This window comes from Marinoscillum luteum, from assembly GCF_044005705.1.
Classification (GTDB): Bacteria; Bacteroidota; Bacteroidia; order Cytophagales; family Cyclobacteriaceae; genus Marinoscillum; species Marinoscillum luteum.
The window spans coordinates 172,364-229,659 of sequence record NZ_JBIPKE010000013.1; the positions used below are offsets into that span (position 1 = coordinate 172,364).

Annotated in this window: 57 protein-coding genes (2 of these 57 running past the window's edge); 41 read left to right on the top strand and 16 right to left on the bottom strand. The window is 45.3% G+C overall.

The features are described 5' to 3' along the window. The 4 genes from ACHKAR_RS05605 to ACHKAR_RS05620 all read left to right on the top strand — a co-directional run. Window positions 1–850, top strand: the final stretch of a protein-coding gene (locus tag ACHKAR_RS05605; protein ID WP_395416525.1) for a choice-of-anchor J domain-containing protein. The gene continues 872 nt to the left of window position 1, outside the view; only the last 850 of its 1,722 coding nucleotides appear in the window; the start codon falls outside the window, past its left edge; its stop codon occupies window positions 848–850. Between the two features lie 61 nt (window positions 851–911). Then, window positions 912–3,455 (top strand): endonuclease, encoded by a 2,544-nt coding sequence (locus tag ACHKAR_RS05610; protein WP_395416526.1) that lies wholly within the window; start codon window positions 912–914, stop codon window positions 3,453–3,455. Between the two features lies 1 nt (window position 3,456). Continuing rightward, complete coding sequence (locus ACHKAR_RS05615) at window positions 3,457–4,035, top strand: hypothetical protein (protein WP_395416527.1); 579 nt, start codon at window positions 3,457–3,459, stop codon at window positions 4,033–4,035. A 94-nt stretch (window positions 4,036–4,129) separates the two neighbouring features. Beyond that, window positions 4,130–6,925 carry a M16 family metallopeptidase gene (locus tag ACHKAR_RS05620; protein ID WP_395416528.1) on the top strand — a complete coding sequence of 932 codons (2,796 nt, stop codon included), beginning with the start codon at window positions 4,130–4,132 and terminating at the stop codon, window positions 6,923–6,925. Window positions 6,926–7,013: 88 nt separating this feature from the next. Here the strand turns inward: ACHKAR_RS05620 and ACHKAR_RS05625 are convergent, their stop codons facing one another. Together ACHKAR_RS05625 and ACHKAR_RS05630 are read right to left on the bottom strand one after the other, a co-directional pair. Then, on the bottom strand, window positions 7,014–7,814 hold the full coding sequence (locus tag ACHKAR_RS05625; RefSeq protein WP_395416529.1) for a ParA family protein: 801 nt from the start codon (window positions 7,812–7,814) through the stop codon (window positions 7,014–7,016). A gap of 102 nt (window positions 7,815–7,916) precedes the next feature. Then, on the bottom strand, window positions 7,917–8,459 hold the full coding sequence (locus ACHKAR_RS05630; protein ID WP_395416530.1) for a SprT-like domain-containing protein: 543 nt from the start codon (window positions 8,457–8,459) through the stop codon (window positions 7,917–7,919). 220 nt (window positions 8,460–8,679) lie between these two features. Here ACHKAR_RS05630 and ACHKAR_RS05635 point away from each other — a divergent pair, with 220 nt between their 5' ends. Both ACHKAR_RS05635 and ACHKAR_RS05640 read left to right on the top strand, forming a co-directional pair. After that, the gene (locus ACHKAR_RS05635; protein ID WP_395416531.1) at window positions 8,680–9,489 is read left to right on the top strand and encodes an energy transducer TonB; all 810 of its coding nucleotides are present in this window, start codon (window positions 8,680–8,682) and stop codon (window positions 9,487–9,489) included. Window positions 9,490–9,553: 64 nt separating this feature from the next. Next, entirely contained in the window at window positions 9,554–10,828 is a 1,275-nt protein-coding gene (locus ACHKAR_RS05640; protein ID WP_395416532.1) for an acetyl-CoA hydrolase/transferase family protein, read from the top strand. Window positions 10,829–10,881: 53 nt separating this feature from the next. On the opposite strand, the gene aac(6') is transcribed toward ACHKAR_RS05640, so the two are convergent. Beyond that, window positions 10,882–11,322: an aminoglycoside 6'-N-acetyltransferase gene (gene aac(6') / locus ACHKAR_RS05645; protein ID WP_395416533.1), complete on the bottom strand. Its 441-nt coding sequence runs from the start codon at window positions 11,320–11,322 to the stop codon at window positions 10,882–10,884. A gap of 4 nt (window positions 11,323–11,326) precedes the next feature. Then, entirely contained in the window at window positions 11,327–11,794 is a 468-nt protein-coding gene (locus tag ACHKAR_RS05650; protein ID WP_395416534.1) for a VOC family protein, read from the bottom strand. Between the two features lie 1,126 nt (window positions 11,795–12,920). Here ACHKAR_RS05650 and tnpA point away from each other — a divergent pair. Continuing rightward, a complete protein-coding gene (tnpA, locus tag ACHKAR_RS05655; RefSeq protein WP_159583641.1) occupies window positions 12,921–13,373 on the top strand; it encodes an IS200/IS605 family transposase in 453 nt (150 codons plus the stop codon). 47 nt (window positions 13,374–13,420) lie between these two features. Here the strand turns inward: tnpA and ACHKAR_RS05660 are convergent, their stop codons facing one another. Next, window positions 13,421–13,813 (bottom strand): DUF3859 domain-containing protein, encoded by a 393-nt coding sequence (locus tag ACHKAR_RS05660; protein WP_395416535.1) that lies wholly within the window; start codon window positions 13,811–13,813, stop codon window positions 13,421–13,423. 220 nt (window positions 13,814–14,033) lie between these two features. On the opposite strand from ACHKAR_RS05660, the gene ACHKAR_RS05665 reads away from it, so the two are divergent. Then, window positions 14,034–14,804 (top strand): ThuA domain-containing protein, encoded by a 771-nt coding sequence (locus ACHKAR_RS05665; protein WP_395416536.1) that lies wholly within the window; start codon window positions 14,034–14,036, stop codon window positions 14,802–14,804. Window positions 14,805–14,844: 40 nt separating this feature from the next. On the opposite strand, the gene ACHKAR_RS05670 is transcribed toward ACHKAR_RS05665, so the two are convergent. Then, window positions 14,845–15,237 (bottom strand): iron chaperone, encoded by a 393-nt coding sequence (locus ACHKAR_RS05670; RefSeq protein ID WP_395416537.1) that lies wholly within the window; start codon window positions 15,235–15,237, stop codon window positions 14,845–14,847. 187 nt (window positions 15,238–15,424) lie between these two features. Here ACHKAR_RS05670 and ACHKAR_RS05675 point away from each other — a divergent pair, with 187 nt between their 5' ends. From ACHKAR_RS05675 to ACHKAR_RS05685, 3 genes are all read left to right on the top strand, one after another. Continuing rightward, window positions 15,425–15,958 (top strand): YceI family protein, encoded by a 534-nt coding sequence (locus ACHKAR_RS05675; RefSeq protein WP_395416538.1) that lies wholly within the window; start codon window positions 15,425–15,427, stop codon window positions 15,956–15,958. Between the two features lie 24 nt (window positions 15,959–15,982). Beyond that, entirely contained in the window at window positions 15,983–17,236 is a 1,254-nt protein-coding gene (locus ACHKAR_RS05680; protein WP_395416539.1) for a hypothetical protein, read from the top strand. A 245-nt stretch (window positions 17,237–17,481) separates the two neighbouring features. After that, complete coding sequence (locus ACHKAR_RS05685; protein ID WP_395416540.1) at window positions 17,482–18,750, top strand: DEAD/DEAH box helicase; 1,269 nt, start codon at window positions 17,482–17,484, stop codon at window positions 18,748–18,750. 29 nt (window positions 18,751–18,779) lie between these two features. Here ACHKAR_RS05685 and ACHKAR_RS05690 read toward each other — a convergent pair whose 3' ends face one another. The 3 genes from ACHKAR_RS05690 to ACHKAR_RS05700 all read right to left on the bottom strand — a co-directional run bounded on the left by ACHKAR_RS05690 (window position 18,780) and on the right by ACHKAR_RS05700 (window position 21,814). After that, a complete protein-coding gene (locus tag ACHKAR_RS05690) occupies window positions 18,780–19,382 on the bottom strand; it encodes a hypothetical protein (RefSeq protein WP_395416541.1) in 603 nt (200 codons plus the stop codon). An 83-nt stretch (window positions 19,383–19,465) separates the two neighbouring features. Continuing rightward, window positions 19,466–20,497 (bottom strand): response regulator, encoded by a 1,032-nt coding sequence (locus ACHKAR_RS05695; RefSeq protein WP_395416542.1) that lies wholly within the window; start codon window positions 20,495–20,497, stop codon window positions 19,466–19,468. A 12-nt stretch (window positions 20,498–20,509) separates the two neighbouring features. Further along, window positions 20,510–21,814, bottom strand: a complete 1,305-nt coding sequence (locus ACHKAR_RS05700; protein WP_395416543.1) for a PAS domain-containing sensor histidine kinase — start codon at window positions 21,812–21,814, stop codon at window positions 20,510–20,512. A gap of 169 nt (window positions 21,815–21,983) precedes the next feature. Between ACHKAR_RS05700 and ACHKAR_RS05705 the strand changes: the two genes are divergently transcribed. The 3 genes from ACHKAR_RS05705 to ACHKAR_RS05715 all read left to right on the top strand — a co-directional run bounded on the left by ACHKAR_RS05705 (window position 21,984) and on the right by ACHKAR_RS05715 (window position 23,713). Beyond that, on the top strand, window positions 21,984–22,418 hold the full coding sequence (locus ACHKAR_RS05705; RefSeq protein WP_395416544.1) for a universal stress protein: 435 nt from the start codon (window positions 21,984–21,986) through the stop codon (window positions 22,416–22,418). Window positions 22,419–22,502: 84 nt separating this feature from the next. Continuing rightward, the gene (locus ACHKAR_RS05710) at window positions 22,503–23,087 is read left to right on the top strand and encodes a DUF2059 domain-containing protein (protein WP_159580682.1); all 585 of its coding nucleotides are present in this window, start codon (window positions 22,503–22,505) and stop codon (window positions 23,085–23,087) included. Window positions 23,088–23,095: 8 nt separating this feature from the next. Beyond that, window positions 23,096–23,713 carry a hypothetical protein gene (locus ACHKAR_RS05715; RefSeq protein WP_159580680.1) on the top strand — a complete coding sequence of 206 codons (618 nt, stop codon included), beginning with the start codon at window positions 23,096–23,098 and terminating at the stop codon, window positions 23,711–23,713. Here the strand turns inward: ACHKAR_RS05715 and ACHKAR_RS05720 are convergent. Continuing rightward, entirely contained in the window at window positions 23,697–24,071 is a 375-nt protein-coding gene (locus tag ACHKAR_RS05720) for a DUF4260 domain-containing protein (protein ID WP_395416545.1), read from the bottom strand. The genes ACHKAR_RS05715 and ACHKAR_RS05720 overlap by 17 nt on opposite strands. A gap of 229 nt (window positions 24,072–24,300) precedes the next feature. Here ACHKAR_RS05720 and ACHKAR_RS05725 point away from each other — a divergent pair, with 229 nt between their 5' ends. Beyond that, on the top strand, window positions 24,301–24,507 hold the full coding sequence (locus tag ACHKAR_RS05725; protein WP_395416546.1) for a hypothetical protein: 207 nt from the start codon (window positions 24,301–24,303) through the stop codon (window positions 24,505–24,507). A 112-nt stretch (window positions 24,508–24,619) separates the two neighbouring features. Here ACHKAR_RS05725 and ACHKAR_RS05730 read toward each other — a convergent pair whose 3' ends face one another. The 3 genes from ACHKAR_RS05730 to ACHKAR_RS05740 form a co-directional block, all read right to left on the bottom strand. Next, entirely contained in the window at window positions 24,620–25,051 is a 432-nt protein-coding gene (locus ACHKAR_RS05730) for a GNAT family N-acetyltransferase (RefSeq protein WP_395416547.1), read from the bottom strand. Between the two features lie 59 nt (window positions 25,052–25,110). Further along, entirely contained in the window at window positions 25,111–25,638 is a 528-nt protein-coding gene (locus ACHKAR_RS05735; protein WP_159580672.1) for a dihydrofolate reductase family protein, read from the bottom strand. A 166-nt stretch (window positions 25,639–25,804) separates the two neighbouring features. After that, a complete protein-coding gene (locus tag ACHKAR_RS05740; protein WP_395416548.1) occupies window positions 25,805–26,248 on the bottom strand; it encodes a GNAT family N-acetyltransferase in 444 nt (147 codons plus the stop codon). Between the two features lie 319 nt (window positions 26,249–26,567). Here ACHKAR_RS05740 and ACHKAR_RS05745 point away from each other — a divergent pair, with 319 nt between their 5' ends. The 8 genes from ACHKAR_RS05745 to ACHKAR_RS05780 all read left to right on the top strand — a co-directional run bounded on the left by ACHKAR_RS05745 (window position 26,568) and on the right by ACHKAR_RS05780 (window position 38,929). After that, window positions 26,568–27,299: an ice-binding family protein gene (locus ACHKAR_RS05745; RefSeq protein ID WP_221413290.1), complete on the top strand. Its 732-nt coding sequence runs from the start codon at window positions 26,568–26,570 to the stop codon at window positions 27,297–27,299. Between the two features lie 187 nt (window positions 27,300–27,486). After that, complete coding sequence (locus ACHKAR_RS05750) at window positions 27,487–29,190, top strand: ice-binding family protein (RefSeq protein ID WP_395416549.1); 1,704 nt, start codon at window positions 27,487–27,489, stop codon at window positions 29,188–29,190. Window positions 29,191–29,808: 618 nt separating this feature from the next. Further along, on the top strand, window positions 29,809–31,473 hold the full coding sequence (locus ACHKAR_RS05755; protein ID WP_395416550.1) for a ribulokinase: 1,665 nt from the start codon (window positions 29,809–29,811) through the stop codon (window positions 31,471–31,473). A gap of 1 nt (window position 31,474) precedes the next feature. Beyond that, window positions 31,475–32,176 (top strand): L-ribulose-5-phosphate 4-epimerase, encoded by a 702-nt coding sequence (locus ACHKAR_RS05760; RefSeq protein WP_395416551.1) that lies wholly within the window; start codon window positions 31,475–31,477, stop codon window positions 32,174–32,176. Between the two features lie 13 nt (window positions 32,177–32,189). Beyond that, on the top strand, window positions 32,190–33,686 hold the full coding sequence (gene araA / locus ACHKAR_RS05765) for an L-arabinose isomerase (RefSeq protein ID WP_395416552.1): 1,497 nt from the start codon (window positions 32,190–32,192) through the stop codon (window positions 33,684–33,686). Between the two features lie 21 nt (window positions 33,687–33,707). Beyond that, a complete protein-coding gene (locus ACHKAR_RS05770) occupies window positions 33,708–34,838 on the top strand; it encodes an aldose epimerase family protein (protein WP_395416553.1) in 1,131 nt (376 codons plus the stop codon). A 33-nt stretch (window positions 34,839–34,871) separates the two neighbouring features. Then, window positions 34,872–36,905 carry a transketolase family protein gene (locus ACHKAR_RS05775; RefSeq protein ID WP_395416554.1) on the top strand — a complete coding sequence of 678 codons (2,034 nt, stop codon included), beginning with the start codon at window positions 34,872–34,874 and terminating at the stop codon, window positions 36,903–36,905. 185 nt (window positions 36,906–37,090) lie between these two features. Next, window positions 37,091–38,929, top strand: a complete 1,839-nt coding sequence (locus tag ACHKAR_RS05780; RefSeq protein ID WP_395416555.1) for a sodium:solute symporter family transporter — start codon at window positions 37,091–37,093, stop codon at window positions 38,927–38,929. Between the two features lie 56 nt (window positions 38,930–38,985). Here ACHKAR_RS05780 and ACHKAR_RS05785 read toward each other — a convergent pair whose 3' ends face one another. The 3 genes from ACHKAR_RS05785 to ACHKAR_RS05795 form a co-directional block, all read right to left on the bottom strand. Next, window positions 38,986–39,906, bottom strand: a complete 921-nt coding sequence (locus ACHKAR_RS05785) for an NAD-dependent epimerase/dehydratase family protein (RefSeq protein WP_159580652.1) — start codon at window positions 39,904–39,906, stop codon at window positions 38,986–38,988. Window positions 39,907–39,928: 22 nt separating this feature from the next. After that, the gene (locus tag ACHKAR_RS05790) at window positions 39,929–40,585 is read right to left on the bottom strand and encodes a phosphoadenylyl-sulfate reductase (protein WP_395416556.1); all 657 of its coding nucleotides are present in this window, start codon (window positions 40,583–40,585) and stop codon (window positions 39,929–39,931) included. A gap of 162 nt (window positions 40,586–40,747) precedes the next feature. Further along, window positions 40,748–41,173: a hypothetical protein gene (locus tag ACHKAR_RS05795; protein ID WP_159580648.1), complete on the bottom strand. Its 426-nt coding sequence runs from the start codon at window positions 41,171–41,173 to the stop codon at window positions 40,748–40,750. A 358-nt stretch (window positions 41,174–41,531) separates the two neighbouring features. Here ACHKAR_RS05795 and ACHKAR_RS05800 point away from each other — a divergent pair, with 358 nt between their 5' ends. The 18 genes from ACHKAR_RS05800 to truB all read left to right on the top strand — a co-directional run. Next, the gene (locus ACHKAR_RS05800) at window positions 41,532–41,939 is read left to right on the top strand and encodes a 6-pyruvoyl trahydropterin synthase family protein (RefSeq protein WP_159580646.1); all 408 of its coding nucleotides are present in this window, start codon (window positions 41,532–41,534) and stop codon (window positions 41,937–41,939) included. Beyond that, window positions 41,902–42,606, top strand: coding sequence for a GTP cyclohydrolase I FolE (folE, locus tag ACHKAR_RS05805; protein ID WP_159580644.1), 705 nt, complete (start codon window positions 41,902–41,904; stop codon window positions 42,604–42,606). The genes ACHKAR_RS05800 and folE overlap by 38 nt, the downstream gene beginning before the upstream one ends. Next, window positions 42,607–43,326, top strand: a complete 720-nt coding sequence (locus ACHKAR_RS05810) for an SDR family NAD(P)-dependent oxidoreductase (RefSeq protein WP_395416557.1) — start codon at window positions 42,607–42,609, stop codon at window positions 43,324–43,326. It abuts the gene before it with no gap. Between the two features lie 187 nt (window positions 43,327–43,513). Next, window positions 43,514–45,856, top strand: coding sequence for a sodium-translocating pyrophosphatase (locus ACHKAR_RS05815; RefSeq protein ID WP_395416558.1), 2,343 nt, complete (start codon window positions 43,514–43,516; stop codon window positions 45,854–45,856). Window positions 45,857–46,041: 185 nt separating this feature from the next. Continuing rightward, complete coding sequence (locus ACHKAR_RS05820) at window positions 46,042–46,440, top strand: hypothetical protein (RefSeq protein WP_159580640.1); 399 nt, start codon at window positions 46,042–46,044, stop codon at window positions 46,438–46,440. Window positions 46,441–46,625: 185 nt separating this feature from the next. After that, entirely contained in the window at window positions 46,626–47,885 is a 1,260-nt protein-coding gene (locus ACHKAR_RS05825; protein WP_395416559.1) for an alkaline phosphatase family protein, read from the top strand. A 37-nt stretch (window positions 47,886–47,922) separates the two neighbouring features. Then, entirely contained in the window at window positions 47,923–48,318 is a 396-nt protein-coding gene (locus ACHKAR_RS05830; protein WP_395416560.1) for a DUF2784 domain-containing protein, read from the top strand. Between the two features lie 145 nt (window positions 48,319–48,463). Beyond that, complete coding sequence (locus tag ACHKAR_RS05835) at window positions 48,464–48,865, top strand: response regulator (RefSeq protein WP_159580634.1); 402 nt, start codon at window positions 48,464–48,466, stop codon at window positions 48,863–48,865. Window positions 48,866–49,218: 353 nt separating this feature from the next. Continuing rightward, window positions 49,219–49,602, top strand: a complete 384-nt coding sequence (locus ACHKAR_RS05840) for a DoxX family protein (protein ID WP_159580632.1) — start codon at window positions 49,219–49,221, stop codon at window positions 49,600–49,602. Between the two features lie 46 nt (window positions 49,603–49,648). Further along, the gene (locus tag ACHKAR_RS05845) at window positions 49,649–52,105 is read left to right on the top strand and encodes a ligase-associated DNA damage response DEXH box helicase (RefSeq protein WP_395416561.1); all 2,457 of its coding nucleotides are present in this window, start codon (window positions 49,649–49,651) and stop codon (window positions 52,103–52,105) included. A 33-nt stretch (window positions 52,106–52,138) separates the two neighbouring features. Next, entirely contained in the window at window positions 52,139–52,570 is a 432-nt protein-coding gene (locus ACHKAR_RS05850) for a DUF2147 domain-containing protein (protein WP_395416562.1), read from the top strand. Beyond that, window positions 52,560–53,225, top strand: coding sequence for a ligase-associated DNA damage response endonuclease PdeM (pdeM, locus tag ACHKAR_RS05855; RefSeq protein ID WP_395416563.1), 666 nt, complete (start codon window positions 52,560–52,562; stop codon window positions 53,223–53,225). The genes ACHKAR_RS05850 and pdeM overlap by 11 nt, the downstream gene beginning before the upstream one ends. Window positions 53,226–53,324: 99 nt before the next feature. After that, a complete protein-coding gene (locus ACHKAR_RS05860) occupies window positions 53,325–53,864 on the top strand; it encodes an RNA polymerase sigma factor (protein ID WP_159580625.1) in 540 nt (179 codons plus the stop codon). Next, window positions 53,864–54,790: a hypothetical protein gene (locus ACHKAR_RS05865; protein ID WP_395416564.1), complete on the top strand. Its 927-nt coding sequence runs from the start codon at window positions 53,864–53,866 to the stop codon at window positions 54,788–54,790. The genes ACHKAR_RS05860 and ACHKAR_RS05865 overlap by 1 nt, the downstream gene beginning before the upstream one ends. 43 nt (window positions 54,791–54,833) lie before the next feature. Next, on the top strand, window positions 54,834–55,724 hold the full coding sequence (locus ACHKAR_RS05870; RefSeq protein ID WP_395416565.1) for a cell division protein FtsX: 891 nt from the start codon (window positions 54,834–54,836) through the stop codon (window positions 55,722–55,724). 3 nt (window positions 55,725–55,727) lie between these two features. Beyond that, window positions 55,728–55,955 carry a DUF3098 domain-containing protein gene (locus tag ACHKAR_RS05875; RefSeq protein WP_159580619.1) on the top strand — a complete coding sequence of 76 codons (228 nt, stop codon included), beginning with the start codon at window positions 55,728–55,730 and terminating at the stop codon, window positions 55,953–55,955. A gap of 6 nt (window positions 55,956–55,961) precedes the next feature. Continuing rightward, window positions 55,962–56,759, top strand: coding sequence for an undecaprenyl-diphosphate phosphatase (locus ACHKAR_RS05880; protein ID WP_159580617.1), 798 nt, complete (start codon window positions 55,962–55,964; stop codon window positions 56,757–56,759). Next, window positions 56,750–57,296: the 5' portion of a tRNA pseudouridine(55) synthase TruB gene (gene truB / locus ACHKAR_RS05885; RefSeq protein ID WP_395416566.1), read on the top strand. It continues 137 nt past the right edge of the window; the window shows 547 of its 684 coding nt (coding positions 1–547); the start codon lies at window positions 56,750–56,752; its stop codon lies off the right edge, out of view. The genes ACHKAR_RS05880 and truB overlap by 10 nt, the downstream gene beginning before the upstream one ends.

The following is a 57,296-nucleotide window of genomic DNA, read 5'->3' on the forward strand; positions in this document are numbered from 1 at the left end:
ATGGGAGACTGTTTCATTCCCTGATTGGGTAGATGGTGGTAGCAGTAACACTGCAGTGGAAGTAGAGGCGATGATTGATGCATACGCTGGATCAAAAGTGACTTTGGCATTTGCATATAAGTCTTCTTCGACCATTGCTCCGAGATGGCAGCTGGCTGAGATCAAAGTGACTACTCCAGGATCTGTTGGAGTTATCGCTGAGGATCCTACCAATATGACAGATTACTACTCGTATTCTGGTGGAGCCTGGTCAAAAGACAACGGGGCTTACTACCTAACTGCGGCAGATTATGATGCCATGGGTGCTCCTGGTCAGTATGACAACTTCAGCAGCTCTGTGCCTGCTGATCCATACATCATCACTTACCTGAAGACGAACTATCCTTTTGCTCAGGAGGAAGATGAGTTGGTAGTGGTATACAAATATTACTCTAGTTCAGCTGGTGCTACACAGACAAGAAGCAACCTCTACACAGTAGTAGGAGGAAGCTGGACAGCATACTCTGCTGTAATAGATGCCACTTTGTTGTTTGCTTTTGATGGTACTGCCTGGGTTCCTGACAATACCATAAAGATTACTTTTGGTGCACCGGATTATACCTGGATATCTGAAAACTTCAAGGACAAAAACCCTGGAGGATCAAGCAATATGGGGACTTACGGAAACTTTAGCTGCTTTGAATGGTCAGACGATCAAATCTTTGATGCCATTACTTCACGACTTGATGTGATCTACAGTAGCATCGAAGAGGGACAGAAGTATCAGGTGACTTACTCTATCTACTGTGGAGCTTCTTCAGAGCCTTCACTTGCAGTCATTTACCAAGGTGGTGCCTGGGAAAAACTTTAAGAATTAGAATTTATACTCATTAAAAAGGGAAGTTATACTTCCCTTTTTTTTCTTTAATCCAATGATGAAAAAATATACCTTCCTTCTTCCTTTCGCTCTTTTGAGTTTTCTTGCCTTTGGCCAGGCCCCTAGTGGCTACTATGACGGCACTGATGGACTTACCGGTGAGGCCCTGAAGAAACAACTTCACCGAATATCAAGTGGTCATAAAGTATGGGCCTATAGTGATTTTCGTGATACTATTTTGCCAGATCTGGACGAAGACCCTGATAATCCGGATAACATCATCCTCTTCTATAAAAATGCTTCCATTCCCAAGGCAAATTTCGCTTCCAATAACGAGCCTGATTATTGGAACAGAGAGCACACCTGGCCCAAATCTCATGGGTTTCCAGACCTCTCAGACACTGCATATACGGATGTTCACAACCTAAGGCCCTCAGATGCTACTGTAAACACTTCCAAGAGCAATAAAGACTTTAATGATGTGGAAAACATCGCTGCAAATGCCGAAGGTGAGGCGCCAGATACCTATACCAATGCAGATTTTTGGGATCCCAGAGATGAGATCAAAGGCGATGTAGCCCGCATACTGTTTTACATGGACATGCGCTATGAAAGTGAAGCGCTCGATTTGGAATTAGTGGATCACAAGAGTTTTTCCGGTGATCCCGAATTGGGCGTATTGTTCACCTTGCTAAGGTGGCATGCACAGGACCCGGTAGACGCTGCTGAGATTGCCAGACATGAGAAAGCCTATGGATACCAAAACAACAGAAATCCGTTTGTAGACCATCCGGAATGGGTGGGTGAAATCTGGGGAACAGCTTCAGAGCCATTTGTTTCACTTGATCAGTCCAATTTTAGCCAAAATTTTGGGACTGTTCCTTTTGGTCAATCCCTTATACAGCAATATACGGTTAATGCATATAATCTTGAGGGGGACTTGACAGTGACGGTTGAGGCTCCATTCTACGTTTCTTCAGACAATTCAACCTTTTCAGGTTCAAGCACCTTTGCGCATGCTGATGGTGTGGTATCCGAAAACTTCACGGTCTACCTCAAGTTTGAGCCCCAGCAGGCTGATGGGGGTACCTATGAGGGTATGGTTACTCATGCATCTTCCGGCCTGACTTCTGTGGAATTGAATGTACAGGGCAAGGAGGGAGAAGTCACCGTTACCACTATTGCTAAGGCACGTCAGCAAGAACTTGGGAGCATGGCCTATGTAACAGGGGTGGTGATAGACGCAGGCAATAACAGTGGAAACAGCCGTGTGATATTTGATGGGACAGCAGGTATTGTAGTGCGGAGCTTCGATGCTGGTAATGAATCTGCTAACCTTGTGCAGGGGGATAGTATTGTGGTAAGCGGTGGTTTATCTGACTATGCAGGAGTGCTTCAGATAGAACAATCTCCCATTACCATCACCTTGGTGGCTCAGGGGGCTAAATTGCCGGAAGCCCAAGAGGTGACTATTGCAGAAGTAGGCGAGCCGTATGAATCCGAGCTGGTAGTGATCAGAGATGCGGCTTTTAAAGATGCGGGCGGCACTTTTGCCGGAGGTGGTTCTGCCGGTAATTTTGAAATTAAGGACGCCACAGGGACTATGGTTTTCAGAATAGGCTCGTCTGAGCACCCATTGGTGGGTACTCGCATCCCCAATGGTTTATTTGATATCACAGGCTTCGTTGGAGAATTTTCGGGAGATTATCAGATTTCTGTTAGGGATTTGGAAGACATGGTGTTGGTAGACGAAGAGGAGGAGGAACGGCCTCCAGTGATCAGCATTGCAGAGGCGCGTACTATGGTCGAAGGAAGTGTCGTCACTGTGAAAGGCATTGTGATTGGTGGTGAAAATAACAATAGAGATAATCGGGTGGTCTTTGATGGCACGGCAGGACTAGTGGTCCGCAGCCTTGACCTGGGTAATGCTTCTTCTGTCCTGGTCATGGGGGATAGTGTGATGGTCACTGGTGGGATTTTTGACTATAATGGCCTTTTTGAAATAGAAGAGTCTCCTGTATACATTGATATACTCAATAGTGGGAATGCCCTTCCTGAGCCGCAAGAGATTACATTATCAGCAGTAGGTGAGGAATATGAATCTGAGTTGATCAGCCTCAGGAATGTTTCCTTTGTGGAAACGGGTGAGTTCGCCGTGGGGAATTACACTCTGACAGGAGATGATGCTGAGGTTGTTTTTAGAGTTGGTACCATCGATCATCCTCTGGTGGGGACGAGTATTCCCCAGGTCTCTGTGGATCTCATCGGTTATGTAGGGCAGTCGAATGCAGATTATCAGGTATTTGCCAGGATGGCCGAAGACCTCACCTTTTTGGAAGAAGTGTTGGGAGTGAAAGACGCCCGACCTTCACTGAACCTTGTCTACCCCAATCCTGTTTCGGGTTTGCTGCATTTGCATTTACCTGAGGGAATCGATTACCCGGTGAACTTGTCGCTTTTTGATTTGCAGGGCAAGAAAGTAAAAACAGCCCAGGTGACGGAAGGAACCCTCAGTGTTGAGGAGTTGCGATCCGGCATGTATCTACTCACTCTTGATAAAGAGGGGCGTATATTTTATAATCGAATAATCATAGAATGATTTGCATCAGATAGAACCATATCATAATTGGCAGCAGTACTACGATGCCAGTGAGGATCCTCAATCCCCTTTTTATGGAAAAGAGTACAACTACGACTTGTATTCTGAGAATATCTATGGGTATTTCATAGATCCGGCCTGGGATTTTTTTGGTTCCGAAACACTTTACATGAAGGTACTTTTTGCCAATTATGAAGAAGGTTTTATTATCATCGAATTGATTGGAGAATGGAATGATGCCATTAACAATGATATCATGCACCTCAAGCGAAATGTGGTAGAGCATGTGATGGGCACTGGTATCAACAAGTTCATCCTAATAGGCGAGAATATTCTGAATTTTCATGGCAGTGACGACAGCTACTATGAGGAATGGTTTGAGGAGGTAGAGGATGGCTGGATCGTAGCCATCAATTTTCGTGACTTTGTGGAGGAGGAAATGGCTCGGTTTGAGATTGATTCTTACATCAATTTTGGCGGGCATCTTCAGGTAGTCAATTGGCGCACGATGACACCCGCTGTTTTTTTTGCGGGAGTCAGTCAGCTGATGCAGAGGCGTTTGCAGATGGGTGATCTGTAACCATTAGACAGGAGATTTTACCGTTTGCTATTCAGTTCTTGTCTTTCCAGATTTAAAGAGTTAAATCTGTGACACATTATCAAAACCCATGATTATGAAAAAAACTACTCACCTAATGTTTTTAGTGGGGCTGTTCTTAGTGAATGCCCTCTCAGCTCAGGAAACTGAAAAGTTTGACTTTGATCTGTCGCAGCTTGATATTCCATATCAAAAGTTTGTGCTCAGCAATGGGCTCACGCTCATCGTGCATGAAGATCATAAGGCGCCCATAGCAGCCGTGAATGTATGGTATCATGTGGGCTCCAAAAATGAAAAATTTGGTAAAACAGGTTTTGCTCATCTTTTTGAACACCTAATGTTCAATGGGAGTGAAAATTTTGATGATGATTATTTCCAGGCCATGGAGCGAATCGGAGCCACAGACCTGAATGGTACCACCAATTTTGATCGAACCAATTACTTCCAAAACGTGCCCAAATCAGCTTTGGATGTGGCACTTTGGATGGAGTCCGATAGAATGGGACACTTCAAGGACGCCATTTCTCAGGAAAAGCTGGATGAGCAAAGAGGCGTTGTGCAAAACGAAAAGCGCCAGGGTGAGAATCAGCCCTATGGTAAGTTTTTTGACCTTGTGACACAGTCCTGCTTTCCGAATGGACACCCTTATAACCACACAGTCATTGGTTCCATGGAGGACCTCAATGCGGCTGCTTTGGATGATGTAAAGCAATGGTTCAATGATTATTATGGAGCTGCCAACGCAGTAGTGGTGATCGCTGGAGATGTTAATACGGAAGAGATTTACCAGAAGGTAGTCGATTACTTTGGGGACATTCCATCCGGTCCTCCGGTTACTCATTATGGTTCTTATGTGGCCAAGCGAACCGGGGAGATTCGTCAGGTGCAGCAGGATAGAGTACCACAGTCGCGTATATATATGGTTTGGAATGTGCCCGAGTGGGGCAATCCCGATGCTTTCAATCTTGACTTTGTTGCTGATGCCCTTGCCTCAGGGAAAAATTCACGTCTTTATAAACGTCTGGTTTATGATGAGCAGATTGCTACAAGTGTGAGTGCTTACAATTGGGAAAATGAAATCGCCGGCATATTTGTGATCCAGGCCAATGTGAAGCCGGGTGTGGATAATATGGTAGTGGAAAATGCGATCAAAGAGGAGCTAGCTAAATTTCTGAAGGAAGGCCCTACCTCAGGAGAGATGAAGCGTATCAAAACTGACTTTTTTGCCGGGTTTACCCGTGGCATTGAGCGGATTGGTGGATTCGGTGGAAAATCTGATATCCTCGCCATGAATGCTGTTTATGGTGGGTCGCCTGATTTCTACAAAACACGCCTGAAGGGAATGAAGGAAGCTTCCATCAGTAGTGTCAAGTCTGTGGCTAATAAGTGGCTGAGCGATGGCGTATACGTATTGCATATCAATCCTTTTCCTGACTATGAGACGACCGGTAAAGATGTGGACCGCTCGGCACTGCCAGAGGTGGGGCCTGCTGCAACTGTGGCTTTTCCAAAACTGGAGCGTGCAACACTTTCCAATGGGATGAAAGTGGTGCTTGCTCAGAGAAATACCGTTCCGCTCATCGAGTTCAGAATGATATTTGATGCCGGCTATGCCGCAGATCAGTATGCCAAAGCCGGTACTGCCAACCTCACCATGGACATGCTGGATGAGGGCACTAAGGCCCGTACAGCACTGCAGATCAATGAGGAGTTGGCCCTTTTGGGTGCTGAACTCAATACCGGTGCTAATTTGGATCAGTCCTATGTTACCCTCTCTTCATTAAAGAATAATTTCGATCAGTCGTTGGCCCTATTTGCAGATGTGGTGCTGAACCCGGCTTTCCCACAAGCTGATTTTGAGCGATTGCAAAAGCAACAGATAGTAGGCATACAAAATGAAAAGAAAAGCCCGGTGTCTATGGCACTCCGTACCCTTCCGAAATTTTTATACGGTGAGGATCATGCCTACGGCAGCCCGCTGACCGGCTCGGGATATGAGTCCACTGTGTCCGCCATGACTCGCGAGGACCTGATGAAGTTTTATGAGACTTGGTTTAAGCCCAATAACGCTACCATTGTAGCAGTGGGGGATATCACCATGGACGACCTGAAACAAAAACTGGAGCTGAACTTCAAGAAGTGGAAGTCAGGAGAGGTACCCAAGAAGAACCTGGAAATGGTGGGTGCTCCCAACAAGAACAAGATATATGTGATGGATAAGCCAGATGCACTTCAGTCCGTGATCATCACAGGGCACCTGACCAAACCCTATGGTGAGGTCAGCGAAATAGGAGTGAGTATGATGAATAATATTCTTGGTGGGGAGTTTACCTCCAGAGTGAATATGAATCTACGGGAAGATAAAGGTTGGGCATACGGAGCATTTACATTCCTTTATTCCGCTAAAGGTCAGCGTCCGTTCCTGGCTTATGCACCTGTACAGACTGACCAAACGGCCCCATCTATGAAGGAGATCATGGGTGAGCTTACAGGGTATATAGGTGACAATCCGGCCACTAAAGAGGAGTTTGAAAAGACCAAAACCAATGAAATACTTAGCCTGCCCGGTCAGTGGGAAACCATGAATGCCGTGGAAGGGTCTATCGCTAACATAGTGAGGTATGGTCTTGCCGATGACTACTATCAGACCTATGCCGGCGAGGTGCAAAGCCTGGAGCTTTCCAAGGTTCAAAAGTTGGCCAAAGAAATCATCGATCCTCAAAAAATGACATGGCTGGTGGTAGGGGACAGCAAGAAGATCATGGCGGAGATCAAGGCACTGGGCTATGGTGAGGTGATCGCCATAGACAGTGATGGAAATGTATTACAACCTCAGAGTCAGAAACTTGACGTAGAAGGAGGGAAAAACTAAGTCGGGTAAATTATCCTGTTGGATTGAAAGGAGGAATCTTCACTGGTGGAGATTCCTTTTTTTGTTGATAAGGGTGTTTTTTGTGGATTTATTCCTGGAGGTTGAGATTCTCCAGCACTACATGGCTGGAAACATTCCCAAGAAACTTGGCCAGCAATTCATCGCTCAATTTCATAAACTCTACGGCGGCAGTATTGTCAGGTGAATAGTCACTGATGGCCTGACCAATATCCAGTGCTTCCCCCACCTTAATGGATCGGCTCACAGTGGTATCCAATATGAGGTTGCCAAAAGAGTTTTTGGCTTCATTAAATTTTTCCTGAGACAGGATAAGGTTGCCATTGTACATATTAAAAAATACCCCAAGAATATTGAGAAGGCTATTTTCTACCATATTCAGGTAGCCCATTAGTGTTTGTATGCCTGTGATCGAAAAACTATCGGCTTGCGCCGGTATGAGGATGTTTTTGGAGCTCCCAAGTATGGCTTTGACCAGTACCCCAAAGTTGGTAGGGCAGTCCATGATGATAAAGTCATATTCCCTTCGCTGAGAGCTAAGAAGGCGGGCAATGATACCTGTGCCAAATGAAATAAACTGATTATTGGATTCAATCTGAGTCATTTGAAAATCTCCGGGAATGATGTGCAGATAAGGTGTGATTTCCAGCGGTTCAATATCCGGGTCATGATCATGCAGCAGATTTCTGATGTTGTTATAAATGGTGTTTCTTGGTTCCTCTATAGTAATGGCATTGGTGAGGTTACACTGAGGATCAAAGTCTATAAGGAGAACCTTAAAGGATCTCGACCAACTGATTCCAAGATTGAGTGCGGTAGTGGTTTTCCCTACGCCTCCCTTAAAGTTGTAAATGGAAACTGTGTTGGACATTAATGATGCTGGTTGGTAACAAAACACTCAATTTACTACAAACCTTGGAATATATCAATCTGATAATTGAATAGTTATATAGGCTTAATCTCCTGCGGCAAATTAGTCTTCAATTAGCATTACCTGAGCTACTTCCGAGATCAGATAGCGTCTGGCGGATCGCTCTTCCATACAAAGGCTTCTGGTTCTTTTCTTTTCCAATTTTTTATAGACTTTTTCATTGAATTCAAATGACTGTCCAACAGGTATTTTGCTCAGAGGAATCAGGTCGGAGGGACCATCGAATTTTTTCAGAACGTTGTAAAGGATTGGATCCGAGCAGCTTGCAGCTTTGGGGTTTTTAAAATAGTTGGTAAGCGCCAGTAGTACAGGTGCCGGAAACACAGATTCATTGAGCACTGGTGTGGCAATCTTTTTGAAATTATCCTTCCATTCCTGACCGTGAGGAGCAGCCTTCCGACCGTGCGCATTAAAGGTGACCAGGTGAGCCACTTCATGCAGGAAAGTGACGAGAAAGGAAAATTGATTCAGGTCATTGTTAATAGTGATGGTGTGCTTTTTGGTTTTTGGGGTGTATCTGTAATCTCCGAGTTTGGTTTGCCGGCTTTTTTTGATTTTAAATTCAAAACCAAAATAGTCAAGCAATTTACAACAGTATGTCACTGAGTTTTCCGGGACAAAACGCTCAAAAACAGCCTTGGTCGAATTCACGATTTAAAGAAAATAAAAAGAAAGCGAAGTGAGTGTATGAAGTGAACAAAATCGGGTGGGCTGATTGACGACTATCAGTTGGAGGATTGAGGTTCGTCATAGTTATGCGGAACAATTCCATTGATCTTAGCCTAATTATTTAACCAACAAAATCATGAAGACGCTCACACCTCCAAAGCCTCATGTAGACCCTCACGAAGGTGGCTTGTCAGAGGCCATTCACGCTAATGAAGTGCTGCATAAGCAGGGCAGAGTTAATCAATATCAGGGCTTACTGGACCTCAAAAGGTCAAGGGAAAAGATGGATGCCGAACGTCGGCCGTTGTTCTTTTTCATCGGTCTCAGCTTGAGTCTTCTCTTTGCCGTTATTGCTTTCAATTGGAAGATTTATGATGAAACTCAAATGGTGGATTTGGGCGATGTGAGTTCAGATTTTGACGAAATACTGGAGGTGCCCCCAAGTTTGCAGTCCCCGCCACCGCCACCTAAGAGGGTAGAAGTATTTGTACTCAGGGAGATAGATGATGCGGAAGTCTTAGACGAAGTGAAATTTGATTTGGATGTGGAGCTTACTGAGGATATGGCCGTAAAGGACGTGATGTATGACGTGGTACTGGAAGAGCCTGAAGAGGAAAAAGCTGAGGAGATCTTCCAGATTGTAGAGGATCAGCCACAGTTTCCGGGAGGATTGAAGACGTTTTATGCTTTTGTTGCTGAAAACATTGTGTATCCTGATTTGGCTAAGAGGCTAGATATCAGTGGGCGGGTGTTTGTGAGGTTTGTAATAGAGAAAGACGGGAGTATTACCGACGTACAGGTGGTAAAAGGCATCGGGGGTGGATGTGACGAGGAGGCTGTGAAAGTGCTTGAAAACAGCCCCAAATGGATTCCCGGTAAGCAGCGAGGAAACAATGTACGCGTATATATGACTGTTCCCATATTATTTCTGCTTAAGGAAAGATGAAAAGATATCGATATGGCATGTGCCGAATCAATCAATTAATAGCTTCAATCAAATAACTGTAATAATGAGAAACTCAATGTCTGCTTCAGAAGCAGTCCGCAACATCAAATCTGGTGATCATGTATTTATTCACACAGCAGGAGCTACTCCCAATGTGTTGGTAGAGGCTATGACCGACCGGCATTCAGAACTCGAAGGAGTCAAAATTTATCACTTACATACAGAGGGCCCAGCGCCCTACGCCAAGCCGGAATACTCGAATAGTTTTCGGGTGAATTCGTTCTTTTTGGGAGCCAATTGCCGGAAAGCTACCCAAGAGGGTTATGCGGATTATATCCCCTGCTTCTTAAGTGAAATTCCATTAATGATTCGATCAGGAATCATAAAAGTGGACGTGGCCCTGGTGCAGGTTTCACCACCTGATGCCCATGGGTATTGCTCTTTGGGAATCTCAGTAGATGCAACCAAAGCTGCGGTGGATATGGCCAAGGTGGTGATTGCACAAGTTAACCCCCGCATGCCCAGGACACATGGAGATGGGCTGTTGCATAAGGATATGTTCACAGCCTGCGTGGAGGTGGATGTGCCACTTCCAGAGTTAATTGGCCATCCGATCACTCCCGAAGAGAAAAAGATGGGAGAATTCATTGCAGAGATGATTCCTGACCGAGCTACGATGCAAATGGGCATTGGGGCCATTCCTGATGCGGTGCTCTCCTGTCTGGGCAATCATAAGGATTTAGGTGTGCACACCGAAATGTTTTCCGATGGGGTGATCCCGCTGGTAGAAAACGGGGTTATTACCAATAAGTACAAGACGAAGCATAAAGACGTGATTGTGTCCGGATTTATGATTGGATCCAGAAAGTTATACGATTTTGTAGATGATAATCCAATAGTGCGGATGCTGGATATTCAGTATGTGAATGACACAGCTGTGATCAGGCGAATGCCCAATATGATTAGTGTGAACAGCGCCATCGAGGTGGATCTTACGGGTCAGGTGAGCGCGGATTCTATAGGTACGCGGATTTACTCGGGAGTAGGAGGGCAGATGGATTTTATCCGGGGAGCTTCGCTCTCTCCTGGAGGTAAGCCCATCATTGCCTTGCCTTCTATTACCTCAAGGGGTGAGAGTAAGATTGCTTCGTTTTTGAAAGAGGGCGCAGGGGTAGTGACCACCAGAGCACACGTTCATTACATCGTCACAGAATATGGAGTGGCAGAACTCTACGGGAAAAACCTGAGGGAGCGGGCCAAAGCATTAATAAGGATCGCTCACCCTGATCATCAGGCGCGGTTGGAGCAGGAGGCATTCGAGCGATTCAGAGTACTCTGAGGTTGTTGTTTTTGGTTGGATGAGCATCACACTGGACATGTGGCGCTCTTTTTTTAAGTGAGTTTCTTGATGAAAGTGACCAGCCGATTGGTGACTTTGAATCCAACCTGCAGATGAAAAGCAACACTATCTAAATTGTCGGTTTCAGTGTCAGAACCCAGAAAACTGGTACCCCTTTCTCGGCACCATTTCTCAGCTCGCTCTATCAGCATTTTGGCCACACCTTGTTTTCTAAAGGCTGGTTTTACATATATGCCTTCAATGTATCCAACAGGGGATGAACTGGCACCTTCCACATAATCAAATCGCAGGTTGAGGTAAATAAATGCAATGTACTGACCATGTGCTCTGGCCAGAAAGTAGCATTCTCTTTCAGATTCCATCGCTTTTACACAGTTGGCATATTCCTGGTCTAACTTACACTCAGGCCACAACTCCACGATCATCTTTGTTAGCTGATCGATGTTTGAATGGTCAAAAGGTACAATTTCCATAAGGTCAAAGCCTTTCGGCATCATTGATTTCAATCCAGTATCCATCCGGATCCTGAATGTAAACTTGCTTGACTCCATCGGGCCTGGAATTCGTGCTATTGGCTTCTCCAGGCCAGTTTTCAAAATTTACCTTCTTCTCACGAAGCATGTTCACAAAAGCATCAAAATCATTTACGGCCAGGGCAAGGTGTACATCTTTAATGAGTTGAATGCCTTCTTTACTTCGGTTGATGAGGTGTAGTTCCACACCATCAGCGAAAGTGAACCAACGGATATTGGGTTTTTTAGTCTGGTTGGTTATTTCGTTAAGACCTAATATTTCCGAGTAGAATTGGGCACTCGCAGGTAGGTCTGCTACTACGATAGCGATGTGGTCGGTTTTTAACTGAGGCTTATAGTTTTGTCCGCTAGCTTCCAGGGTAACGAACAATATGGCGACAAAGAAGAATGTTTTTGGTAACAGGAGATTCATGGATGTTTGTTTTTGATTTGAGGGTCAAGATAAAAGAGAAACATTAAACGTATCGGTATCGAAATGGACAGTTTTGGTGTGCAAATGTTGATAGATCGCTCTGATTATGCCGATCGTAAAGGATTTGGAGAACGGATTATGCCCTCCGCTGGAGCTTTGATGGTGTCTGTTTGTTGTTTTTATTAACATGCGGCACCTCTGATGCCGACGATATGAAGCTCCGTAGGAGCGGGATATTAAATAGGCTGAGATTGGTTATTTTTAGAAGCTGCGTAGCAGCGACATGTCGGTATTAGAGGTGCAATGTTTTTTGATTGATTAAGATTTGAGGGGTGGATTGTGTCACTCCTCCGGAGCTTTAACGGTGTCTGTTTGTTGTTTCTATTGACATACGGCACCTCTGGTGCCATTGGTTTCGGAGAATGTATCTGGGCTGAAAACATGGTGTTGTGTTGATAACACAAAGATGGAATTTCGAAAATAAAAGGTTCGAAGCTCCGTAGGAGCTTAATATTAATAGAAATGGTGTGAATGCGAGATAAGCTGCGTAGCAGCGACATATTGATGTGATATTTTGCGTGTAAGATTTCAAGAGCGGATTGTACCGCTCCTCTGGAGCTCGGGAGATGTATTTTTTAGGGCTATTAATATTTGGCACCTCTAGATGCCGATGCTATAAAGCTCCGTAGGAGCGGGATATTAATAGGCTGAGATTGGTTATTTTTAGAAGCTGCGTAGCAGCGATATGTATATATGCGATATTTTGATCGCATAGGATTTCAGGAACGGATTATGCCGCTCCGCTGGAGCTCAGGAGCTTCTCTCCGTTGGCCTATTAATATTTGGCACCTCTGGTGCCGATAAAATAAAGCTCCGTAGGAGCGGGATATTAATAGACAGAGATTGGTTATTTTTAGAAGCTGCATAGCAGCGACATGTCGGTGTTTGAGATGCAATGTTTTTGATTGATTAAGATTTGAGGGGAGGATTGTGTCGCTCCTCCGAAGCTCAGGGGATTCGCATCGTTGGCGCTATTAATATTTGGCACTTCTGGTGCTCATGAAGTAGGAGATTGAATAAAAATCATAAAATTATGATAGATTCACTTGTCCTATTGAACCTACTCATGGCCAATACCTATACTCAGCTATATGTTCATGTGGTTTTTGCAGTCAAAGGCCGTCAAAACATGATCTCACCAAAATGGAAGGAAGAACTCTATAAATACATCACCGGCATAGTCACCAACCAGGGACAGAAATTAATGATTATTAATGGTATGCCGGATCATTTGCATATTCTTATTGGGATGAAGCCGGACATAGCCCTATCTGATCTGGTCAGAGACATCAAGTCCAATTCCTCCAAATTCATCAATGAAAAAGGGCTAACCATTGGCAAATTTGCATGGCAGAATGGGTTTGGAGCCTTTACCGTTGGCCAGTCCCAGAAGGAAAATGTGATCAACTATATCAAAACCCAGGAAGAGCACCATGGTCATAAGACGTTTAGGGAGGAATACCTTGGCTTCCTTCAGGCTTATCAGATAGCGTATAATGATCAATATGTTTTCGAATAAATACGGTTTTATACCCGATCAATTGTGGGAGTGAATTGCTGATTTCCTCAGGTGATCATGATGGTTTTAGAAATAAGCACTTCATCTTCCAGTAGGATGGAGAGCTTCCATGGGCCTCTTTTATCCTCCACCGGTGCCCATATGGAGTCCCCCAGGAAAAATTGAAATGGGTTGTGCTTCACCCGGAATGTGCTTCTAAATGGAGGTTCCACCGCCCCGCTTTCGTCAGTAAATGGAGGGTGTTCTATCAGAAAATCAAGATATCGACCTTTGGCCTTTCTGATCTCCACAATCATTCCAAACTCGGCTCCAATGACGGCTTCTACGGTGTTTGTCAGAGCCATAAATTTGGGAAGCTCATTGCTCTCACGATCCCATTCGCTATACGCTCCATAATTAATGATTTCAATTTCAATGGTTTTTGTATTCTTCTTTTTCATCAGAGAAGGCAAAACTAATCTATGCATTTGGGTATGAAAAAGGCCTTGAGAAGAAAAGGAATAAGGAACTAAATGTCAATAGTTAATGGATCATTTGGTTATTCTCCGATAATGCTACTGTTTTATTCTATCACCATTCATATTTTTATTATTTTCGACTTCTGTACCTTTTCCAGGTTGGATTTATTCAAACTCCATTAACACAAAATAGTCAGAAATTATGCAAAGAAAAATCACAATAATATTCGTCCTTTTTTCCATGGTGTCACTTACCTCATTTGGGCAGCAGTTTAAGGTCCTACTTTTCACCAAAGTGGCGGGATACCATCACGAAGCAGTTAATGAAGGTGTGGATGCCATACGGTGGCTGGCGGAGCGCAATGACTTTGCACTGGACTGGCATCAGGATGCCTCCAGGGTATTTAATGATAAAGCTTTGGCAGAATATGATGTTGTCATTTTTCTGATGACTACTGAGGATATTCTTAATGACGAACAGCAGGAAGCTTTTAAGAGGTTTATCCAATCTGGAAAGGGCTTTGTAGGGATTCACACGGCTTCAGATACGGAGTATGATTGGCCATGGTACAATCAACTCATTGGCCGTATGTTCTACATTCACCCACACCGTCAGACTGCAGCCATCAGGGTAGAGGATCGTAATTTCCCCGGGATGCAGCTAATGCCTGATATGCGCTGGTGGACAGATGAATGGTATGAGTTTGGAGAAGAAAAAGTGGATAATCTCAATTACCTGATCACCGTGGATGAGTCCACATATGACGTCAAAGCCAAGTGGGGAGAGAAAGAAGCTAAGGGAATGAATGGCTTTCATCCGGTAGCATGGTATCACAATTTTGATGGAGGAAGAGCCTTCTATACAGCCATGGGGCATATGGCGGAGACCTATTCTGATGCCATATTTCTTGAGCACATCTATGGAGGCATTTTCTGGGCGGCTACAGGAAAGGGTGTAATGAAGAAACAATAATAAAGCCTGTTATTCAGAGTAAAGCCAGCTCCTGATCATATCAGGAGCTGGCTTTTTTATTTTTCGACTTATTGAGGTTCTCTGCCAACCGGTATTGAACGATTCGGGTGATCAGTTCCATGGGGATTGGCTTGTTCAATGGAAACTTAATGGTTCCTTTTCCACCTTCATATCCTGACAGCTCTTCTTTAAACACTTCGATCGCTCTTGGGGCAGGGTAGAAGCCTATGTGCTGCTTATATCCCCCAAAGTGAACAAGCACCCCATTTTGAGAAAAGGTCGGGATGCCATAGCTGATAGATTCAGTAGCTTCAGGTGCAGCCTGTTGAATAACCTTTCTGATTGCCTTCAGGATTTCCTGCACTTCTATGGGGAAATCTGCGATGTACTCATCCACACTTTGTGGTGCTTCTTTTGAATCAGTCTTTTTCATACAGGTCAGTTTTTAGGCCTTAAAATAAACCAAACGCAGCATATCACCAATTACTGCGTTGCGTCAGTTTTTCTCCTAACAAGGGTCAATCAAATGGTTGATCAAGATCATCCGGCCTCACTGGTTTCGTCATACCTCACGTTCGTGTACCCCTCTACCTTCGCCTTATCAACTAAAACAAAACACAATGAAATTCTTACTAACACTCCTCCTTATATCAGGACTGACCGCCGGTCAGTGGGAGTTTAAGACAGTCCCATCACAGAGCACTATGACCATTCTGGGTACCTCCAGCCTTCACGATTGGGAATCCAAGGTTGGCGATTTTGTGGTCTCTGGTACCATGGGAGAAAACCTCATCACCAACCTCAAGGTAGAGGTGAAGGTGAAGTCCATCAAAAGTGGAAAATCCATTATGGACGATAAGACCTATGATGCGCTGAAGAGCGAAAAATTTCCCACAGTCTATTTCACAGCCGAATCGCTGGCGCTATCTGGCAGTAAGGCCGAAGGACTGGGTGTACTCACCCTGGCAGGTGTATCACGAACCATCTCCCTCGAAGCGCAGACCACGACCAAAGGTGCGGGTACTGTGCAGGTGAACGGAGAAGTATCTATCAAAATGTCGGAGTATGGGATAGACCCACCGACCGCTATGTTTGGAAGCCTCACTACAGGTGATCAGGTGACCATCCAATATCAGCTTTTACTCAACAAATAAACAGACTATTTAAACAAATCAATCATGAAAAACTTCAAGCTCAAATCAATCTTAACAGCCCTGTTTCTGACAGGAGTGGTGTTTGCTTACGCTCAGCAGCCAGCGCTGCAATATTTCAGAGCCAATGACAAAGATGGTCTCAATGTATTTGAGACTTCAAAGGAGAATGATGTGGAATTCACCGGTGTGAAAGTGCGTGTCGGTGGCGATTTTGCCATGCAATTTCAGGGACTTTCTCAAACCAATGCAGGAGACTCTTTAACAGAGTTGGCCAATAATTTCAACTTGCCTACTGCCAATCTGAATCTGGATGTACAGCTGGCGGATGGTATGAGAATGCACTTGCGTACCTATCTCTCTTCCAGACACCATACTGAAGCCTATGTGAAGGGTGGATATATTCAGATCGATAAACTCGATTTTATCCGTGAAGACTTCATGAGTGGTTTCATGAATGTAGCGACCATCCGTGTAGGTATGGACGAGTTCAACTATGGAGATGCACACTTCAGAAGATCCGATAATGCCAGAGCTATTTTCAATCCATTTGTGGGCAATTACATCATGGACTCTTTTACCACAGAGCCATTCGCTGAACTGACCATCAATACATCAGGTTTCATAGGAGTACTTGGAGCCACCAATGGCCGACTCAATCAGAGTCCACTACCAGGTGATGATGGCTTTGTGCTCTTCGGTAAACTGGGCTACGATGACCAGATCAATGATGACCTACGTCTTCGCTTGACTGGCTCTTTCTACAGCAGCTCTGACAAAGGCACCAGAGACTACCTATACAACGGTGACCGAGCTGGAGGTAGATACTACCAGTTGTTAGGTACTCAGACCATTTCCAGCAGTGACTTTTCTCCAAGATTCAATCCTGGCTTCAAATACCAGACAGCCTTTCAGATCAACCCATTTGTGAAGTTCAAAGGCCTAGAGTTCTTCGGAGTGTTTGAAGTAACAAGCAATGGTGATGATGCCGTAGGTGGTAGCTTCACACAGCTTGGAGCAGAGGCGCTTTACAGATTTGGTGGTGAGGAGCAATTATACCTTGGTGGCCGTTTCAATAGCGTAAGTGGTGAAATGACCGACGCAGCTGCTGCTCGGGATACACAGCGAATCAATTTTGGAGGAGGTTGGTTCATGACCAAAAACGTACTGGCGAAAGTAGAATATGTGAAGCAAACATATGATGGAGCCGGATGGAATGGCAGCCAATATCAGGGAGCAGAATTTAATGGTGTAGTGATTGAAGCCACCATTGGATTTTAGTAGCCTGTTTAGTTGAGTGGCCGCCTCCTTCGGGAGGTGGCTTCTCATTTTAGTTGTAAGAGCGGAGTGTTTACTGGTAGGTTGGGCCAGTAGATGCTCCGCTTCTTCCTTTATATGCGGTCTGAAATAGGTATTATTCCCCGGGTAAATGAAATCTTAACCTGATGCTGAATAAATAAGGTGTACTTTTGTGGCTTACAAAGAAATGACATTTAAAATAAATTGTCGTTTCACAAACAATTTATATGTCGTTTAAATCTTTGGGACTATCCGAATCCCTGTTGCATGCAGTCAACAAAAAAGGATATAGTACCCCTTCTCCAATTCAGGAAAAGGCCATTCCACTCATTTTGCAAGGAAAGGATATACTGGCATCAGCTCAGACAGGCACAGGCAAGACTGCCGGGTTTGCTTTGCCGATGCTGCAGCTATTGGCCGAAGGTCGACAGCAGAGCAGACCAGTTGTTCGAGCACTTATACTCACACCAACACGTGAGCTGGCAGCACAGGTGCATGAGGATGTACACACATACAGTGAGTTTCTTCATCTGCGATCAGCAGTGATTTTTGGTGGCGTTAATGCCAACCCACAGATCCGAGCACTGAGAAATGGGGTGGACATACTAGTGGCTACACCAGGTCGTTTATTGGACCTGTACAATCAGAAAGCTGTATCACTTGCCAAAGTAGAGATACTGGTGCTGGATGAAGCAGATCGTATGCTGGACATGGGTTTCCTGAGAGATATCAAGAAAATTCTTGCTTTAGTCCCTGAAAAGAGACAAAATCTGTTGTTCTCAGCTACGTTTTCAAGAGAGATCAAGCAGCTGGCCAACGGAATTCTCAATCATCCTGTACTGGTGGAGGCAACTCCGGAGAATACCACTGCAGAGAAAGTAGATCAAAAAATTTACAGAGTAGACAAGAGTAAGAAAGCGCAATTGATCACCAAGCTAATCGCTGAAGGTGACTGGCAGCAGGTACTGGTGTTTACCCGTACGAAGCACGGTGCAAATAAACTAGGTAAAATACTCACCAAAAACGGACTGACTGCTGCGGAGATTCATGGCAATAAGAGCCAGGGAGCGCGTACCAAGGCCCTTGCGGGGTTTAAGAAGGGTACAGTGCGGGTGTTGGTGGCTACTGACATTGCCGCGCGTGGGTTGGACATCCCGCTCTTGCCTCACGTGATCAATTACGAGCTACCCAATGTACCTGAAGATTATGTACACCGAATAGGTCGTACAGGTAGGGCAGGAGCTAGTGGTGAGGCTATTTCCCTGGTATCGCTCGATGAGATCGAATATGTGAAGGGCATCGAGAAGTTGCTTGGTTTGAAGCTTGATAGTGAGGTGTTAAGCGGATTTGAACCTACAGAGACCGCTGCAGACATCAAGAAAGAGCCTAAAAAGGGGTCTTTTCAGCGATCGCAATCGTCTAAACCCAGGGATTCAAATAAGGGAAATTTCAGAAGATCAAATAGAAGTAATTCGAGCAGAAATCGCTCAAACTGATAATAGAGGAGGGAATCGCGCGACTGCACTCAGTCGAGCGATTTCACTTCCATTCTTAGCTCAAAGGAGACATTGAGTTCATCGTTTACTTTCACCATTCCGAAAAACTTGGTGGGAGCCTCAAGGTCAAAATCATGCATGCTGAGATGTTGTGTCCCCGCCAGGGTAAGCGCCCCCTCAGAGTGATTGATCACCAGTCCATTTTCCACCAGTGCATCGTGTGATTTTCCTGCCAATGTGATAGTGACCGAGGAGACTACAGTAAGTTTAGCGACTTCCTGACTTTCATTTTTGATTTGGATGTCATTGATCCGCAGTAGCAGATATGGATACGCATCGCTTTTCAGTGTCTTTCGCAAGTCCTGACTCATGGCTTCCAGTCCGCAATCAAACTCTGATACTGGGTATTTGAGTTCTAACCCCTCAAAACGAATCTGGCGTGCCTCACTGGTGGTCTTCACCACTATGGGCTTACCCGGGAGAGCTTGACTCAATGTACATTCAAATGTATTGAGGTTGGTGGTGCCCTGCAGGATGAAACGCCCTGAACTAATGGTCACCTCGTGATGCGATGGCTGAGCTGAGAGTAGACTACTCCAGATAAGTGCACTGAAAAACAGGGTATATCTCATGCTACAAAGAAATAAACTACGAGCAAACGGTCTTATGACAATTGTCAGGAAGATCAGTGACAGTGCACATGACCACTATTAGATCAGAACCGAACGGCACTCAGTTTTTCTGGATGGAGTACGTGGATGGTACTGCCCTCTATTTTGATAAATCCGTCTTTCTTGAACTCGGAAAGTATCCTGATCACAGACTCTGTGGCTGTACCCACCATGCTGGCCAGGTCTGAGCGTGACACATCAAAGTGATCTTCCTCATACTTATTGAAGAGCTTCATGAGCGCATCTGCAGTACGTTTTCTCACGGTATCATAGGCCATTTCCACCAGACCATGTTCTTTTTCCAGTAGGTTCTTAGAAAGCATTTTGATAAACTGTCCTGAGACTTCCCGGTTTTGAAAAATCAGATCCTGAAAGTCTTTGCGAGGAACTAATATCAGCTCAGTCTCTTCCAGTGCTTGCGCAAATTCCGTGCGCTCAGTATCCTGAATGAGGGCATTCTCGCCCAGAAAATCTCCGTCTGAGAGCACGTCAAGGATAAATTCCTTACCATCAGGATTGATCTGATAGGTTTTTACTTTCCCTTTTTTGATTTTGTAGGCATAAGAGGCAAAGTCCCCATGTCGATAAATAATGTCTTTTCTTTTAAAAGAGCGTGTTTTCCCACTGTTTTCCAGGTCTTTCAGCTCATGGTATTCTTTGGCCCGCGCCACAAATTCCTGCAGGGACTCATTGCTCGATAGTCGACTGAACTTCTCCAGTCTTCGCTCTATGGCTCCCAGGAGCTCCATTTCTTCGAAAGGCTTGGTGATATAATCGTCCGCGCCCATGTTCATTCCTTTTCGGAAATCTGTTTTTTCGGCCTTTGCCGTAAGGAAAATAAACGGAGTAGACGCGATCTCAGGATTTTTGCCAATCAGGTAGAGCACTTCATAGCCATCCATCTCCGGCATCATGATGTCACAAAGTATCAGGTCTGGTTTGTGCTCCAGGGCCTTCTTTACACCTTCTTTGCCGTTTGGCGCGGTGATAGGCTCATAGTGAGAAAGTAGTAGGAGTTCTTCAATGTTTTCCCGTACTTCCAACTGGTCTTCGATGATGAGTATCTTCTTTTTCATGACTTTGATTGGTCAGGGCTGTATAGGAAAAGAAATCACAAACTCGCTGCCCTGGTTTTCCTTACTGGTAAAAGTAATATTTCCGTGAATGAGGTTAAGGTACCTTTTCACAATATTCAATCCAAGGCCGGTACCCTGGATGTTGGAGGCATTGTCGGCTCGAAAAAACCGCTGAAAGAGGTTCTTTTGCTCTTCTAGCGGGATGCCGATCCCCTCGTCTTTGATGGAAATCTGAATGCGGTCTTTCACCCGGGAGGTGGTGGCGGTGATGGTCTTTCCCTCATCTGAATATTTAATGGCATTCGAGATGAGGTTGATTATGATGTTTTTTAGAATGTGTGGGTCAGAAACCACTTCAGTCAAGCCCTCCTCAATGGTGATTTTTAGTTGTTGATCTTTTTTCAGGCCTTGTTCGAATATTTCTTCCACCTCCCTGAATAGGCCAGTCATATTGAAGGCTTCTACTTTCATCGTGATGGCACCACTTTCCAGTTTTTCAAGGGAAAGAAAATCATTCAGGATATTGGTGAGGTTATTCACAGCAGATTTGATCCGGTTCACATGCTTGTCACGGTTGGCTTGTTGCTCGGTTTCCGTGTATTTGGCCACCAGGTTGGCAGAAGAGTGGATGGTGGTGAGTGGTGTCCGAAACTCATGGCTCGCCATCGAGATGAACCTTGATTTCATCTCATTGAGCTCTTTTTCCTTTTCCAGGGCATTGAGTATCTCTTTCTCTGCTTTCTTCAGCTCTTCCAGACTGGAATGCAGGGCGGCTTCTGCCAGCTTGCGCTCTCTTATCTGGCTCTTGAGCCCCAGGTTGAGATGCTCTAGTTCCTGGGTACGCTCCTGCACCTTAGACTCCAGCTCAGCTGTGTACTGCTTTAGCTTTTCTTCGCTTTCCCTCAGGGCGTCTTCTTGCTCTTTTCTCCTGGTAATATCCGAAATGAATGCCACCACCAGCTTCTCATCCTCGTGCATGACATAGCTAAGACTTACTTCCACAGGAAATTCACTGCCAGATTTTCTCTGGCCGGTGAGGTGACGCCCTATGCCCATTGGTCTGGTGACCGGATGAGCAATATATTCGGTTCGGTGAGGGACGTGCTGTTTGTGATACTTCTTGGGAATCAAGTCTTCGATGACCCTCCCCATCAGCTCGTCTTGCTCGTATTCAAAAATCTCTTCTGCCCGCTTGTTGATGAGCCGGATTTTTCCTTCACTGTCGACGATGATAATACCCTCACCAGCTCCCAAGAATATTTTATTGAGAAGTTGGAGTCCATTGGAGGAAGTAAGGTATTCGCTGCTGATCGGCATAAACGTGAGGTTTCCGGATTTTGACTTTGAAATATAAACCTACAAAAGGTGCCAGACAGAAGCCCTAGAAGAGTACTGATTTATTTCATTTTTTGGATTGACTATCGTCACATACCCCCAAAAGTGGCATCGATACTTTTGTGAGATACTTTTTTCTTTACCTAATGCCATGAATTTATTCCATCAGATACTTATTCCCACGGACTTTTCATTGGCTGCATGGCACGCCGTGCAGTTGGGCCTAAGGCTCATTGCTCCAGAGAATTCCCGTCTCACCCTGCTTCATGTATTTCCCTCGGGACCATCTGAAAGAAGTGGGGACCTTCAGCTGATGGAGGGACTCAGAAAGCAAATGGATGACCTTTGTCAGACCCTGGAAAGAAGTCAGAAAAAGAAGATTCAACCTGTGATCCTTGGAGGAGAGGTAGAGGGAGAGGTCCTCAAATTTATCCAGGCAAACGCTTTTGAGCTGATTATTTTAGGTGTGAATAGCAACGGAGTAGACAATGAGCCCGGAAGTCACATATCGGGCATCATCGCTAAGGCCAATGCCCCTGTGATGGTAATGCCCAATGTGATCAATGAAACTCATCAGGTGTCATAAGTCCTCGTCTAGTTGTTTTTACGGATAGGAGATTACAGAATTTGTGTGAGCCCTCCGCATGGTGTGGTGTTCTATTTTTGAAAAATGAAGAACCCACATTTATGTCTTAGTGTCCTGCTCGTGTTTTCGCTGGTATGGCCACTCCAGGCACAGGATTTTCCTGTGAGTATAGAAGCTGAGTATGATCGGTTAACCGCCAAATGGCTGGAAGTCTCTGATGGGCTGAAAACCTATGACGGACTTTCTGAGTTCTGTGCCAATCCCAATTATCGTAATGACATCATTACGGTCTTGGAACATCTTCACCATTATGATTCATTGGTACTGGACTTACTTCTGGATCCTACTGCCAATACCTCCGATATAAGCCATCATGAATACAAGCGCTCCTTGTCAGATATTCAAAAACTGGAAGGAGACTTTGATATGAATACCTTCATTTCATTTCTGAAAACATCATGCCTTACACGCAGGGATTTGGAACGTGATAAGGAGGATCTGAAGAAGGAATCTGGCATATATTCGTATGACGGGCAGTTGTTGATGCTGGAAACTCAGTTGGGGAAATTTCTAAAACACATAGATAAGAAAGTAGTGCTGGTAGATGAGCATGTTCACAAGATTCACCCCGATCAGATCAGGCCACTACGATTACTTTCGGATAACTAACCACTGAAATGTCGCTGATCAGGTATGTCAGTTTTATATTGTTCATTTTCAATGTGCTTTTTGCCATTGATGCTTATCAAACGTATCACCTGCCAGTGAGCCTAACCAACCTGGCGCGCGAACCGGTGGTGAGAATTTTCAATACCAAGCTCTATTATGATGAGAGTGCCCGGGATCGGAGTAAGGAGGAGCTTTCAACGACTATTCGTCAGATTTACCTGCTCAGGGACAAACTGCACAATAAAGACAGCAGGGAGGTGATAGATATGGCCCTGCCAAGTCTGGTTCAGCTTCACTATGACCTCAAGTCCGATACTGGGAATATTGAGATGAATGAGCACTTTGTCAAGATGCTACTGGCGCTTTCCTATGTGCAGGTGCGGTACGCTCAGACCGCCTGTGCTCAGCGGAAAACTGCAGAAGTACACACTTCTTTGCGCACCGCCATGGGCATCATTCGGAGGGCCCTATTCCTTTCAGAGGGAACCAAAAGAGACTTTGAAATCAATATCTACGCTGAGATGTTTGATCTACTTAAGACAAAAGTATCTCATGAAGAGATGGAGAAAAGACTAGGAGGCATACTGGATGAAATCCGGGACCTGGAGGTCAGTTTCCATCATTAGGGACGGACTGTGGTTTCATCCATCCCAGGCTGGTATGCTGGAAGTGATCCGGGTACTTCAGCCCATAACCAAACACCCGATCCATGCTGGCATGTCCAAAGAGTATGATTCCCGAAAGACTCAGTACATCATTTCCAAATTGCCAACCGGCCAGCAGTATGACCACAGCAATGCCCTTATGATGGAGGAAATTGTAGGTAAGGGCACCCACCCGTGTATTGAAGGCGTAACCGATCATACCTATGTCCGGAAACAACAGAAGCGCAGGATACCACCACCAGCTAAATGAGGTCAAAGTAAAGAGGTAAATAGAAAGGCCAAACATGGCTACTTCTTCGAGTTTCAGGAGGTTTTTCATGCCGGAGATGAGTTGAATTGATATTTCTGAAAGCTTAACGGAGTATTGTTCTTCGGGTTGTCTGAGATGAGCCGTCCGATGAATTGGCAATATTCCAGAAAAAAGCTCCCCGAAAATTACGTCATTTACAAAGGGAGCGTTTTAAAAGTGTTCCTTATCTAAATATTTGCATGTCTATTGAGAAGTATTCATTAATCAACTTCCTTTGTATTGAAAATATCAATAGAATATGGAAAAGATTAAGAAATTTCAAATCGTCAATGCCTTACTGGCCTTCTTCGGGATTGGTTTTATTGCCATTGGATTTATGGTTTTTAGTCAGCAGGATTCATTCGTAATTTCTTTGATGATTACCTTCATAGGTTGTGCCATGGCCATCTCGGGTATTGCCTCTATGATAGAACTGAAATTGCTCAGTGATAAACTAAGACACTGAAATTTGCCCTGAGTTAATCACCCAGAGGTAATCGGAAACCATAGACTTCCAGTGTCCCTTGCCTGAAATCCAAATCCTCGGATCGTTCGAAGCCCATGCGCTCGTACATTCCCTAGGCTACCTGCATGGCCTTGGTGGAGTGAATAATTAATTGCTGACGTTTCTCCTTGCGTGCCCTCTCAATACAATACCTCGTCAGCAGCCCGCCGATTCCCTGACCTCTAAAGTCAGGAGCCACTGCCAACAATCTGAATCCCGAACTGTCTTTTACCTGCGTGGCTGTGCCACCTGATCCATAATATTGCATGTCGCCGATGTACAGCACACAGCCAGCCAGCACCTGCTCCGGAGAGTAAGCGGCCAGTAGGTGGATGTGTGGGTTTTCAGTAAGGGAGCCCACATTCGAGAGCATTTCATAGTATTTGGGCTGCTCCGCCGGTGTGGGAAATCCCTCCAACTGTGAGTACACCTCCACCATCAGCGCACCTATGACGCCATGCTCTTTAGCTCCGGGTTTCCTTATTGTAAACTTAGATGGATGCATATGTAATGATAAATGGATCTCTGGAAATGGGTGGCGGAAATCTGACTACTCCTGGCCACTTACTCTTTTAACTGATAATGTAGCTGAACCAGCCCTGATTCAAAGTTTTTGGCCTTCTTAAGCTCCAGAAGCTGCTCTGGCCTGCCTGTTTTAAATAGAGGAGTTCCTGCCCCCACGATTACCGGCACGATGGATAGAATCAGCTCGTCGATGAGCTTTTCCTGGAGTAAGAGATGGACGATTTCTGCACCGCCATCACAGAAGATGTTTTTTCCTTCTTTCTTTTTGAGGTCCGTTACCAGGGTTTTGAGGTTGCCGGTGTAAAAAGTCAGGTTCCCTTCTCGCGGCCTTTCTTGTCTGGTGATGATGTACGATTCCTTGTCAGCGTGAGGAAAATCATAGCCCTGACCGATCACCCAATCGTAGGTTTTTCTACCAACTATTACCGTGTCCACAGAAGAGACAAAGTCAGTGTAGCCATAGTCTTCTCCTTCTATCTGAACCAGATTAAGGAAACTCAGATCGTCATTGGGTTTGGCGATGTAGCCGTCCAGTGAGGCCGCGATGTAGAGAATTAATTTTCGCATGTTATTTTTAAGTAATGTCCCGATTCAACCATTCAGGATGGATAGATTGAAGAATTCAAATAAGGCATTTTGATTGATTGGTAGTCCACCTTTGGCGGGTGTCATACGTTTTCACATTTGAGCCTATACGGAGAGCGCCAGACCTGCGTTGCAGGGTTATCAGTATTCAAATATTTCGTGTCCTTAATTTCATCCTCAGGATAGGATAATCATTACCCTGGTCATCTTTGTCTCTTCTTTCATAGGTAGCAAATCCCAGGTTCTCATAAAAAGCTACTGCACCCACATTTTGCTCGTTGACATCTACCTTGTGGGCCTTCAACTGAACGATTGCAAAATTTATCAGTTTTTTACCTAATCCCTGACCAAAGTAATGGGGATCCAAAAAGAGCATTTCTACCTTTTTTTCTTCCACACCTAAAAAACCAATCACTCGTGATTCATCCATAAGGCAATGAACTTCAAAACGACTGAAATCAATCTCCCTTACCATTGCTTTGATGGAAATGAAGTCTTCCGGACTCAAAAAGTGGTGGGTGGCGAGCACTGACTTTTCCCAAACGTCGAGCAGTTGCTCCCTATCGGTTTCCTGGTATGGTTTTATTTCCATTAGATATTCTTTGTGACTCAAATGTCTCTAAAATGATTTTCACTGGAGCTCGATTGTCTCGATTTTACTTTGGTAGCTCTACGGCTGTCTTCATGTTGTTGTTTACCTGAAAAGTCAGTTAGGTCAGAAAGGCTTTACATGTTGAACCAGGGCTTTGGACCCTTACGATATTCTTATAACGAGCCGCCTTTCTCGTATCGGGAAAAACGAACCATTCACCCCCAATTTTAAAGTGCTGACCAGTAAGTGATTGACTGCAATATCCGGTTGTGGCATGCTAATGGCAATTGGGCAAGCAATTGAATTAAACCAAAACAAAATGAAAATTTTCAGCCTTTTTAAGTCAGGAGCTCTGCTATCCACAATTTTACTTGGAGCATGCAGTAAAGACGATCCGTCTCCAGGGATCACCATACCTATTCAGACTGTGGTGCAGTCTGGCATAAGCATGGGCGGCACTTCTAGTTTGGCCTTACTAGCCGGAGAGTCTGTGACAAACACTGGAGCGACTTCCATTAATGGAGATATTGGGCTGAGTCCCGGTACTTCTATCGATGGGTTTCCTCCGGGGGAATTCACCGGCACCTTGCATGTTAATGACGCGATTGCCAATCAGGCTAAATTGGATTTAACCACAGCGTACAATGATGCTGCGGGTAGAACATCCACTGATATCGTTGTCTTATCAGGAAATATTGGTGGGTTGACACTTACCCCAGGCTTGTATAAGTCTACCTCTTCTCTGGCGATATCTTCCGGGGATCTGACGTTTGACGCTAAGGGAAATGCTAATGCTGTCTTTATTATTCAGATAGCGAGTGCACTGACTACCACTTCCGGCCGACAGGTGATCCTGGCCGGCGGAGCGAAAGCTGCCAATATTTTCTGGCAGGTAGGAAGCAGCGCTACTTTCGGGACCACTACCGTTTTTAAAGGCACCGTGATGGCCATGCAATCTATAACGTTCAACACCGGTGCAACGCTAGATGGCAAGGCATTGGCCCGAACAGGTTCTATCACCATGGAGGGCAATGCCATCGTATTGAAATAGTCTCAGATTCATTCAAAGTCACTCCCTCGGCAGAGACCATCTACCTCGGAAAAAAGGTAGGGGTGGATGGACACTTTGCCGAACAAGTGATATATGTAACGATTAATTTTTAGTGTGTAACTGTTTCGCTTTCAATAGCCTCACCTTTGCATTGTAATGATAATTACACTTTTTAAAAGAAAATATTATGAAAATTATTAAATCAGGACTCGTACTAGCGTTACTACCCATTTTGATGTTCGTGGGTTGTGACAAGGACAAAGACCCAGTGTTGGTGTCTCCGGATGTGGTGTCGACCGCCCCGGCTGATGATGCCACCGGAATCGCCGTTACGGCTGCTGTAGAATTCAATTTCTTGGCTGATATGAATCCTGAAACCATAAATAGCACCACGGTGGTACTCATGGAAGGAACTAATAAGGTTGCGACAACAGTGAGCTATGCCAATAAAAAGGTAACAATGACCCCAGTGGCTAACCTGAAGAACAGTACCGTGTATACGGCTACTGTCAAGACGGGTGCCGAAAGTGAACTTGGTGCTGCTTTGGAAAACGACTTCACGATCACCTTCACCACTGTGGCGGAGGTTGACAATGAGGCTCCGGTTATCAGCTCTACGAGTCCTTTGGCTAATGCAGTTGATATAACAAATGGTAATTCGGTGTCCATAGTATTTAATGAGCCCATGAACCCTGCGACCATCAACGTGACCACTTTTACTTTGGTGAAAGGAACCACAGCTGTAGCAGGAGAGGTCTCGTATGTAGATAACACTGCTACATTCACTGCCACCGAAAGCTTTGAGTCATATACCGCTTATACTGCCAGGATCACTACAGGAGCTCAGGATTTGGCCGGAAATGGATTGGCTGCTGATACCGAGTGGAGTTTTACAACCACAGATTTCGCAGCGCCATTTATCAATTCTACCGCTCCTCTTAGTGATGCTACGGGAGTTGCCAGAAATAAAACAGTGTCTGTCGTATTTAATGAGCCAATGGATCCTGCTACAATAAGTGCCGCCACCTTCCAGTTGAAGAATGGAACTACTTCTGTACCTGGGGTAGTAGCTTATTCTGGCACTACGGCCACTTTTACTTCAACCACAATTCTAGAAGCGAGTACGGTTTACACGGCGCAGATTACCACAGGCGCACAGGATCTGTCGGGAAATGGATTAGCTAATAACGAGAGCTGGAGCTTTACCACTGGTGAGGTAACCGCCACTCTTGCTATGGTCAACCTAGGTGGGGCGAGCAACTATGTGATCCTAGCGAAGACTGCCATCAACAACAGCTCCACTTCTGCCATCACTGGACATTTGGGATTGAGCCCGGCAGCTACCTCATACATCACTGGTTTGGATTTAGTAGATGCTACAGGGTATGCCACTTCTTCTCAGGTAACAGGTAATGTGTATGCAGCTGACATGGCGGACCCCACACCAGTCAACCTGACTACTGCCGTAAATGATATGATCACGGCTTATAATGATGCGGCAGGAAGACCCACACCTGAGTTTCTTGAATTAGGAACAGGAAACATAGGTGGAATGACCTTATCTGCTGGTCTATATAGGTGGACATCTACGGTGACCATCCCGGCAGATGTTACCCTCACGGGTGCTGCTGATGATGTTTGGATCTTCCAAATCTCAGGTGACCTTACTCAGAGCAGTGCCATCAATATGACGTTGAATGGTGGTGCTCAGGCCAAGAACATTTTCTGGCAGGTAGCAGGAGAGGCGACTTTAGGAGCCAATTCACACTTTGAAGGTAATATTCTCTCAATGACAGGGATTACATTCCTCACCGGTGCTTCTATAAACGGACGTGCTCTGGCTCAAACTGCGGTCATTCTTGACGCCAATGCAGTGACTAAGGTGCAATAAAATTGTAAGGTAAGGTTAGTAGAGTAGTTTAGTAAAGACCATCCCGGATTTTTGGGATGGTTTTTTTGTGCTTTTCTGGAGAATGAGTTCACTTTGAGCAGATACAGCCGATGGCTTGATAAAGGGTTGCGATCCTATTTACATTAGAAACATTAGGTTAAAAAAAGCGGCTATGCTGCTAAAAGAGAAAAAATACAAGTCCCTGAAGTAGAGATAATTACGGGTTTTTTTGACGTGTTTTATTTTACTAAATCCTTCAATGAATTCTATAAGTCTACTTCAGGTGAGTTTGTGAAAATGAGTAAAACAGGAATATAGTCTGAAGAAAAAGCCTGGTAAATAAATCAATGGAATACCACCTATATAACTTGATCAGATTCGTATTTGCTTCTTCATAGTGAATGTGTAGCCTTCCCGTAGGTTACAGCTCCCACCACTTACTGCCCTTAAAGCGACCTCTGCCAAGAGGGCCCAGCAAGCATCAGGCCTCATGCAGAGCGTGCAACCTCATCCACTAAGTTTCCAGTGCAGTTTATCATCAACTATTTATAAGTGTTTAATTTACACTTATTTAAATATTTTGAGTAATTTGGTTCCTTGAAATATGTCAATATCCATATGGAAAAACAATATGTAATTGGATTGGACTTTGGTACCGACTCTGTGCGGTCAGTGTTGGTGGATAGTGCCAACGGCAGCACCCTCGGCAGTCAGGTGCATTGGTATAATCGTTGGCGCGAGGGCCTCTATTGCGATTCGCTCACCAATCGCTTTAGACAGCATCCACTGGATCACATAGAAGGAATGGAGGTCACCATTAGAGAGGTGGTGAAGGAGACAGGGGTGAACCCGGCCTCAGTGAAGGGTATTTGTATTGATACCACAGGCTCGTCGCCCATTCCGGTGGATGCCAGCGGTACGGCACTTTCGCTGCTGCCCGGTTTTGAGGAGAACCCCAACGCCATGATGGTACTTTGGAAGGACCACACGGCCATTGCAGAAGCAGCAGAGATCAATACATTGGCACGCACCTGGGGTGGGGAGGACTTCACCCGGTTTGAAGGGGGGATTTATTCCTCGGAGTGGTTTTGGGCCAAAATCCTGCACATCTCGCGCGAAGATGAGGCGATAAAAGCTGCAGCGCATTCGTGGGTGGAGCATTGCGACCTGATGACGTTTCTGCTCACAGGGGCAAGTGATCTGAATGGGTTAAAGAGATCGCGCTGTGCGGCAGGGCACAAGGCCATGTGGCACGAGCACTGGGGCGGATTGCCAGCAGATGCGTTTTTGGCCAAACTGGATCCACATATGGTCACCTTGAAAAAACACCTTTATCAGGACACTTATACTTCGGATCAGGCAGCGGGTAAACTGAGTGCTGAGTGGGCAGAGCGGCTGGGACTCACCACCGATGTGGTGATAGCCGTGGGCACTTTCGATGCGCACTCAGGAGCAGTAGGGGCAGAGGTGGAGGAGAATACGCTCGTACGTGTGATGGGCACTTCTACCTGCGACATTATAGTCTCTGGCAAGGACGTGATTGGTGAGCGTACCGTCAAAGGCATCTGCGGACAGGTGGATGGTTCGGTACTGCCCGGCATGGTGGGACTGGAAGCCGGCCAGTCGGCATTTGGAGATGTGCTGGCATGGTTCAGAGACATTGTCTCATGGCCTATAGACCAGCTCATCGCTAAGTCTAATCTGCTTACGCCCGAGCAGATCGAACAGCTCAAAGGCGACGTAATCGTGGAGCTCTCACGGCAGGCAGAGCAGACCCCGGTAAGTGAGAGCGCACCCGTAGCCCTCGACTGGGTGAATGGCAGACGCACCCCGGATGCCAACCAGTCCTTAAAGGCCGCTATAGTGAATCTGAGTTTGGGAACTGGCGCACCACATATTTTTCGCGCCCTGGTAGAAGCCATTTGTTTTGGATCCAAAAGGATTGTCAAACGCTTCGAAGAGGAGGGCGTCACTATCAGCACCATAGTGGGCATTGGCGGTGTGGCCAAGAAGTCAGGCTTTGTGATGCAGACCCTGGCGGATGTGATGAATATGCCGATCAAAATAGCTGTGTCAGATCAGGCTCCGGCATTGGGCTCAGCCATGTATGCGGCAGTTGCCGCAGGGATTTACCCATCTATGAAGGAGTCGGTAGCAGCCATGGGAAATGGCTTTGAAAAGACCTACTACCCCAGACCGGATATGATCAGGATATACGAGGAACTTTATACCAAATACGAGGCACTCGGTGCCTTTGTAGAAACCAATATCAACAACAGGTAAGATGTCAAAATACCAAGAACTTAAAAGAACATGCTATGAAGCCAATATGGAGCTTCCGGCGCAGGGGCTAGTCATTTTCACGTTTGGAAATGTGAGCGCTGTAGACCGGCAGGAGGGTGTGTTTGCCATCAAACCCAGTGGGGTGGATTATGCCGTGCTGAGGCCAGAGGATATTGTGATCGTGGACTTTGACTGCCAGGTGGTGGAGGGAACTATGCGCCCTTCGTCTGATACCAAAACACATGCTTTTCTATACCGCGAATGGTCGGAGATAGGCGGCATCAGTCATACACATGCTACCTACTCGGTAGCGTGGGCGCAGGCCCAGCAGGACATTCCCATTTTTGGAACTACCCATGCGGATTACCTGACTTCCGACATTCCATGTGCACCGCCCATGGGTGATGAACTCATCAAAGGCAACTATGAGCACATGACAGGGCAGCAGATTGTGGATTGTTTTACAGAAAAAGGGCTTTCCTATCAGGAGGTGGAGATGGTGCTGCTGGGTAATCATGGGCCTTTTACCTGGGGGAAAACGGCTGCTAAGTCGGTGTTTAATAGCAAACTACTGGAAGAACTGGCCCGCATGGCTTACCTCACCCTGCAAATCAACCCTGATGCGCCCAGACTCAAGGAAGCACTGATCAAGAAACACTGGGAAAGAAAACATGGCAAGGACGCCTATTACGGACAAAACTAGAACCAACAATACGATGAAGAAATTGAATGAATATGAGGTGTGGTTTGTCACCGGTAGCCAGGATTTATACGGAGCAGAAATCTTAAAGAATGTAGCGGTACACTCAGAGGAGATAGCCAAAGGACTGAGTGATAGTGTGCAGATACCTGTGCAGGTGGTGTATAAGCCTGTGGTGAAAAGCCCTGAGGAAATCTATCAGGTATGTCAGCAGGCCAATGTGGCGGAAGGTTGTATCGGTCTGGTAGTATGGATGCATACTTTCTCTCCTGCCAAAATGTGGATCAGGGGATTGGATATCCTGAAAAAGCCGTTGGCCCATTTTCACACCCAATACAACACGGAGATTCCATGGGGCGAGATCGACATGGACTTCATGAACGAAAATCAATCGGCCCATGGGGGGCGTGAGTTTGGCTTTATGGCTAGTAGATTGAGAAAAAACAGAAAAGTGATTGTCGGTCATTGGAAGGATGAGTCAGCTCGCAAAAAACTGGGGGTGTGGACAAGGGCCGCTGCCGGTTGGCATGTATGGCAGACCACCAAAGTGGCTCGGATAGGAGACAATATGCGGGAAGTGGCCGTCACTGAGGGTGACAAAATAGAGGCTCAGATTCGCTTTGGATTTTCTGTGAATGGCTATGGTATAGGTGATGTAGTTGCCCACCTCAATGAAGTCTCCAATGCGCAGGTAGAAGCGTTGGTGAAAGAATACGACGCACAATATATCATTTCACCTGAAACCCTCAAGAGTCAGTATTTGAAGGATGCGGCTAAGATTGAACTGGGGCTGAGGAGTTTTATGGAGGAGGGAGGCTTTGGAGCCTTTACAGATACTTTTGAAGATTTGCATGGATTCAAGCAGCTACCAGGAATCGCCGCACAGCGACTGATGGCAGACGGGTATGGGTTCGCTGGCGAAGGAGATTGGAAAACCGCTGCCCTGTTGAGAGCAGTGAAAGTAATGGGCCAGGGATTGGAAGGTGGTAGCTCTTTTATGGAAGACTATACCTATGACTTCCGTGATGGTAGAAGTAGGGTTTTGGGGTCACACATGCTGGAGATATGCCCTTCCATTGCCATGGGCAAAGCCCGGTGTGAAGTGCACCCATTAGGCATTGGTGGCAAAGAAGATCCCGCCAGGCTGGTTTTCGATGTAGATGCCGGACCAGCTATCAATGTATCGCTGATCGATATGGGCACCCGATTCAGAATGATTGTTAATGAGGTGGAAGCAGTGAAACCTGAGCACGAGTTGCCAAAGTTGCCGGTGGCCCGGGTGCTTTGGGATCCTCTGCCCAACCTTCCTGTAGCTGCCGAAGCATGGATATTAGCTGGTGCGGCACATCATTCAGTCTTTAGTAAAGCCATCAATACGGAGTATATTGAAGATTTCGCTGAAATGGCCGGGGTGGAATTGGTGGTGATTGATAAGGATACAAAGCCTCGTCAATTCAAAGATCAATTACATTGGAATGAAGTATATTATCACCTTTTTCAAAATAAAATGTAATCGTTATTAACTTGCGGCCAAATGAAAAATAGAAATATCCTTTTTCTTGCATTAATTATTCTTGGATTTGCTTGTGCTCAGCAGGAGGCACCTCAGGCAACCCTGACCAGCGCTCCGTTCGGGATATTGCCCAATGGAGATTCTGTAACTCTTTTTACACTCACCAATGCCAATGGATTGTCCATGGATGTGATGACCTATGGAGGGATCGTCACTGCACTTAGGGTTCCCGACCGTGATGGGAAGCTAGAAGATGTGGTGCTGGGCTATGACAATCTGGATGGCTACTTGAAGTCCTCTCCATATTTTGGAGCTCTGATCGGCCGTTACGGAAACAGGATCGCGGATGGTAGGTTTACACTGGATAGCGTGGAATATACCCTGGTTCAGAACAATGGTAAAAACCATTTGCACGGCGGAACGGTAGGTTTTGATAAAGTGAACTGGACTGCTACATCTGTGGATGTAGAAGGGGGTGTGGCCCTGGGGCTTACATATGTAAGTGTAGATGGAGAAGAGGGCTACCCAGGTAACTTGACCACACAGGTGATCTACACCCTGACCAACGAGAACGAATGGAAGGTGAACTATGAAGCCACTACTGACAAGCGTACTGTTGTGAATCTTACCCAGCACACCTATTTCAATCTTTCTTCCATGAAGGAAGACATCCTGAATCATGAGTTGGTTTTGAATGCGCCAGCGTTCCTGCCGGTAGATAGCACCCTCATTCCAACAGGGGAATTGAGACCAGTAGCAGATACCCCGTTTGATTTCACCTCTGGCAAGCCTATTGGCAGAGACATTTTGAAGGATAATACTCAGTTAACCTATGGTTTGGGTTTTGATCATTGCTGGGTGTTGGAGAAGTCAAATAAGAAGATGAATTTTGCAGCCTCTGTGTATGAGCCAGTGAGTGGCAGGTTCATGGAGATATACACTGAGGAGCCGGCGATCCAGTTTTATTCAGGTAATTTCCTGGATGGATCGATCACCGGGAAAAACAGCACCGTGTACAACCATAGAAATGGGTTGTGTCTGGAAACACAACATTACCCTGATTCACCCAATCAACCCGAATTTCCAAGTGTGGTGCTTAGCCCTGGTGAGACGTATCGCACCAGCACCGTGATGAAGTTTTCAACTAAGTAAAAAATTTTTAAATAAAATCACCTAATTAAGGCAATGAGTAATCATCAAAAAGATCAAAGAGCAGTTGATAATATTCGCGTGTTATCGGGAGCTATGGTAGAAAAGGCAAAATCCGGACACCCCGGAGGTGCCATGGGCGGAGCGGATTATATCCATATCCTTTACAGCGAATTTTTAAAGTTTGATCCGGATGATACCAGGTGGCCTTTCAGGGACAGGTTTTTTCTTGACCCTGGTCACATGTCACCCATGCTTTATTCTCAGCTGTATCTTTTGGGTAATTATGCCAAGGAAGATATTGCCAATTTCCGTCAGTGGGGATCGGTGACTCCCGGACACCCGGAAGTAGATGTGGAGCGTGGTGTGGAAAACACCTCAGGCCCGCTCGGTCAGGGACATGCCATGGGAGCGGGAGCTGCCTTGGCAGCCAAGTTTCTGGGAGCCAAATTTGGTGGCTGGATGAATCACAAGGTTTATGCTTTCATTTCGGATGGAGGTATTCAGGAGGAGATTTCCCAGGGAGTGGGCCGGATAGCCGGCTACCTGAAACTGAATAACCTCATCATGTTTTATGATTCCAATGATGTACAGTTGTCTACCTATACCAATGAGGTAACAGCAGAAGATACAGCAAAGAAATATGAAGCTTGGGGATGGAAAGTGGTCTCCATCGATGGCAATGATCATGATCAGATCAGAAAGGCACTGACCGAGGCGAATGCTGAGACTGAGAAGCCGTTCTTGATCATCGGGAAGACCATCATGGGAAAAGGCTGTAAAGATGCTGATGGCAACCCGTATGAAGGCCAGTCAGAACTTCATGGTAAGCCCATTGGAGCGACCAAAGCCTCTTACGAAAAGACCATCGAAGGGCTTGGTGGCTCGTTGGAAGATCCATTTGTGATTTTCCCAGATGTAGCTGAGACCTACCAGGAGATTCTGACAAGAAAACGCGCTGAGGTCAAAGCCGAAAAAGCTAAGGAAGCTGAATGGAGAGCTGCCAACCCAGAGTTGAGTGCTAAGCTGGATCATTTCCTTACCGGAAAAATTCCTGCAGATATCGATTTTTCGGCAATCCCTCAAAAGGCAAATGTAGCTTCGAGAGATGCTTCTGCTGCGGTGATGGGTTACCTGGCTGGTAAAGTAGAAAACCTCATTGTGGCTTCTGCAGATTTGGCCAATAGCGACAAGACAGATGGTTACCTCAAGAATGTAAAAGCATTCACACCTGGTGAATTTGATGCCAACTTCCTGCATGCAGGGGTGTGCGAATTCTCTATGGCAGCCATGGCCAATGGAATGGCCCTGCACGGCGGAGTAATTCCTGTGGTGGGTACTTTCTTTATCTTCTCGGATTATCAGAAACCCGCATACAGGCTTTCATCATTGATGGAGCTGCCAGTGATTTATTTGTGGACACATGATGCCTTCAGAGTGGGAGAGGACGGACCTACGCACCAGCCGATTGAGCAGGAAGCTCAGCTGCGACTGATGGAGCAGTTGAAAAACCACAAAGGTAAACGCAGTATGCTGGCACTGAGACCAGCAGATACTGCTGAAACGACTGTGGCCTGGAAGATGGCCCTTGAAAATACAGAAACGCCTACAGGCTTGATCCTGTCAAGGCAGGGAATCACGGATGTGCCCTCTAATGGAGACAGATATCAGGATGCCCTTCAGGCAGAAAAAGGAGCCTATGTGGTGAAGTCTTCTGCTGACGCTGCTGTCACACTCCTGGCGAATGGATCAGAGGTAAGCACCCTTGTGGAGGCTGCTGCACTGCTGGAGAAAGATGGCATCAATGTGAACATTGTTTCTGTGATTTCGGAAGGTCTTTTCAGAGATCAGCCTGCTGATTATCAGCGTTCGGTTCTGGATAGTTCGAAGCCTGTTTTTGGACTTACGGCCGGTTTGCCAGTGACTCTGGCTCAGTTGGTGGGAGCCAATGGTACCGTCTTTGGATTGGATCATTTCGGATACTCAGCGCCTGCCGGTGTGCTCGATGAAAAGTTCGGATTTACCGGAGCTCAGGTGTACGGCGAGGTGAAGAAGTATCTTGGTAAATAAAATAGAAACCTTATAGGGTAAAACACCCTGATTCAGCATCAGGGTGTTTTTTATTTGATTTTTTAATAAATGTATTTGTTACACTAATTTTAAGCATGATATATTGAGCCAATTCTGATGGCATAAAAATGTTTTTGGTGTGATCAGATTTCAGGTCATCACCTCCACTTTAACCTAAACACACTATGGGCTTTTCGACATTAGACTACATCGTATTTGGCATCTACTGTGCAGTCATTTTATTCATGGGCTTGTATGTCTCCAGAGACAAAAAAGGACACCAAAAGACAGCCAATGATTATTTTTTGGCGAGCAACTCGCTCACCTGGTGGGCTATTGGGGCATCGCTCATCGCAGCAAATATCTCCGCGGAGCATTTTATTGCTATGTCTGGGTCTGGCTATGCTATCGGGCTAGGGATCGCGGCTTATGAGTGGTTGGCGGCCATCGCGCTTATCCTTGTGGCCAAGTATTTTCTTCCAATTTTTCTGGAGAAGAAGATCTACACCATGCCACAGTTTGTCAATGACCGCTTTAGCAAGCTGGTAGGCTCTTTGTTTGCTGGTTTCTGGATTTTGGTTTACATCTTCGTGAACCTCACCTCGGTAAGTTATCTGGGTGCACTGGCCATGGAGAAAATTATGGGTGTGCCGCTAACCTATGGAATCATTGGGTTGTTGGTGTTTTCAGGGATTTATTCTATATACGGCGGGCTTTCCTCAGTGGCATGGACGGATGTGATTCAGGTGATTTTTCTAATTGGAGGTGGGCTGGTAACTACTTTTATCGCACTGGACGTGGTAGGTAATGGAGACGTTTTTCGGGGATTTAATTATTTGTATGAAGGGGCCAGAGGCCACTTTTCAATGATCATCGCCGAGGGTGCCAAATCAGTCCCGGATGGCAGTGGCGGGCTGAAGGATGCCTATAATGACCTGCCAGGTCTGGCAGTGATTCTGGGCTCTATGTGGTTAATCAACCTCGGGTATTGGGGCTTTAATCAGTACATTATCCAGAAAGGGCTTGCAGCAAAGACGTTGCAGGAAGCTAAGCGAGGGTTGATTTTTGCGGGATTTCTGAAAATATTGATTCCCTTGCTGGTAGTCATTCCTGGTATCGCGGCCTATGTCATCACCAATGACCCTGAATTGGCCAAAAACACGGTAGGGGAGATCACTAAGTCTGACGAAGCTTATCCCTGGCTGTTGCAGAATTTTGTGCCAGCGGGTGTAAGAGGATTAGCTTTCGCCGCATTGGTGGCCGCAGTGGTGTCTTCTTTGGCGTCCATGATCAACAGTACTTCCACGGTCTTTACCATGGATATTTACAAAGCATACATCAGTCCGAATGCCGATGATAAGCACCTTATCCGTACGGGTAGGTTGATGGCAGTCACAGCGATGGTGATTGCCATGGTAGTGGCTCCGGCCTTAAAATCTTTGGATCAAGTATTTCAGTACATTCAGATGGTTACGGGGTTTGTTTATCCTGGAGTGGTGGTGGTCTTTGGTTTGGGTTTATTCTGGAAGCAGATCACCAATAAGGCAGCTCTTTGGACAGCCCTTTTGACTTTGCCGACTGGTATTTTCTTCTATCTGGTGACTCCAGAGCTGCCATTTATTCTCAGGATGGGTTACGTATTTATGATTCTCTGTGTGGTAGCGTCGGTGATCAGCTTTATGGACAAGGGAGTGAAAATCTCAAGTGTGGTGCCTACAGGCAGCGTGCAGAAGAAGCTGGTCAATACAAGCTACTTATTGTTTGCTATAGGTGTCATTACGCTAATTCTAGGGGTATTTTTATCAGCACCTCTTGCTAAATACGGCTTTGAAGCAATATTTGTGATCAGCACGCTGTTTCTGATGCTGGGAATGGTGATTTATACGAATGCGAAAATGGACGTGCAGGATGCACATGCCATTTCTGTGAGGCCTACTCTTTTCAAAACGGATGTGGTTTTCAACGTGGGAGCTATCGGCATCATTGGGATTGTGGTCATTCTCTATACCCTGTTTTGGATCTAAGGTGTAAAACGACAGGCAATAAAAAGGCTCCATTCGGAGCCTTTTTTAATGTCTAATCAGAAAGAAAACCGGTCGTGAAAGGAGCGGATAATTTCCTTGAAATCAGTCTTTTCTTTGAGCTCCATAAACCCGGCAAGTTTCAGGTCGGTGCTCACTTTGATGTTTCTCAGCTTCAGGTGCTGGTTGATAAAGATAAACTCCAATTCAGGGTTTACTTCCTTGAGTACATCCACAATGTCCAACACCGAAATATTCAGTTCTACAAGATTGTAAATCCCCGATGGAACGGAGGAGGTGAGTAAACGATTAAAGGTGTCGGCTACATAATCCACATGAGCGAATGATCGATACTGCTTTCCATTTCCATGAATGGAAATCCGGTTGCTGAAGTTGCTTTCGAATACAAACTTGTTGATCACCGAATCGAAGCGCATACTTCTGCTATAACCGAAAATGTTTCCACATCGGATGATGTGGGTTTTCATCTTTTCACTGAGACGTGAGACGTGCTCTTCGCCACGGTGCTTGGAGATGGCGTAGAATGTCCGTGGGTTAGGATTGGTACTCTCGTCCATTTCGCTGCTAGATGAGCCATATACACCCACACTGCTGCTGTAGACGAAATGCTTGACGCCACTCTCTTCTGCTGCGTATACCAGTTCGGCGGTTCCCCAGTGATTGACCTGCTCGAAGAAATGAGGGTCTGTATTGGCAAAAGGACTGGTAACCTTGGCGGCCAGGTGGAAGACAGCATCTACCCCCTCCAGTGCTTTTCTGAGCTTTCTGGAGTCGAGCAATTCTCCATGAATGAAGGAGATGTTTTCTTTATTGTCGTACTTATGACCTGTGAACAGGGCGTAATTGTCCCTGCTCAGATTGTCATATATTCTGATTTCCTTGACTTCCGGGTTTTTCGAAAGTTCCTTGATTAGTTCCGTACCCAGGTATCCTGCGCCTCCGGTAATCAATACATTCATAGATCGTAATTTTCGGTTGGAATTATTTTTTCACAAGGTCAGTATGGAGACCACATTCTACTTTGTTGAGGCCAAACCATCGGGCTTCACGCTCCTGCATTTCGGGGTCCAGCTTTCGGGTACATGGTTCACAGCCTATGCTCAGATAACCCTTGGAGTCCAGAGGATGCCTGGGGAGGTTGTGCTCCCTAATGTAGGCAAAAATGGTTTTCATGCTCCAATCAAGCATGGGGTGAAAACGAATGGTATCGAAAGGAGCCTCTTGTTCAGTTTTCATGGCTTTACGAGTAGAGCTTTGGTCTCCTCGTACACCATTGATCCATATGTCATAGGTTCTGAGGAGCTCCTCAGTCGGTGCTGTCTTGTTGATGTAGCAGCAGTGATCGGGATCAGAGGTAAAAAGGAGCTTTCCTGAATGATCTTTTTGCATGTATCTGGGTACTGAAGAGCGGGTTTCTATGACGTTCAGACCGAAGGCCTCCGCCACCTGATCTTTGAAAGAGACCGTCTCCGGAAAATGATAGCCGGTGTTTAGAAAATAGACCGGAATGGTATTGTCTATTCTGCTCAGGATGTGGAGCATTACCAGACTGTGGGTCTGGAAAGAGGATGTGGTAAACATCTTTTTCCCCTCAGCTTTGTAGGATTCCAGTTTTGCTTTGATTTCAGATATCTCCATGTTTCGAAATTAGTATACAAAACAATAAGGAGCTGTTGAAAATTCAAATGAAAGTCGGTTTTTTTCGAAACTGTAAAATAAAAAGGGCTATTTCCTGAGAATAATATCCCATTGGAAATAGCCCACAACTAACCGCTAACTTTAAGATAAGTGAGTTTTTCGTTAAGCGTATACTGACGGTTCCAGTAAATAGCCCAGTCGACTGAACGAATCTTCCATACTCAAACCATTCCTGATGTTCAGTTTCAGAAATGACGTTAATTCTTTCGCCTTTTCTTTTGATAGATCCAACACCTGAAGGAGTCTGGCGACAATACCTTCTTTTCTATCAGAAAGGGCTCCATTGGCCATGAGGGAGTTTACCAGAAAAAAGACCAGATTAAATCGTTCTCTGGCTGTTTTAGGTAGGTTTTTTCTGATTTTGTCCACTTCCACCATCTTATTCTCTAAAGAGATGTAGCCAATCTCCTGCTTGAGTAAGAGGATGTCTTCCTGATCGATGATGTGCTCATAGTGAGCAATGATTACGAGCTTGTTGATATGCTCTTTTTCACTCCTGTTGGTGAATAAAGTGTTTATCCATCCCATGATTTTGTCTGGTTTTTTGGTTGTTTCGTCTATAAATATAGGTATTTAGTCGAAGGATGCAATAGATAAATGCAAAAAATAATAAGAAAAGTCATATTTAATTGATTTATGGCATGAATTGCATATTTGATCAGCTCAAAACCAGTCTTTGGTAGCGCTTGGGGTGTCCTGTTTTGCAATAGTTAAATTCTGTTGAGTGGAGTTCTTTCTATAATGACAATGCGTGTAGATTAATGTCGCGCTTATCAAATGTATGTTTAATTATTAGGTAAAAATGTTAAACAAAATCAATTTGAAATGTGTTTGATGGAAGTAATTTGATTTTTTAATCAGTTATTTGCCTAAACATCACAGCTGAATGAGAGTAGCAGTTTTTCGGAAGGAACATTTTAACGCAGCCCATCGTCTATACAATCCTGATTGGACAGATGAACGCAATCAGGAGGTTTTTGGGAAATGCAACAATCCAAATTGGCATGGTCACAATTATGAACTGGTGGTAAAACTGGTAGGTGAACCTGACCCAGCTACAGGCTACGTTTTTGATATGAAGGAGCTCAGTGACCTGATCAAGATCCATGTATTGCGAAAATTTGATCACAAAAACCTGAATCTGGACACAGAAGAATTTAAAAGTATCAATCCCACGGCGGAGAATATTGCGGTAGTGATCTACAATATTCTGAGAGAAAAGATTGATCGTACATTGGAATTGAAAGTGATACTTTATGAAACAGAAAGAAACTTCGTTGAATACCCCGCATAATATGAATCATTTGGATGACGATTTTGCAGAAGACCATGCAGGTACTTCTGACAGTACACCCCTGAGATCGGACGCTTTCGAAATGGATGATGACCTCAAGATGGAGTTGATTGCCAAACATTTCAAAGAGATTATGCAGATTTTGGGACTGGATCTGACAGATGATAGCCTCCAGGGGAGTCCTAAGCGTGTGGCCAAAATGTATGTGCAGGAGGTATTCAGTGGATTGAATCCGAAGAACAAGCCCAAAGTACGGCTATTCGAAAATAAATATAAGTATGACCAGATGCTCGTGGAGAAAGACATCACGTTTTACTCTCATTGTGAGCATCATTTTGTCCCTATTTATGGCAAAGCACATGTGGCTTACTTCTCGAGTGGGAAAGTAATAGGCCTTTCAAAGATCAACAGGATCGTGCAATACTATGCCAAAAGACCTCAGGTTCAGGAGCGTCTCACTATGCAGATTGCCAATGAACTGAAGGATATTTTGATGACTGATGATGTGGCTGTGGTGTTGGATGCTACTCACATGTGCGTGAGCTCTCGAGGAGTGAGTGATACCAACAGTATGACAGGTACGGCATTCTTTGATGGCAAATTCAGAGATCAGAACATAAAGACAGAGTTTCTCAATTACATCAACGCCAAAACTGACCTGAGATAATTGGCTTCTATTGGAACATTTGAAGGAAAGAATGTACTGGTGGTAGGTGGCAGTAGTGGAATAGGCAAAGCCACCCTGTCCAAACTTCGGGAGCAAGGAGCGGAAGTTTATAATGTTTCAAGATCGCCTAGTCATATTCAAGGCATTTCCGATATTTTACTGGATGTCTTGTCTGATTTTTCAGTGATAGAGGGCATGCCGGATAGGTTAGATGGACTAGTATACTGCCCGGGTAGTATCAACCTCAAGCCTTTCCAGGGATTGAAGTACGAGGACTTTTTAAGAGACTTTGAAATCAACGTGCTGGGAGGGATCAAGGTACTGAAGGCATGTGTCAAGAATATTAAGGCCGCAGAGAGTTCCAGTATTGTCTTTTTTAGTACCGTTGCCGTCACGCAGGGTATGAGTTTTCATAGCTCTGTAGCAGCATCCAAAGGGGCTATAGAAGGGCTGGTCAAATCATTGGCAGCTGAGTGGTCGAGATCAGGTATCAGGGTGAATGCCATCGCACCGAGTTTGACGGATACGCCAATGGCCCAAAATCTACTTTCTTCAGATGAAAAGAGGAAGGCTTCAGAAGAACGTCATCCACTTACGGGAATCAGTACAGCCGAGGAGCTGGCAGGTACCGTGATGTACCTGCTTTCAGATGTTGCCCACAGAGTTACTGGACAGGTGATTCATGTAGATGGAGGAATGTCCTCAATACGGCCCTTTTAAATCTTTCATCTTTCGATGTCCGGTTTTTGAACGGACATTTGTCAGCCGATGCAGTTAATCCAAAATATCACCTCATTTAATTGGATTGCAGGCAATGAATGACCGAAAAAACCTATCTGATTTTACATTTTTATAATTTCACGAGTCGGTTATCTTTGCACATCTTTTTAAAAACCAATACAACAATATGAGTTATTTGATATACGCAGTGCCGGTACTGGCATTGATAGGAATCCTAGTGATGATCGTGAAATCACGATGGGTCAACAAGCAGGATGCGGGCGAGGAGAAAATGCAAACCATCGCCAATCACATCAAGGAAGGTGCCCTGGCTTTTCTGAGCGCTGAATACAGAGTGTTGGCCATTTTCGTGGTGATTGCCGGCATTTTATTGGGTGTCATTTCTGCATTGGTAGAAACTACCCACTGGTTCATCGTAGTGGCATTCGTCATAGGTGCCATATTCTCTGCAGTAGCTGGTAATATTGGTATGCGCATCGCCACCTCGGCTAATGTGCGCACCACACAGGCGGCACGTACCAGCTTGTCAAAAGCACTAAAAGTGAGTTTCACCGGGGGTACCGTCATGGGACTTGGTGTAGCTGGTTTGGCTGTATTTGGTTTGAGTATGTTATTTATCCTGCTATTTGGCTGGTTAATGGGAGGTCAGTGGACCAACACTGACGACATGACCATTGTACTTGAGGCATTAGCTGGATTCTCGTTAGGTGCAGAGTCCATTGCTTTGTTTGCCCGTGTGGGTGGTGGTATATATACTAAGGCTGCTGATGTAGGAGCCGATCTGGTAGGTAAAGTAGAAGCCGGAATTCCTGAGGACGATCCTCGAAACCCGGCTACTATCGCTGATAATGTAGGGGACAATGTTGGGGACGTAGCTGGTATGGGTGCTGACCTTTTTGGCTCCTATGTAGCCACGGTATTGGCTTCTATGGTGTTGGGTAATTATGTGATTCGCGATATGGGCGGATCTATTGATGATTCCTTCAACGGCATCGGACCTATCTTGCTTCCGCTGGTAATCGCCGGATTGGGGATTATTTTCTCCATCATCGGTACTTTCTTTATCAGTGTAAAGGACGAAAATGCAAAAGAACCTCAGGTACAGGCAGCATTGAATAAAGGGAACTGGAGCTCTATCGTTATCACTGGGATTGCTTCCTATTTTGTGATAGATATTCTTCTCCCTAAAAATATGAAGATGGACTTCTTCGGAATGGGTGTTATTGATATCCCTTCTTCCAACGTTTTTTATGCGGTATTGATTGGTCTTTTCGTAGGAGCGGCCATTTCATTCTTTACTGAATACTATACAGGTCTTGGTAAAAAGCCAGTAATGGATATTGTTAGAAATTCATCTACAGGTGCGGCTACCAACATTATCGCAGGACTTTCTACAGGGATGATTTCCACTTTTGCACCAATACTCCTTTTTGCCGGAGCGATATGGGGAGCTTATGAGTTAGCAGGATTTTATGGGGTGGGTATTGCTGCCTCAGCTATGATGGCTACTACAGCCATGCAGCTGGCCATAGATGCTTTCGGACCAATAGCCGATAATGCGGGAGGTATTGCTGAAATGAGTGAACTTCCTAAAGAGGTGCGTGAGCGTACAGATATATTGGATTCGGTAGGGAATACCACTGCCGCAGTTGGTAAAGGTTTTGCCATTGCCTCAGCAGCATTGACAGCCTTAGCACTTTTCGCTGCTTATGTCACTTTTACCGGGATCGATGGAATCAATATCTTCAAAGCCAAAGTACTTGCTGCTTTATTCATAGGTGGCATGATTCCCGTTGTGTTTTCCGCATTGGCCATGAGGTCTGTAGGTAAGGCAGCCATGGAAATGGTGAAAGAAGTGAGACGTCAGTTCAGAGAGATACCAGGTATCATGGAAGGAACCGGGCAGCCTGAGTACAGTAAATGTGTTGATATTTCAACGAAGGCAGCCATCAAGGAAATGATGTTGCCAGGAGCACTGACTATCATTACACCTATTTTGATTGGATTCTTCATGCAGGCAGAAGCATTGGGAGCTTATATGGCTGGTGTTACCGTTTCGGGTGTGCTATGGGCTATTTTCCAAAACAATGCCGGTGGTGCATGGGACAATGCTAAAAAGTCTTTTGAGGCAGGGGTAATGATTGATGGTGAGATGACCTACAAAGGTTCAGAGGCTCACAAGGCTGCTGTGACAGGAGATACTGTTGGTGATCCATTCAAAGATACTTCAGGGCCATCCATGAACATTTTGATCAAGTTAACCTGTCTGGTAGGTTTGGTGATTGCGCCTATTCTGGGTGAGATTCATGGAGCTGGTGGACACGGAAAAGCCGCTGTAGAGATCGTAGATCCTGTGGTTATAAAGAAAGAAGTGAAGGTGAAGGTGGAAGGAGAGGACGAATCTAATATGAAAGCTGAGATTACCATCACTGAGGGAGAAAACACCACTACTGAGACTTTAGAAGGCTCAAAAGAGGAGATAGAGAAGAAGATCGAAGAGTTAGACTAAGTTCTTAATTATAGTAAATAAGTCAGAACCCTGCTTGAAATTCAAGCGGGGTTTTTTTGTGCCCTTGACGCCAGGGGTATAGCTTAAATAGTGCAACTCAAGCTTTAATTAATCATATCTAATCACCTGTTTTATAGGTGTTTAAATAATTTATCTATATTTGTGCAGGATATAATCTAAAAATTATGAGAAAATCCAGCCGTCTAATTATCGTTGCCCTCATTGCTTTGACCTATGCATTTCCTGCATTTTGCCTTGGCGGAGGAGAAGAAGCTAATTTTCAAACACTCTCACAAAAGCTGGAAAATGCGATAGAAGAGAGGAACTTTCATGAAGCTAGGGAGGCCATAGAGGAATTGATGCCTCTCATGAAAGAGGAATTAAAAAAGGATAAGAAAACACTTTCAGAACTGAAGCGTGAAGAATCACCAGAGATGGACCCTACTGAATTCGAAAAGAAATTGGTACGGAAAACTGAGCTGTATGATGCTTTGAAGGAGTTGGTGAACATATCACCTGCCGCGCTCAGGGTAAAATCTGAAAGAATAAAAACTGATGTCAAGGAGTTCATCGATCTCTCCTGATTTTTAGTGGTTACTGTGGTTAAATCCTCCTGGTATCAGATCAGGAGGATTTTTTTGTTGGACACATTCGTGTAAAAATTTCTTAAGACAGATCAGTAACTCCATATTATTTCGGAGTTTTGCAGGCATCCCGAGCAACCTTGGCGCAAAAGGAGCTGGGGTGATTCCATTAAAAGTAGCATCATTTGAAAAAATCAGTCCTCTTCGTTGTTTCGATGTTAAGTACCATCCTACTGTCTCGCGGGCAGGGGATGTCCTACACTGATGCCCAGGCTCAGCAAGAGGTGATAGACCGAAACAACAGTGATTGGGCCATGCAGCAAGGCTATGTGGTGCTTGTAGGTATTGATGGTTTTCGATATGACTATGCACAGAAGTACGGAGCTAAGCACATACAAAAGCTGGGACAAAAAGGTGTAAAATCAGAGCGTTTACTGCCCTCATTCCCGACCAAAACATTTCCTAATCACTACACCATTGTTACAGGTCTGCTGCCTGGCAACCACGGCTTGGTGGGCAACAGTTTTTATAGCAGAGCCAAGCAGGCATGGTATCACGTTTGGGACAGGGAGGCGGTAAGAGAAGCAAGCTGGTATGCAGGTGTCCCGCTATGGGTATTGGCAGAGGAGCAGGGGATGCTTTCTGCCAGTTTCTTCTGGGTGGGTGCCGAATCACCTATTCATGGAGTAAAGCCTACCTACAACTATGCCTACGATGGGAGCATGCCGAATGAACACAGATTGCGTCAGGTACTGGATTGGCTGAGACTGCCTGATGCCAAACGTCCACACATGATTGCTGCTTATTTCTCACTCGTGGATGATGCCGGGCACAAGTACGGACCTGACCACCCCAGGACGGGAGAGGCCGTGTTGAAGGTAGATTCTTTGATTGGGAATTTTATGGATTCTTTGGATCAACTGGGTTTACCAGTTCATGTGGTGCTGGTTTCTGATCACGGTATGTCAGCCATCAGTCATGGGATCGTACTGTCGGATGTGGCGGACCTTGATGATGCGCAGGTATCTTATAGCTTCCCGCCGATGGTCTACCAGCCGGACAGCGCCAAGCGACTGAAACTGTATGATCAGCTCCTTAGGGTGCCCAATATGGACGTTTATACCAGAGAAAACATCCCGGACTTCTTATCCTTTAGCAACGATGATCGGATTGGCGATTTCATACTCATGACAGACGCACCAACCATCATTTTAGAAAAGCCCAGGCCCGTGTCTGGCGGCACGCATGGGTTTAATCCCTATAGCGATGGAAACATGGGTGCCATCTTTTATGCCGCAGGCCCTAAGTTGAAATCTGGTTTGGAAGTACCACCAGTAGAGAATATCCACATTTACCCTTTCATTGCCGAACTACTCGGGCTGACCATTTCTGAGCCAATAGACGGAGATTTAAATGCATTGCGGATCCTATTGAAGCAAGACTAGTATTTATTATTGGCATGCTTTTAGATAATGTACTTGTATGCTACAGTTTTTAGATGCTTTTCTCACCATTTTTCATTCGGCGTTTGTTCTGTTTGTGTTATTTGGTTGGGCTCACCCAAAAACACAGAAAGCACATGTCACGGCGCTGTTGCTCACGTTTTTGGCCTGGATGCTACTGGGCTTGTACAAGGGCGTGATTGGCTATTGCCCCCTTACTGATTGGCACTGGGATGTCAAACGTGCATTGGGGGAGACAGGAATGTCCGGTTCCTTTGTTGGTTACATGATCGAACACTATTTAGGCCTTTCATTTTCAAGAAGCTTTTATGATGCCATTACGGCAGGTGGACTTATTTTCGGATCGCTGATGTCCTTTTTGGTCCATCGAAAAAATCGGAACAGCAAATCTGAGGCTAGTAGTCAGGTTGCTTGAAATCGTCTGGAGAATTCCTGTTCACTTCACAATCGAACCAAACCATATGAAAATTGACATTTTCATTCAGGAAAAAATCCCAATCATGCAAAAAAAGCTATAACTAAGCGATAGTTGATTTATCTTGGTGCTTTCTAGGGGTAACATGAGACAATCAAAAGAATATACGGTACTGTACGTAGACGATGAGCGGGCAAATCTTCGAAGTTTCAAGTCTGCATTTCGAAGGATATACAACGTGATTATTGCTGATAGTCCCCTGGAAGGCATTGAGATTATCAAGGAGAATAAAATCAACATTGTGGTGTCTGACCACAGGATGCCCGAGTTGATAGGTACCGACTTCCTGAGAAAAGTATACGAGCACGACGGCAACATCCGCAGGATCATTTTGAGTGGGTTTGTAAAGAAAGAGGATTTGCAGGAAGCCAATGAGGAGTTCGGGATCCATGCCTACATCTCCAAGCCCTGGGATTTCGATCATCTCCAGGGGATTTTTGAAAGGTTACTCACCGAAGAGAAGTCTGAGCACATCATTTACGACTGATTTAATTAGGTCCAACATTTACATCATTGTTTGTTCAAATTGAGATTTTTTTCCTCGTTCTGAGAGAAAACAATACTCTTTTAAGCCCTTTTGGAGCCTTATGTCAGATCAGGGCCTCTTATTTCAACATTTTCCTGAAAAATTTTCATGGTTTTTAGTTTTTGGCATAGTTATAGCTAATAAGTATTCAGAGTTCAAGATCAGAAAATGACCTTGACTCGGAAGAAACTTTTTAGTTAGGTTAGGTTGGTGATAAGCTCCCCTCATTTATGAGGGGGGCTTTTTTTTGTTCCTTGTTTGAGGGAATGAAAGGGATTTATTTTATCTTATCCTATCACTAACTCTAGTTCAATATGAAAGTACTTTTCGAATGGCTGCTCAGTATCCTTGCAGCGTTTCTGCTTTTACAGACCTTATTTTACAAGTTTTCGGGGAGCGATGAGAGTGTATATATCTTCACTCAGGTGGGTATGGAACCTTGGGGGAGGTATGCTTCAGGTGTCGTAGAGCTTTTGGCAGGTGTGCTTTTACTCTCCCAAAAGTATAGGGCATATGGTGCTGTCTTGGGTTTGGGAGTGATCTCGGGAGCTTTGTTTTTTCACCTGACCTCCCTCGGTATTGAGGTGTTGGGCGACGATGGTCGTTTGTTCTATTATGCGCTCACTGTTTTTATCAGCTGCATACTGCTCCTGATCATGCGGAAGAAAGACATTCCGTTGATAGGACAGAGATTTTGAGTGTTTTTTTTGAGTGTTGGGATCGATACTTGGCTGAGGCGACAAATTGAAGGATGAATTAGAACCGGCACGGGCCTGGTTTAAATCCAGAGGGTGGGAGCCATTTGATTTTCAAAAGGAGACCTGGCAGGCATACCTGAGTGGTCATAGTGGCTTGCTCAATGCGCCCACGGGCAGCGGAAAAACCTACGCCCTCTGGATTCCATGTGTTTTGGAGTTTCTAAGGGATCATGACCCTTCCGAGGTTACTCCTGAATTACGGATTTTATGGGTTACCCCACTCAGGGCACTAGCCAAGGATATTCAGCGTGCCATGCAGGCTGTCTGTGATGAAATGGATATTCGGTGGACCGTAGGTCTCAGAACGGGGGATACCACTACCACCGAGCGGCAGAGGCAAAAGAAAATCGCGCCACAGGCTTTGGTAATTACTCCCGAAAGCATTCATGTTTTACTCAGTCAGAGTGATTACCCCAATTTTTTCAAGGGAGTAAAAGCCATTATCGTGGACGAGTGGCACGAAATTCTGGGCACCAAGCGTGGAGTGGCCACGGAGTTGGCCATTTCCAGACTCAAACACATTACCGAATCAAAGCTTAAGGTTTGGGCAATTTCTGCCACCATTGGTAATTTGCCCCAGGCCAAACGGGTGATCCTCGGCGAAGACGCTTATAAGGAGGGTGTGGTGATCAAGTCCCGATTGGAAAAAAAGGTGGAGGTGGAGTCTGTCTTGCCCGATGAGGTGGAAAAATTTCCTTGGACTGGGCATTTGGGTACCAAATTACTACCCAAAATATTGCCCATCATTCTTAAGAGTAAGACCACATTGCTTTTTACCAATACCCGCTCTCAGACAGAGCTTTGGTACCAGGCCATTCTGAAATTTGCCCCTGAGCTGTCAGGAATCATAGCCATGCACCATGGTTCTATGGATCACGACATCAGAGGCTGGGTAGAGGATGCTCTTCACGCAGAGAAACTCAAATTGGTGGTTTGTACCTCCAGTCTGGATCTGGGGGTGGATTTCCGCCCGGTAGACACTGTTATTCAGATCGGAGGGCCAAAGGGCGTGTCGCGGTTCTTTCAAAGAGCAGGCCGTAGCGGCCATCAGCCAGGAGCTACCAGTAAGATTTACTTTGTGCCCACACACTCTCTGGAGCTCATAGAGGGTGCAGCCCTTAGGGAGGCGATCGCCGAAGGAATGTTTGAAAGTAGAAACCCCTTGCAAAAAAGTTTGGATGTATTGGTTCAGTATCTGGTTACTCTGGCCGTGAGTGGTGGATTCAGGCCACTACAGATACTGGAGGAGGTGCGGCAAACGTATAGTTACCGTCTGCTGACGGCTGAGGAGTGGAGTTGGTGCCTTGATTTCATCACCACTGGAGGCAAAACTTTGGGGCAGTATGATGAGTTTGCCAGGGTGTATAATGATGATGGGGTTTACAAAATCATTAATAAGAAGGCGGCGACCAGACATAAACTATCCATAGGCACTATAGTGGGGGATCCGGCCCTCAAGGTTAAGTTTATCACAGGTGGTCATATTGGTACCATTGAAGAGAGCTTCGTGTCACGACTGAATGTAGGGGACACCTTTTGGTTTTCTGGCAGAAACCTTGAGTTTGTGAGGATCAAAGACCTGACGGTACTGGTACGGAAATCCAATAAGAAAAGTGGACTCACCCCTCAATGGATGGGGGGTAGGCTACCTCTTTCTTCTATGCTGGCATTTAAGATCAGAGAGAAACTGGATGGCGCTATTGGCGGTGATTATTCGTCTGTCGAGATGCAAACCATCCGACCTATCCTGGATTTGCAAAGTCGCTGGTCGATGATCCCGTCTTCCAAACAGCTTCTGATAGAGAAAACTAAAACGCGATTTGGTCACCACATTTTTATTTTCCCATTTGAGGGAATGTTTGTTCACGAGGTGCTTGCTGGTGTCATTGCCATGCGCATCAGCAGGATCAGACCCATTTCATTTTCCATTTCCATGAATGATTATGGGTTTGAAATGCTTTCTGATCAGGAAGTACCCATAGAGGAAGCACTTGAACTGGACCTCTTTTCAGAGGAAAACCTTATACCGGATATCTATGAGTCCATCAACATGACCGAGATGGCCCAGCGAAAATTTCGTGACGTGGCCACGATTGCCGGCCTGATCTTTCAGGGGTACCCAGGTAAAAACATTAAATCGCGGCATTTGCAAGCCTCTTCGGGTATTTTATTCAAAGTATTTGAAGAATATGATCAGGGGAATTTGCTGGTTCGTCAGTCTATGGAAGAGGTGATGACCTTGCAGCTGGAGCATTCACGGCTCTTTGAAGCTGTCAGGCGAATTAACCAACAAACCATCGTCTTGAAAGAGACCATTAAACCTACCCCGTTTGCATTTCCTATATTGGTAGATATGTTTCGAAGGCAAAAACTCACCTCTGAGCAGCTAGCCGATCGCATCCGGAAAATGCAAATACAGCTGGAACGTGCGGCAGCCAAATAGGGTATTTTCATTACTTTGCGGAAAATCCTGAATATGAGACAAATTTTCCTTCTCCCTCTTTTTTTTAGCCTGATATCAGTACAGGCCCAGTCAGTTACCGGACTATGGAAGACCATAGATGATGAGACTGGTAAGCCCCGATCAATCGTACAAATAGAAGAGCGCGATGGTCAGATTTTCGGTACCATTGTGCGCTTGTTTAGATCCCCAGATGAGGAGCAGGATCCTGTGTGTAAGGTGTGCCCCGGGAAGCGCAAAAACCAGAAAATTATCGGAATGGAAATCATCTCTGGGTTGAGTTACGATCAGGATGATGAGGAGTACAGTGGTGGAGAGATTCTGGACCCGGAGAGTGGCAATGTGTATGACTGCAAAATTTGGCTGAGTGAGGATGGAACCCTCAAAGTGCGTGGATACGTCATGTTTTTATACCGAACCCAGACATGGCTCCCTTATGCGGAGTGATCTGGAGGTAAAAGGGTTTGAGCATCAGTTTCATCTTAAAGGGCAGTCTTTGGTGTTGAGTTGTGATCGTTCCATTTTCTGGGAGGATCACTCGGCGCTTGTGGTGTCTGACCTGCATCTGGGCAAAGCGGGCCATTTCAGAAAGCACGGGATTCCTGTACCTTCACAGATTCATATCTCAGACCTTCAGCGGGTCAATTCCCTGATTGAAATATATCGCCCAGAGCGCATTCTATTTCTTGGGGACCTTTTTCATAGTGACCAAAACGATGAGTGGCAGGATTTTATGCACTGGTCCAATTTTCATTCCGACATAGAACAGATCCTGATTTTGGGGAATCATGATATTTTGGATCCTTCTCAGTATGGTCACACGAGGGTGCGATTATGCGAAGAATACATGCACGGCCCCTTCGAATTCACCCATGAAACACGCCGCTCAAAGGCCTACAATATATCAGGTCATATCCACCCATCCATCAGGCTCAGTGGCCTGGCCAGACAAGGGGTTACATTACCATGTTTTTACTTTGGGCAAGAGCATGCTTTGCTTCCGGCTTTTGGAGAATTTACCGGAAACCACCCGATTCGTGCCCGCGCCGGAGATCAGGTTTTTGCAATTGGCGAAGACCTTTTAATAGGGTTAGTGGGGTAAATCACTAATTTTACAGCCAGAAATGACCAATTCATCGACAATGCGGTTACTTTATCAGGAAAAGAGGTATTTAATGACAGAGCGCGAGCTCCTGCTGCTATGAAGGATAGTGAGATTCTTGAGAAAATTGCAAAAGGAGACGAGACAGCCCTTGACTATCTGTACAAGAAGTACTACAGGATGATGACCAATCTTGTCCTGAAGAACAATGGTACAGAAGAAGAAGCTAAGGATGTATATCAGGAAGCGCTTCTGGCATTTTGGCAAAAGGCAATAAGTGGGAAGCTGGTGTTGACCTCAAAGATTAGCACCTTTCTCTACAGCATTTGCCTGAACCAGTGGAGAAAGGAATTAGACAGGAAGAGCAGGTTATCCAACGAAGAGGTGGACAGCGAAGAGTTTCAGGGGCATGACCAGAATGAGCGATACAAGATAGTCATGCAATGTATCAGTGAACTTGGCGATACCTGCAAGAGAATATTGACATACTATTACTTTGATGGTCTGAATATGACCGACATAGCGGAAAAATTGAATTTTGCTAACACGGACACAGCCAAGACCAAAAAATATAAGTGTAAGAAGAAATTAGATAGTTTAATAAAAGCACGATATACCACAACCGACTTTTTTGATTAATGAATCCAACGCCGCACCAAATAGATAGCTACTTAAGAAACGAACTTAGTTCATCCGAACTGAGCGCATTCGAAGCAGAAATGTCCAATAACCCAGAGCTTATGGATCAGGTTCGCTTTGAACAAACTGTTGTAGAAGGTATTTCACAGTATCGCAAGGCAGAATTGAAAGCCAGACTTGATGCCATAGAGATCGGTTCAGGCTGGATGGGAATCGGCCAGCTGGGGAGTAGTGCGTTGGTGAAAAGTGTTGGTGGAGTGCTGGTGGCCTCACTTGTTGGGGTGTCTGCATATTTTGTTTTCACAGCAGAAGAGAATATCACTTCTCCGGAGATTATTGAGTCGATTGAAATCACCTCACCAAAGCAGTCGGAGAGCTATCAGTTTGAGTTCCCTGAATTATCTGATCAGAAGGTTTCATCTGTCGTTTCCGAATCTTCTCCCAATGTTGCTGAAAAAAGCAGCGCCACTTCGGATGAAAAGGTGGAGGCACTGCCTACTGTACAGAAATCAGTAGCTTCTGTAGATGAAGAGACTGAATTTGTACCGGTGGTTGATTTGCCAGATTTGGGTGAGTTGAGTGAAGAGAAAGGATTGAAGATCGAGGATGCAAACCTGCCGGAAATGAATGAGATGGACGTAGTATCCTCTAAAGGTGAAAGTCCGATCAGCGTGGAGACCATCCAACGAAATTCTGAATCCATCAAATACAAATATTTCGACGGTAAGCTTTTCCTATATGGGGATTTCAAAAGCACCCCTTACGAAATCATAGAAATCAACAGACCAACTGAGCGAAAACTATACCTCTTCTACGATCAGGAGTACTATTCTATCATCGTCAGCGATAAGGTACAGGAGCTATCTCCGATTACGAATCATCAACTACTTCAGGAGTTGGAAATAGTCAGAAACAATAAGCTCTAGCATTCTCTGCATTTCGGGTTACATTATTTAGTTTTGGGGCGGGATGGAACAGAAAACCCGTACAAAAAGGAAATTAGGGAGCTATCCCTTCGTGAGTGTTACGTTTAGCATCACGCTGGCACTCTTTGTCATTGGTCTATTTGGCCTGATGGCTCTGCATGCCAATAAGTTGACGAGCATCATTCAGGAAAACATAGAATTGCAGGTCTTTTTGAATAAACAGATTTCTGCTGGTGAGGTGAGTAAGATCAATCGCACCATAGGCTCCAAAGCCTATGTCATCAAAGAAAATAATGAGCCCAGAATAAGACTGGTAACCAAAGACGAGGCAGCCGCCCAGTTCATTGAAGATACCGGAGAGGATTTCAAGGAGTTTTTGGGAGATAATCCACTTCGCGATGTGCTGATCATCAATGTGAAAACGACCTATCAGTCCGCTGATTCACTGAAAATGATCAAGAAGGACATAGAGAAGATGAGTGGAGTCTACGAAGTGTCTTACGTAGAATCCCTGGTTGAGAGTATCAATGAAAACCTGGCCAAGATTGGCGTCATATTAATCGGATTTTTCACGATTCTGCTCATTGTAGTGGTTATCCTGATCAATAATACCATCAAATTGGCCTTATTCTCCCAGCGCTTTCTTATTCGCAGTATGCAGCTTGTAGGCGCCACTTCCGGATTTATTCGAAAGCCTTTTCTCAAACGCTCCATTTGGTATGGTTTTCTGGCCGGTCTTTTTTCATCTTTAATGCTTCTGGCGCTGCTGATGTATGCCAACCAGCGCATAGAGGATATCAGAGCGCTTCAGGATTTCAAAAATTTAGGAATACTTTTCGGAGGATTAATCGTTTTGGGAATTACCGTGGGCTTTTTGAGTACCTACCGGGCAGTTAAAAAATATTTACAAATGTCATTAGACGAACTTTACTAGCTTATGTCAGACCAACATAAATTCGCCTTTCAAAAGGCCAATTATATCATCATGCTTGCCGGAGTACTTACTCTGGTGATAGGTTTTTTCATCATGGCTTCAGATAGCGAACCCTACGGCTTTGGTTTTCTCGGCCTTACGCTCGGACCAATAGTGGTGATGCTTGGTTTTTTGATTGAGTTCGTAGCCATCTTTTACAAAGGGAAGAAATCAGAATCAGATAGCCAATAACAGCCTATGACCTGGATTGAGGCGTTAATTCTTGGGATTATTCAGGGATTAACTGAGTTTTTGCCAGTGAGCAGTAGCGGACATCTGGAGATGGGTACAGTGCTGTTGGGGGTAAAGTCAGAAGAGAATTTACTGTTTGCTGTCATTGTACATGCGGCTACCGCATTGAGCACCATTGTGGTTTTCAGGAAAGATATTGGGGAGATCATTGCAGGCTTGTTTCAGTTCAAATGGAACGAGTCCTGGGATTTTGGCATCAAAATCATTATTTCCATGATTCCGGTTGGCATTGTAGGGGTGTTTTTCGAAGATGAAATTACCGCCCTTTTTACCGGAAACCTGTTGCTGGTAGGGAGTATGCTATTGGTCACCTCGGCACTGCTGTTCTTTTCGCATTTCAAAAAGAATAACGAGAAGCCTGTGAGCAAGCCGCACGCCCTTATCATTGGGCTGGCTCAGGCCGTGGCCATTCTGCCCGGCATCTCCAGGTCTGGAGCCACCATTGCCACTGCATTGCTCCTGGGTGTTGAAAAGAACAAAGCCACACGATTTTCATTTTTGATGGTGCTCATTCCCATATTGGGAGCAAGCATGTTGAAGCTAAAAGACTACTTTGAAGCCCCTGCTGCATATGAGGGGCTATCAGGACCTTCCATGGTGGTAGGGTTCCTGGCAGCATTCCTGGCAGGCTACGTAGCATGCAAATGGATGATTGGTATTGTGAGAAAAGGTAAACTCACCTACTTCGCGGCATATTGTCTGGTTATTGGACTCATTGCCATTATTTCTCAGATATGGATTTAAATGCCTACACAGAAGGACAAATACTGCTCATAGACAAGCCGCTGACCTGGACTTCCTTCGACGTGGTGAAAAAACTGCGCTACGCACTAAAGGTCAAGAAAATCGGGCATGCAGGAACCTTGGATCCTTTGGCTACAGGTTTGCTGTTGATCGGTACAGGCAAGTTCACCAAAAAACTGAATGAGCTACAGGGGCTGGATAAAACCTACGAGGGTATTATCACCATCGGAAAAACCACTCCATCCTATGACCTGGAGACAGAGTTTGACTCTGAGGCTGATGTCAGTCACTTGACCATGGAAGACCTTCAGGCTGCAGCGCTGAAGCTCACTGGCCCCATAGATCAGGTGCCGCCAGCTCACTCTGCGGTGAAGGTGAATGGGGAGCGGGCATATAAAAAAGCCAGAAAGAATATTGAAGTAAAGCTGGATCCTCGAAGTATCACCATCCATGAGTTTCAATTGTTGAAGGTGGAGGGGGCTGATGTTCATTTTCACATTAGCTGCTCCAAAGGAACCTATATCCGTAGCATCGCCA

What these genes read in the sequence shown, in the direction of transcription:
- ACHKAR_RS05800 (WP_159580646.1), top strand. Translation starts at nt 41,532, where the DNA reads ATGAGAGTAGCAGTTTTTCGGAAGGAACATTTTAACGCAGCCCATCGT.
- ACHKAR_RS05780 (WP_395416555.1), top strand. Translation starts at nt 37,091, where the DNA reads ATGGGCTTTTCGACATTAGACTACATCGTATTTGGCATCTACTGTGCA.
- ACHKAR_RS05840 (WP_159580632.1), top strand. Translation starts at nt 49,219, where the DNA reads ATGAAAGTACTTTTCGAATGGCTGCTCAGTATCCTTGCAGCGTTTCTG.
- ACHKAR_RS05735 (WP_159580672.1), bottom strand. Translation starts at nt 25,638, where the DNA reads ATGCGAAAATTAATTCTCTACATCGCGGCCTCACTGGACGGCTACATC.
- ACHKAR_RS05870 (WP_395416565.1), top strand. Translation starts at nt 54,834, where the DNA reads ATGGAACAGAAAACCCGTACAAAAAGGAAATTAGGGAGCTATCCCTTC.
- ACHKAR_RS05690 (WP_395416541.1), bottom strand. Translation starts at nt 19,382, where the DNA reads ATGAGATATACCCTGTTTTTCAGTGCACTTATCTGGAGTAGTCTACTC.
- ACHKAR_RS05850 (WP_395416562.1), top strand. Translation starts at nt 52,139, where the DNA reads ATGAGACAAATTTTCCTTCTCCCTCTTTTTTTTAGCCTGATATCAGTA.
- ACHKAR_RS05760 (WP_395416551.1), top strand. Translation starts at nt 31,475, where the DNA reads ATGTCAAAATACCAAGAACTTAAAAGAACATGCTATGAAGCCAATATG.
- ACHKAR_RS05680 (WP_395416539.1), top strand. Translation starts at nt 15,983, where the DNA reads ATGAAAAACTTCAAGCTCAAATCAATCTTAACAGCCCTGTTTCTGACA.
- ACHKAR_RS05755 (WP_395416550.1), top strand. Translation starts at nt 29,809, where the DNA reads ATGGAAAAACAATATGTAATTGGATTGGACTTTGGTACCGACTCTGTG.
- ACHKAR_RS05650 (WP_395416534.1), bottom strand. Translation starts at nt 11,794, where the DNA reads ATGAATCTCCTGTTACCAAAAACATTCTTCTTTGTCGCCATATTGTTC.
- ACHKAR_RS05665 (WP_395416536.1), top strand. Translation starts at nt 14,034, where the DNA reads ATGCAAAGAAAAATCACAATAATATTCGTCCTTTTTTCCATGGTGTCA.
- ACHKAR_RS05830 (WP_395416560.1), top strand. Translation starts at nt 47,923, where the DNA reads ATGCTACAGTTTTTAGATGCTTTTCTCACCATTTTTCATTCGGCGTTT.
- ACHKAR_RS05675 (WP_395416538.1), top strand. Translation starts at nt 15,425, where the DNA reads ATGAAATTCTTACTAACACTCCTCCTTATATCAGGACTGACCGCCGGT.
- ACHKAR_RS05710 (WP_159580682.1), top strand. Translation starts at nt 22,503, where the DNA reads ATGAAGAACCCACATTTATGTCTTAGTGTCCTGCTCGTGTTTTCGCTG.
- ACHKAR_RS05770 (WP_395416553.1), top strand. Translation starts at nt 33,708, where the DNA reads ATGAAAAATAGAAATATCCTTTTTCTTGCATTAATTATTCTTGGATTT.
- ACHKAR_RS05730 (WP_395416547.1), bottom strand. Translation starts at nt 25,051, where the DNA reads ATGCATCCATCTAAGTTTACAATAAGGAAACCCGGAGCTAAAGAGCAT.
- ACHKAR_RS05620 (WP_395416528.1), top strand. Translation starts at nt 4,130, where the DNA reads ATGAAAAAAACTACTCACCTAATGTTTTTAGTGGGGCTGTTCTTAGTG.
- ACHKAR_RS05815 (WP_395416558.1), top strand. Translation starts at nt 43,514, where the DNA reads ATGAGTTATTTGATATACGCAGTGCCGGTACTGGCATTGATAGGAATC.
- tnpA (WP_159583641.1), top strand. Translation starts at nt 12,921, where the DNA reads ATGGCCAATACCTATACTCAGCTATATGTTCATGTGGTTTTTGCAGTC.
- ACHKAR_RS05720 (WP_395416545.1), bottom strand. Translation starts at nt 24,071, where the DNA reads ATGAAAAACCTCCTGAAACTCGAAGAAGTAGCCATGTTTGGCCTTTCT.
- ACHKAR_RS05785 (WP_159580652.1), bottom strand. Translation starts at nt 39,906, where the DNA reads ATGAATGTATTGATTACCGGAGGCGCAGGATACCTGGGTACGGAACTA.
- ACHKAR_RS05660 (WP_395416535.1), bottom strand. Translation starts at nt 13,813, where the DNA reads ATGAAAAAGAAGAATACAAAAACCATTGAAATTGAAATCATTAATTAT.
- ACHKAR_RS05700 (WP_395416543.1), bottom strand. Translation starts at nt 21,814, where the DNA reads ATGCCGATCAGCAGCGAATACCTTACTTCCTCCAATGGACTCCAACTT.
- ACHKAR_RS05740 (WP_395416548.1), bottom strand. Translation starts at nt 26,248, where the DNA reads ATGGAAATAAAACCATACCAGGAAACCGATAGGGAGCAACTGCTCGAC.
- ACHKAR_RS05685 (WP_395416540.1), top strand. Translation starts at nt 17,482, where the DNA reads ATGTCGTTTAAATCTTTGGGACTATCCGAATCCCTGTTGCATGCAGTC.
- ACHKAR_RS05745 (WP_221413290.1), top strand. Translation starts at nt 26,568, where the DNA reads ATGAAAATTTTCAGCCTTTTTAAGTCAGGAGCTCTGCTATCCACAATT.
- ACHKAR_RS05715 (WP_159580680.1), top strand. Translation starts at nt 23,096, where the DNA reads ATGTCGCTGATCAGGTATGTCAGTTTTATATTGTTCATTTTCAATGTG.
- ACHKAR_RS05635 (WP_395416531.1), top strand. Translation starts at nt 8,680, where the DNA reads ATGAAGACGCTCACACCTCCAAAGCCTCATGTAGACCCTCACGAAGGT.
- ACHKAR_RS05640 (WP_395416532.1), top strand. Translation starts at nt 9,554, where the DNA reads ATGAGAAACTCAATGTCTGCTTCAGAAGCAGTCCGCAACATCAAATCT.
- ACHKAR_RS05750 (WP_395416549.1), top strand. Translation starts at nt 27,487, where the DNA reads ATGAAAATTATTAAATCAGGACTCGTACTAGCGTTACTACCCATTTTG.
- ACHKAR_RS05820 (WP_159580640.1), top strand. Translation starts at nt 46,042, where the DNA reads ATGAGAAAATCCAGCCGTCTAATTATCGTTGCCCTCATTGCTTTGACC.
- ACHKAR_RS05705 (WP_395416544.1), top strand. Translation starts at nt 21,984, where the DNA reads ATGAATTTATTCCATCAGATACTTATTCCCACGGACTTTTCATTGGCT.
- ACHKAR_RS05775 (WP_395416554.1), top strand. Translation starts at nt 34,872, where the DNA reads ATGAGTAATCATCAAAAAGATCAAAGAGCAGTTGATAATATTCGCGTG.
- folE (WP_159580644.1), top strand. Translation starts at nt 41,902, where the DNA reads ATGAAACAGAAAGAAACTTCGTTGAATACCCCGCATAATATGAATCAT.
- ACHKAR_RS05860 (WP_159580625.1), top strand. Translation starts at nt 53,325, where the DNA reads ATGAAGGATAGTGAGATTCTTGAGAAAATTGCAAAAGGAGACGAGACA.
- ACHKAR_RS05670 (WP_395416537.1), bottom strand. Translation starts at nt 15,237, where the DNA reads ATGAAAAAGACTGATTCAAAAGAAGCACCACAAAGTGTGGATGAGTAC.
- ACHKAR_RS05880 (WP_159580617.1), top strand. Translation starts at nt 55,962, where the DNA reads ATGACCTGGATTGAGGCGTTAATTCTTGGGATTATTCAGGGATTAACT.
- ACHKAR_RS05790 (WP_395416556.1), bottom strand. Translation starts at nt 40,585, where the DNA reads ATGGAGATATCTGAAATCAAAGCAAAACTGGAATCCTACAAAGCTGAG.
- ACHKAR_RS05610 (WP_395416526.1), top strand. Translation starts at nt 912, where the DNA reads ATGATGAAAAAATATACCTTCCTTCTTCCTTTCGCTCTTTTGAGTTTT.
- ACHKAR_RS05865 (WP_395416564.1), top strand. Translation starts at nt 53,864, where the DNA reads ATGAATCCAACGCCGCACCAAATAGATAGCTACTTAAGAAACGAACTT.
- ACHKAR_RS05725 (WP_395416546.1), top strand. Translation starts at nt 24,301, where the DNA reads ATGGAAAAGATTAAGAAATTTCAAATCGTCAATGCCTTACTGGCCTTC.
- pdeM (WP_395416563.1), top strand. Translation starts at nt 52,560, where the DNA reads ATGCGGAGTGATCTGGAGGTAAAAGGGTTTGAGCATCAGTTTCATCTT.
- araA (WP_395416552.1), top strand. Translation starts at nt 32,190, where the DNA reads ATGAAGAAATTGAATGAATATGAGGTGTGGTTTGTCACCGGTAGCCAG.
- ACHKAR_RS05875 (WP_159580619.1), top strand. Translation starts at nt 55,728, where the DNA reads ATGTCAGACCAACATAAATTCGCCTTTCAAAAGGCCAATTATATCATC.
- ACHKAR_RS05795 (WP_159580648.1), bottom strand. Translation starts at nt 41,173, where the DNA reads ATGGGATGGATAAACACTTTATTCACCAACAGGAGTGAAAAAGAGCAT.
- ACHKAR_RS05625 (WP_395416529.1), bottom strand. Translation starts at nt 7,814, where the DNA reads ATGTCCAACACAGTTTCCATTTACAACTTTAAGGGAGGCGTAGGGAAA.
- ACHKAR_RS05695 (WP_395416542.1), bottom strand. Translation starts at nt 20,497, where the DNA reads ATGAAAAAGAAGATACTCATCATCGAAGACCAGTTGGAAGTACGGGAA.
- ACHKAR_RS05835 (WP_159580634.1), top strand. Translation starts at nt 48,464, where the DNA reads ATGAGACAATCAAAAGAATATACGGTACTGTACGTAGACGATGAGCGG.